The 55,310-nt window shown below is 77.1% G+C and carries 50 protein-coding genes and 2 pseudogenes (1 of these 52 cut by a window edge); 30 read left to right on the top strand and 22 right to left on the bottom strand.

All coding sequences use genetic code 11. From position 1 onward, the window contains the following. Nucleotides 1-326, bottom strand: the 5' portion of a protein-coding gene (locus tag CP974_RS26230) for a RidA family protein (protein ID WP_031136779.1). The gene continues 88 nt to the left of window position 1, outside the view; only the first 326 of its 414 coding nucleotides appear in the window; the start codon lies at nucleotides 324-326; its stop codon lies off the left edge, out of view. A 52-nt stretch (nucleotides 327-378) separates the two neighbouring features. Continuing rightward, nucleotides 379-1,971 (bottom strand): alpha/beta hydrolase, encoded by a 1,593-nt coding sequence (locus CP974_RS26235; protein WP_031136778.1) that lies wholly within the window; start codon nucleotides 1,969-1,971, stop codon nucleotides 379-381. A 180-nt stretch (nucleotides 1,972-2,151) separates the two neighbouring features. Between CP974_RS26235 and CP974_RS26240 the strand changes: the two genes are divergently transcribed. Continuing rightward, entirely contained in the window at nucleotides 2,152-2,598 is a 447-nt protein-coding gene (locus CP974_RS26240; RefSeq protein ID WP_031136776.1) for an SRPBCC family protein, read from the top strand. Between the two features lie 228 nt (nucleotides 2,599-2,826). Here CP974_RS26240 and CP974_RS26245 read toward each other — a convergent pair whose 3' ends face one another. After that, complete coding sequence (locus CP974_RS26245; RefSeq protein ID WP_031130656.1) at nucleotides 2,827-3,390, bottom strand: hemerythrin domain-containing protein; 564 nt, start codon at nucleotides 3,388-3,390, stop codon at nucleotides 2,827-2,829. A gap of 136 nt (nucleotides 3,391-3,526) precedes the next feature. On the opposite strand from CP974_RS26245, the gene CP974_RS26250 reads away from it, so the two are divergent. After that, complete coding sequence (locus tag CP974_RS26250; RefSeq protein ID WP_037937612.1) at nucleotides 3,527-4,039, top strand: hypothetical protein; 513 nt, start codon at nucleotides 3,527-3,529, stop codon at nucleotides 4,037-4,039. Between the two features lie 164 nt (nucleotides 4,040-4,203). On the opposite strand, the gene CP974_RS26255 is transcribed toward CP974_RS26250, so the two are convergent. Both CP974_RS26255 and CP974_RS26260 read right to left on the bottom strand, forming a co-directional pair. Continuing rightward, on the bottom strand, nucleotides 4,204-5,379 hold the full coding sequence (locus CP974_RS26255; RefSeq protein WP_031130652.1) for an amino acid aminotransferase: 1,176 nt from the start codon (nucleotides 5,377-5,379) through the stop codon (nucleotides 4,204-4,206). Then, nucleotides 5,372-6,343 carry a DMT family transporter gene (locus tag CP974_RS26260; protein WP_031130650.1) on the bottom strand — a complete coding sequence of 324 codons (972 nt, stop codon included), beginning with the start codon at nucleotides 6,341-6,343 and terminating at the stop codon, nucleotides 5,372-5,374. Before CP974_RS26260 ends, CP974_RS26255 begins: the two co-directional genes overlap by 8 nt. Before the next feature lie 280 nt (nucleotides 6,344-6,623). Between CP974_RS26260 and CP974_RS26265 the strand changes: the two genes are divergently transcribed. The 5 genes from CP974_RS26265 to CP974_RS26285 all read left to right on the top strand — a co-directional run bounded on the left by CP974_RS26265 (nucleotide 6,624) and on the right by CP974_RS26285 (nucleotide 12,714). Continuing rightward, on the top strand, nucleotides 6,624-7,088 hold the full coding sequence (locus tag CP974_RS26265) for an Lrp/AsnC family transcriptional regulator (protein WP_031130648.1): 465 nt from the start codon (nucleotides 6,624-6,626) through the stop codon (nucleotides 7,086-7,088). A gap of 221 nt (nucleotides 7,089-7,309) precedes the next feature. After that, nucleotides 7,310-8,143: a M55 family metallopeptidase gene (locus tag CP974_RS26270; protein ID WP_031130646.1), complete on the top strand. Its 834-nt coding sequence runs from the start codon at nucleotides 7,310-7,312 to the stop codon at nucleotides 8,141-8,143. Next, nucleotides 8,136-9,524, top strand: a complete 1,389-nt coding sequence (locus CP974_RS26275) for a M20/M25/M40 family metallo-hydrolase (protein ID WP_031130644.1) — start codon at nucleotides 8,136-8,138, stop codon at nucleotides 9,522-9,524. Before CP974_RS26270 ends, CP974_RS26275 begins: the two co-directional genes overlap by 8 nt. 20 nt (nucleotides 9,525-9,544) lie before the next feature. After that, complete coding sequence (locus tag CP974_RS26280) at nucleotides 9,545-11,536, top strand: LpqB family beta-propeller domain-containing protein (protein WP_031130642.1); 1,992 nt, start codon at nucleotides 9,545-9,547, stop codon at nucleotides 11,534-11,536. Nucleotides 11,537-11,787: 251 nt separating this feature from the next. After that, the gene (locus tag CP974_RS26285) at nucleotides 11,788-12,714 is read left to right on the top strand and encodes a S66 peptidase family protein (RefSeq protein WP_223844650.1); all 927 of its coding nucleotides are present in this window, start codon (nucleotides 11,788-11,790) and stop codon (nucleotides 12,712-12,714) included. 72 nt (nucleotides 12,715-12,786) lie between these two features. On the opposite strand, the gene CP974_RS26290 is transcribed toward CP974_RS26285, so the two are convergent. Next, nucleotides 12,787-13,878, bottom strand: a complete 1,092-nt coding sequence (locus CP974_RS26290; RefSeq protein ID WP_031130638.1) for an adenosine deaminase — start codon at nucleotides 13,876-13,878, stop codon at nucleotides 12,787-12,789. Nucleotides 13,879-14,222: 344 nt separating this feature from the next. After that, on the bottom strand, nucleotides 14,223-14,963 hold the full coding sequence (locus tag CP974_RS26295) for a GntR family transcriptional regulator (protein ID WP_031130636.1): 741 nt from the start codon (nucleotides 14,961-14,963) through the stop codon (nucleotides 14,223-14,225). A 134-nt stretch (nucleotides 14,964-15,097) separates the two neighbouring features. Between CP974_RS26295 and CP974_RS26300 the strand changes: the two genes are divergently transcribed. Next, on the top strand, nucleotides 15,098-15,676 hold the full coding sequence (locus tag CP974_RS26300) for a GNAT family N-acetyltransferase (protein WP_031130634.1): 579 nt from the start codon (nucleotides 15,098-15,100) through the stop codon (nucleotides 15,674-15,676). 138 nt (nucleotides 15,677-15,814) lie between these two features. On the opposite strand, the gene CP974_RS26305 is transcribed toward CP974_RS26300, so the two are convergent. Beyond that, complete coding sequence (locus CP974_RS26305; protein WP_031130632.1) at nucleotides 15,815-16,189, bottom strand: VOC family protein; 375 nt, start codon at nucleotides 16,187-16,189, stop codon at nucleotides 15,815-15,817. Between the two features lie 24 nt (nucleotides 16,190-16,213). Continuing rightward, nucleotides 16,214-17,017, bottom strand: a complete 804-nt coding sequence (locus tag CP974_RS26310) for a methyltransferase domain-containing protein (RefSeq protein ID WP_031130630.1) — start codon at nucleotides 17,015-17,017, stop codon at nucleotides 16,214-16,216. Between the two features lie 191 nt (nucleotides 17,018-17,208). Here CP974_RS26310 and CP974_RS26315 point away from each other — a divergent pair, with 191 nt between their 5' ends. The 3 genes from CP974_RS26315 to CP974_RS26325 are packed head-to-tail and all read left to right on the top strand — an operon-like array spanning nucleotide 17,209 to nucleotide 20,851. Next, nucleotides 17,209-17,613 (top strand): hypothetical protein, encoded by a 405-nt coding sequence (locus CP974_RS26315; RefSeq protein ID WP_031130628.1) that lies wholly within the window; start codon nucleotides 17,209-17,211, stop codon nucleotides 17,611-17,613. A 24-nt stretch (nucleotides 17,614-17,637) separates the two neighbouring features. Next, nucleotides 17,638-18,993: an NAD(P)/FAD-dependent oxidoreductase gene (locus CP974_RS26320; protein WP_031130626.1), complete on the top strand. Its 1,356-nt coding sequence runs from the start codon at nucleotides 17,638-17,640 to the stop codon at nucleotides 18,991-18,993. 1 nt (nucleotide 18,994) lies between these two features. Further along, nucleotides 18,995-20,851 carry a transketolase gene (locus CP974_RS26325; RefSeq protein WP_031130624.1) on the top strand — a complete coding sequence of 619 codons (1,857 nt, stop codon included), beginning with the start codon at nucleotides 18,995-18,997 and terminating at the stop codon, nucleotides 20,849-20,851. A 125-nt stretch (nucleotides 20,852-20,976) separates the two neighbouring features. Here the strand turns inward: CP974_RS26325 and CP974_RS26330 are convergent, their stop codons facing one another. Then, entirely contained in the window at nucleotides 20,977-22,143 is a 1,167-nt protein-coding gene (locus CP974_RS26330) for a baeRF2 domain-containing protein (protein WP_031130622.1), read from the bottom strand. 136 nt (nucleotides 22,144-22,279) lie between these two features. Between CP974_RS26330 and CP974_RS26335 the strand changes: the two genes are divergently transcribed. After that, complete coding sequence (locus tag CP974_RS26335) at nucleotides 22,280-22,855, top strand: TIGR03086 family metal-binding protein (RefSeq protein ID WP_031130620.1); 576 nt, start codon at nucleotides 22,280-22,282, stop codon at nucleotides 22,853-22,855. A 125-nt stretch (nucleotides 22,856-22,980) separates the two neighbouring features. On the opposite strand, the gene CP974_RS26340 is transcribed toward CP974_RS26335, so the two are convergent. Both CP974_RS26340 and CP974_RS26345 read right to left on the bottom strand, forming a co-directional pair. Beyond that, nucleotides 22,981-23,538, bottom strand: coding sequence for a type 1 glutamine amidotransferase domain-containing protein (locus CP974_RS26340; RefSeq protein ID WP_031130618.1), 558 nt, complete (start codon nucleotides 23,536-23,538; stop codon nucleotides 22,981-22,983). Nucleotides 23,539-23,819: 281 nt separating this feature from the next. After that, nucleotides 23,820-24,182, bottom strand: coding sequence for a DUF2795 domain-containing protein (locus CP974_RS26345; protein WP_031130616.1), 363 nt, complete (start codon nucleotides 24,180-24,182; stop codon nucleotides 23,820-23,822). Between the two features lie 267 nt (nucleotides 24,183-24,449). On the opposite strand from CP974_RS26345, the gene CP974_RS26350 reads away from it, so the two are divergent. Together CP974_RS26350 and CP974_RS26355 are read left to right on the top strand one after the other, a co-directional pair. Next, entirely contained in the window at nucleotides 24,450-24,638 is a 189-nt protein-coding gene (locus CP974_RS26350; protein WP_031130614.1) for a hypothetical protein, read from the top strand. A gap of 359 nt (nucleotides 24,639-24,997) precedes the next feature. Further along, entirely contained in the window at nucleotides 24,998-25,789 is a 792-nt protein-coding gene (locus CP974_RS26355) for an RNA polymerase sigma factor SigF (RefSeq protein WP_069978872.1), read from the top strand. A gap of 277 nt (nucleotides 25,790-26,066) precedes the next feature. Here the strand turns inward: CP974_RS26355 and CP974_RS26360 are convergent, their stop codons facing one another. Next, nucleotides 26,067-27,476, bottom strand: a complete 1,410-nt coding sequence (locus CP974_RS26360; RefSeq protein ID WP_078915903.1) for a PAS domain-containing protein — start codon at nucleotides 27,474-27,476, stop codon at nucleotides 26,067-26,069. Nucleotides 27,477-27,685: 209 nt separating this feature from the next. Between CP974_RS26360 and CP974_RS26365 the strand changes: the two genes are divergently transcribed. Genes CP974_RS26365 through CP974_RS26375 form a run of 3 tightly spaced genes read left to right on the top strand, consistent with a single transcriptional unit; the run spans nucleotide 27,686 to nucleotide 30,856 of the window. Beyond that, nucleotides 27,686-28,450 carry an ANTAR domain-containing response regulator gene (locus CP974_RS26365; RefSeq protein WP_078915904.1) on the top strand — a complete coding sequence of 255 codons (765 nt, stop codon included), beginning with the start codon at nucleotides 27,686-27,688 and terminating at the stop codon, nucleotides 28,448-28,450. A gap of 40 nt (nucleotides 28,451-28,490) precedes the next feature. Beyond that, the gene (locus tag CP974_RS26370; protein ID WP_031136408.1) at nucleotides 28,491-29,750 is read left to right on the top strand and encodes an aminotransferase class I/II-fold pyridoxal phosphate-dependent enzyme; all 1,260 of its coding nucleotides are present in this window, start codon (nucleotides 28,491-28,493) and stop codon (nucleotides 29,748-29,750) included. Further along, a complete protein-coding gene (locus tag CP974_RS26375; RefSeq protein ID WP_078915905.1) occupies nucleotides 29,747-30,856 on the top strand; it encodes an MBL fold metallo-hydrolase in 1,110 nt (369 codons plus the stop codon). Before CP974_RS26370 ends, CP974_RS26375 begins: the two co-directional genes overlap by 4 nt. Before the next feature lie 75 nt (nucleotides 30,857-30,931). Here CP974_RS26375 and CP974_RS26380 read toward each other — a convergent pair whose 3' ends face one another. Further along, nucleotides 30,932-31,579, bottom strand: coding sequence for a DedA family protein (locus CP974_RS26380; RefSeq protein WP_037940148.1), 648 nt, complete (start codon nucleotides 31,577-31,579; stop codon nucleotides 30,932-30,934). Beyond that, nucleotides 31,576-32,343 (bottom strand): MBL fold metallo-hydrolase, encoded by a 768-nt coding sequence (locus CP974_RS26385; RefSeq protein ID WP_031137161.1) that lies wholly within the window; start codon nucleotides 32,341-32,343, stop codon nucleotides 31,576-31,578. The genes CP974_RS26380 and CP974_RS26385 overlap by 4 nt, the downstream gene beginning before the upstream one ends. A gap of 59 nt (nucleotides 32,344-32,402) precedes the next feature. Between CP974_RS26385 and CP974_RS26390 the strand changes: the two genes are divergently transcribed. From CP974_RS26390 to CP974_RS26400, 3 genes are all read left to right on the top strand, one after another. Next, on the top strand, nucleotides 32,403-32,807 hold the full coding sequence (locus CP974_RS26390) for a hypothetical protein (RefSeq protein ID WP_031137164.1): 405 nt from the start codon (nucleotides 32,403-32,405) through the stop codon (nucleotides 32,805-32,807). A gap of 343 nt (nucleotides 32,808-33,150) precedes the next feature. Further along, a complete protein-coding gene (locus CP974_RS26395; RefSeq protein ID WP_078915912.1) occupies nucleotides 33,151-35,424 on the top strand; it encodes a phage holin family protein in 2,274 nt (757 codons plus the stop codon). Between the two features lie 68 nt (nucleotides 35,425-35,492). Next, nucleotides 35,493-36,995 carry an amino acid permease gene (locus CP974_RS26400; RefSeq protein WP_051840068.1) on the top strand — a complete coding sequence of 501 codons (1,503 nt, stop codon included), beginning with the start codon at nucleotides 35,493-35,495 and terminating at the stop codon, nucleotides 36,993-36,995. Between the two features lie 161 nt (nucleotides 36,996-37,156). Here CP974_RS26400 and CP974_RS26405 read toward each other — a convergent pair whose 3' ends face one another. The 3 genes from CP974_RS26405 to tdh all read right to left on the bottom strand — a co-directional run bounded on the left by CP974_RS26405 (nucleotide 37,157) and on the right by tdh (nucleotide 40,548). Next, nucleotides 37,157-38,083 carry a LysR family transcriptional regulator gene (locus CP974_RS26405; RefSeq protein ID WP_031129986.1) on the bottom strand — a complete coding sequence of 309 codons (927 nt, stop codon included), beginning with the start codon at nucleotides 38,081-38,083 and terminating at the stop codon, nucleotides 37,157-37,159. Nucleotides 38,084-38,276: 193 nt separating this feature from the next. Next, nucleotides 38,277-39,470 carry a glycine C-acetyltransferase gene (locus tag CP974_RS26410; protein WP_031129985.1) on the bottom strand — a complete coding sequence of 398 codons (1,194 nt, stop codon included), beginning with the start codon at nucleotides 39,468-39,470 and terminating at the stop codon, nucleotides 38,277-38,279. A gap of 49 nt (nucleotides 39,471-39,519) precedes the next feature. After that, the gene (tdh, locus tag CP974_RS26415; RefSeq protein ID WP_031129984.1) at nucleotides 39,520-40,548 is read right to left on the bottom strand and encodes an L-threonine 3-dehydrogenase; all 1,029 of its coding nucleotides are present in this window, start codon (nucleotides 40,546-40,548) and stop codon (nucleotides 39,520-39,522) included. Nucleotides 40,549-41,112: 564 nt separating this feature from the next. Between tdh and CP974_RS26420 the strand changes: the two genes are divergently transcribed. Further along, entirely contained in the window at nucleotides 41,113-41,523 is a 411-nt protein-coding gene (locus tag CP974_RS26420; RefSeq protein WP_031129983.1) for a hypothetical protein, read from the top strand. Nucleotides 41,524-41,623: 100 nt separating this feature from the next. Here CP974_RS26420 and CP974_RS26425 read toward each other — a convergent pair whose 3' ends face one another. Further along, on the bottom strand, nucleotides 41,624-42,454 hold the full coding sequence (locus CP974_RS26425) for a helix-turn-helix domain-containing protein (protein ID WP_031129981.1): 831 nt from the start codon (nucleotides 42,452-42,454) through the stop codon (nucleotides 41,624-41,626). A 110-nt stretch (nucleotides 42,455-42,564) separates the two neighbouring features. On the opposite strand from CP974_RS26425, the gene CP974_RS26430 reads away from it, so the two are divergent. Then, entirely contained in the window at nucleotides 42,565-42,870 is a 306-nt protein-coding gene (locus CP974_RS26430) for a 4a-hydroxytetrahydrobiopterin dehydratase (protein ID WP_031129980.1), read from the top strand. 347 nt (nucleotides 42,871-43,217) lie between these two features. Here the strand turns inward: CP974_RS26430 and CP974_RS26435 are convergent, their stop codons facing one another. After that, nucleotides 43,218-44,069 carry a Rossmann-fold NAD(P)-binding domain-containing protein gene (locus tag CP974_RS26435; RefSeq protein WP_037937239.1) on the bottom strand — a complete coding sequence of 284 codons (852 nt, stop codon included), beginning with the start codon at nucleotides 44,067-44,069 and terminating at the stop codon, nucleotides 43,218-43,220. 239 nt (nucleotides 44,070-44,308) lie between these two features. On the opposite strand from CP974_RS26435, the gene CP974_RS26440 reads away from it, so the two are divergent. From CP974_RS26440 to CP974_RS26455, 4 genes are all read left to right on the top strand, one after another. Continuing rightward, a complete protein-coding gene (locus CP974_RS26440; RefSeq protein WP_031129978.1) occupies nucleotides 44,309-45,307 on the top strand; it encodes an AraC family transcriptional regulator in 999 nt (332 codons plus the stop codon). Further along, complete coding sequence (locus CP974_RS26445) at nucleotides 45,304-46,158, top strand: class I SAM-dependent methyltransferase (RefSeq protein WP_031129977.1); 855 nt, start codon at nucleotides 45,304-45,306, stop codon at nucleotides 46,156-46,158. Before CP974_RS26440 ends, CP974_RS26445 begins: the two co-directional genes overlap by 4 nt. Before the next feature lie 100 nt (nucleotides 46,159-46,258). Continuing rightward, entirely contained in the window at nucleotides 46,259-47,545 is a 1,287-nt protein-coding gene (locus CP974_RS26450; RefSeq protein ID WP_031129976.1) for a VWA domain-containing protein, read from the top strand. Beyond that, complete coding sequence (locus CP974_RS26455; RefSeq protein WP_031129975.1) at nucleotides 47,545-48,345, top strand: hypothetical protein; 801 nt, start codon at nucleotides 47,545-47,547, stop codon at nucleotides 48,343-48,345. Before CP974_RS26450 ends, CP974_RS26455 begins: the two co-directional genes overlap by 1 nt. A 746-nt stretch (nucleotides 48,346-49,091) precedes the next feature. Here the strand turns inward: CP974_RS26455 and CP974_RS26460 are convergent. Next, the gene (locus tag CP974_RS26460; protein ID WP_031129974.1) at nucleotides 49,092-50,915 is read right to left on the bottom strand and encodes an AMP-dependent synthetase/ligase; all 1,824 of its coding nucleotides are present in this window, start codon (nucleotides 50,913-50,915) and stop codon (nucleotides 49,092-49,094) included. 652 nt (nucleotides 50,916-51,567) lie between these two features. Here CP974_RS26460 and CP974_RS26465 point away from each other — a divergent pair. From CP974_RS26465 to CP974_RS26475, 3 genes and pseudogenes are all read left to right on the top strand, one after another. Further along, nucleotides 51,568-51,972 (top strand): hypothetical protein, encoded by a 405-nt coding sequence (locus CP974_RS26465; protein WP_031129973.1) that lies wholly within the window; start codon nucleotides 51,568-51,570, stop codon nucleotides 51,970-51,972. A 255-nt stretch (nucleotides 51,973-52,227) separates the two neighbouring features. Then, nucleotides 52,228-52,386 (top strand): annotated as a pseudogene (locus CP974_RS31075) (IS630 family transposase); the annotation flags it as partial. A gap of 143 nt (nucleotides 52,387-52,529) precedes the next feature. Then, nucleotides 52,530-52,934, top strand: a pseudogene (locus CP974_RS26475) (GNAT family N-acetyltransferase); the annotation flags it as partial. Between the two features lie 222 nt (nucleotides 52,935-53,156). Here the strand turns inward: CP974_RS26475 and fdhD are convergent. Then, a complete protein-coding gene (fdhD, locus tag CP974_RS26480) occupies nucleotides 53,157-54,011 on the bottom strand; it encodes a formate dehydrogenase accessory sulfurtransferase FdhD (protein ID WP_031129970.1) in 855 nt (284 codons plus the stop codon). Nucleotides 54,012-54,217: 206 nt separating this feature from the next. Between fdhD and CP974_RS26485 the strand changes: the two genes are divergently transcribed. Next, nucleotides 54,218-55,162, top strand: coding sequence for a beta-ketoacyl-ACP synthase III (locus CP974_RS26485; protein ID WP_031129969.1), 945 nt, complete (start codon nucleotides 54,218-54,220; stop codon nucleotides 55,160-55,162). Nucleotides 55,163-55,310: the final 148 nt, after the last annotated feature.

Genomic DNA, 55,310 nt, shown 5'->3' on the forward strand with positions numbered 1-55,310 from the left:
GTGCTCGCCGGGGGAGGGGTCGTGCCGAGTGCCTCGTCGCGGGCCGCGCGCACCGCCGGGAGGTACGCCACGTCCGTCACGTAGTACGTCAGCTTCACCACGTCGTCGAACGCGGCGCCCGCCGCGGCCAGGCAGCGGCGCAGGTTGGCGAAGACCTGCCGGGCCTGGGCCGCCGGGTCGCCCTCGCCGACCACCTCGCCGTCCGCGTCGAGGGCGCACTGCCCGGACACGGCCACGAACCGCCCCGTCCCCCACACGACATGGCTGTAGCCGGAGCCGGGCGCGACCCCCTCGGGGGCCGCCACACGCGTCAGATGAGTCGTCATGCCGCCCATCCTGCGCGAGAGCCCCGCCCCGCCGCGCCGGGTTTACGGGGCGTCAGCCCCCGTGGGCGCGGGCGGCGAGCGCCCCGTGCACCGCCGGGGGCGCCTCGCGCGCCGCCCGCGCGGGGTCCGCCGCCGCCGAGGGCACCGGGGCGGGGCGGGCCGGGCACACCGTGTCCGGCCCGTCGCCGCCGTCGCCGCGCGGCACCTCCCCGGTGTCCAGGTACCGGACGAGGACGCGGTCGGCGCAGGCGTTGCCGCGCAGCGTCACCGCGTGGTTGCCGCCGCCGCGCTCCACGACCAGCCGGGAGCCGGCCAGCAGCCGGTGGGCGGCGAGCGCCCCCTCGTACGGCGTGGCCGCGTCCTCGGTCGCCTGGAACAGCAGCATCGGCGGCACCGCCGCGTTCGCCACGTCCGGCGGCGTCAGCGACGGCACCGGCCAGAACGCGCACGGCGCGTTGTACCAGGCGTTGTTCCAGGTGGAGAACGGCGCCTTCGTGTGGGCGGCCCACATGTCGCGGTGCCACACCCCCCACGACCGGGGCCACGGGGCGTCCCGGCACTCGACCGCCGTGTACCCGGCGTACGCGTTGGCGGTGGACCCGTCCGGAGCGGCGAGCGACTCGTACGCCGCCACCAGCGGCCCCGCGTCGCCCTCCTTCGCGTACGCGGAGAAGGCGGCGGCCAGCAGCGGCCAGTACCCGTCGTGGTAGGCGCCCGGCAGGAAGGTGTCCTCCACCTCCGCCGCGCCGACCCGGCCGTCCGCGGGCGCCTCGCGCAGCGCGGCGCGCATCGCGTACCAGCGGTCCTCCACCCGTGCCGGGTCGCCGCCGAGCCCGTAGACCCGGTCGTGCCGGGCCACCCACGCGAGGAAGGCCTTGTGCCGCGCGTCGAACGCGTGGTCCTGCGCCAGGTTCGCGTCGTACCAGACGCCGCCGGGGTGGACCACCGAGTCGAGGACCGCGCGCCGCACCCGCCGCGGGTACAGCTTCGCGTACACGGCGCCCAGGTACGTCCCGTACGAGTAGCCGAAGTAGTTGACGCGCGGGGCGCCGAGGGCCTCGCGGATCGCGTCCATGTCGCGGGCGGCGGCCACGGTGCCCATGTGCGGCAGCAGCCGCCCGTGCGCGTCGCCGCACGCGCGCGCGAAGGCCGCCGCGCGGGCCGCGCCCCGCCGCTCCTCGCGCGCGTCGCGCGGCACCGGGTCGGGCCGCACGGGCGCGAAGTGGTCCGGCCGGCAGGTCAGGGCGGGCCTGCTGGCGCCGGTGCCGCGCGGGTCGAAGCCGATCACGTCGTACCGCGCGGCGAGCTCCGCCGGGAGGGACGCGGCCACGAACCCGGCCAGGTCGCGGCCACCGGCGCCGGGCCCGCCCGGGTTGACCAGCAGCGGGCCGTCGAAGGTGCGCGCGGTGTGCCGGACGCGGGACAGGGCGAGGGTGATCCGTTCCCCGTCCGGGTCGGCGTGGTCGAGGGGCACCCGCAGCGAGGCGCACTCCAGCTTCGGGTACCGCGCGGTGCCGCACGCCGTCCAGGAGAGCGACGGCGTACGGGGCTTCGGCGCGGGCGGTTCGGCGGCCGAGGGGGCGGCGCCGACCGCGCCCGCGATCAGCGCGCCCGCCGCGATGAGGGTTCCTGCGCGTTTCTGCATCCGGCCAGTCTCCGGGCGCCGCCCCGCCGGACCGGGCCGGACGGGCCCCGGTCCACCCGTACGTGACCCGATCGGGCGGCGCGGGCGTCCCACCGCGTGGGCGACGCCCGATTTGGGTCCGCGCGGCCCAGGTGGTTGGCTGGGCCCGCAACGAGTACGGCGAACGCGGGAGGCACAGCAATGGCGCAGGTGGAGGCCACCACGGAACGGGTCGTCGCGGCGGACCCGGAGACCGTCTTCGACGCCCTGGCCGACTACGCGGGGACCCGCGGCACGCTGCTGCCCGAGCAGTTCAGCGCGTACGAGGTGCGGGAGGGCGGCGACGGCGAGGGCACCGTCGTCCACTGGCGGCTCCAGGCCACCAGCAAGCGCGTCCGGGACTGCCTGCTCGACGTCACCGAGCCCACCGACGGGCAGCTCGTCGAGAAGGACCGCAACTCCTCCATGGTGACCACCTGGACCGTCACGCCCGCCGGGCAGGGCCGCTCCCGCGTCGTCGTCACCACCGTGTGGAACGGCGCCGGCGGCATCGGCGGCTTCTTCGAGCGCACCTTCGCCCCCAAGGGCCTCGGCCGCATCTACGACGCCCTGCTCGCCAACCTCGCCGCCGCGACCGAGAAGAAGTGACCCGGAAGCGGCCCGCCGCGGCCGCGTGACGCGCCGTCACCGGCCCCGCCGGGCCGAGCGCGCCGTCCGCCCGCCGGGCCGCGTGGTGTTCCGGGCGCGGGGCGGTCGCGGCGGCCCGCCGGGGCGGGCCTTTGCGCACGCGCGGGGACGGCGGCGCGCACCCGCGCCGCCGTCCCCGCGACCGTGCCGGGCCGCGCCCCCGCGGAGCGCCGCCCGGTCCCCGGACCGTCAGCCGTGCTTGCCGCGGCCCGTGAGGGCGTCGCGCAGCCGGTCGATCATGCCCGTGCCCGGGGCGAGGAGCTTGTTGGCCGGCGGCTTGTCCGGGGCCGCCGGGTGCGGCCGGGTCGGCGCCGTCTTCTTCGCGTGCCGGACCTTCTCGCCCAGCTCCTCCAGCGTCTCCTGCGGGCAGGCCTCGCGGAGCCTCGGCAGCAGGTTGGCCTCCTCGTCCGCGACGTGCTCGCGGATCTCCGCCATCAGCTGCGTGACCAGCGCGTCGAACCGGGGGTCGTCCGCCTTGCAGCCCTCCAGCTCCTTCATCGTGCGCTCGGCCGACGCGTGGTCCTCCAGCTCCTTGTCGGCGAGCGCGTCGCCGCCCGCCAGGTGCTCGCGCACCGCCGGGTACAGGTACTCCTCCTCCGCGACGGAGTGGCGGACCAGCTCCATCGTGACCTGGTCGGCGAGGCGCTTGCGCTCCGGGTCGCCGGAGGGCAGCTCCGTGATGCGCGTGAACAGCTCCTCCACCTCCCGGTGGTCGGTGGTCAGCTCGGTGATCACGTCTCCGCCGTGTCCCATGGGTTCCTCCGCGTTCCGGGGTGATCGGTGCAGAGTGCGGATACCACGGGGAGCGGGTGATATGCGTCATTACGCCGGACGGCCCCGCCGGGGTACCGTGCGACCGTCCGCACCCGTTCGGCCCAACGGACCACTCGTGCACCCACAGCTCGCCCCCCTCGTCGCCGCCACCGCGCAGTGGCTGCTGCGCGCGTACCCGCCGGAGAACGGCGCCGTGGACCGCGCCCTCGCCGAGGCGCAGGCCCGCCAGGCGGTGGCCGTCGCCGCCGCGCTGCGCTACCCCACCGACCTCGACGCCGCCCTGGTCGCCCTGACCGGGGGCGGGGGCGCCGGCCGGCTCGACTGGGCGACCGGCGCGGAGCCGGACGAGGCCCCCTGGCGGAGCTGGGTGGACGAGGTGCTGGCCAGCTGGGCGGCCTGCCTGCTCGGCGAACCCCGTCTGGCGGAGGCCGCCGTCGCCGCCGCGGCGGCCACCGCCGGGCACGCCCACGCCGGGTACCGCCGCCTTCTGGCCCCCGGTGACCGGGACCTCCGCGCGGCGGCCCTGCTGCGCCACCCCGACCTGCTGGCCCCGGTCGCGGACCTGCACCGCGCGCGGCTGCTGGCCGCCCTGGCCCTCGACCCCGAGGACCCGGCGGTCCCGGTGTAGCCCGGCGGCCGGTGGGCGCCGCGGGGCGCCTCCGACCGGGCGCCGCGGGGTGCCCCGCCCTCCCGCGCGCCAGGGTGCCCGGCCCTCCCGGCGCGCCGGCCCCCGGTCCGTCCACGCCGGGCGACCGGCGGTTCATGCCGGTCCGCCCGGCGACGGCCGCGCGTTCAGACGCCCGCCGGCTCCAGGACCGCCGCGAGCGCCGCGGCCAGCCGGCCCGCTTTGTCCACCGGCAGGCCCGCGATGTTCACGCGGCCCGTCGCCGTGCCGTAGACCGCGTGGTCCCGCCGCAGCACCGTCATCTGCTCCGGCGACAGCGGCAGCCCCGCGAACATGCCCTTCTGCCGCGCCAGCGGCTCCGCCCATCCGCCCAGGCCCAGCGCCTCCAGCTCGGCCACGAGGGCGGCGCGGTTGGCGGCGATCCGGTCGCGCATGCCGTCCAGCTCCGCCCGCCACAGCCCGCGCAGCTCCGCGTCCTGGAGGACGGTCGCCACGACCGCGGCCCCGTGCTCGGGCGGCATCGAGTACAGGGTGCGGGCGGCGTTCTGCAGGGCGGTCTCCACGTGGCGCAGCGCCGGCGCCGACGAGCCCAGCACGATCGCGCAGCCCGTACGGTCCGCGTACAGCCCGAAGTTCTTCGAGCAGCTCACCGCGACCAGCACCTCCGGCAGCCGCTCCGCCAGCGTCCTCGCCGCCCACAGGTCCTCGTCCAGACCGTCGCCCAGCCCGTGGTACGCCAGGTCCAGGAACGGCACCCAGCCCGTACGGGCCGCCATGTCCGCCAGCGCCTCCCACACCTCGCGCGTCGGGTCGGCCCCGGTCGGGTTGTGGCAGCAGCCCTGCAGCAGGACCACGTCGTCGCGGCCCGCGCCGCGCAGGTCGGCCAGCAGCTCCTGGTGGTCCGTCCAGCGGTACGCGCGCACCGCGAGGCCCGCGGCCTGCAGGATGGGCCGGTGGTTGACGTACGCCGGGTCGCTGATCCACACCGTCGCGCCGGGCCGGGTCTGCCGCACCAGGTCCGCGAGCAGCCGCAGCGCGCCCGTGCCCGCCACCGTCTGCACGGCGACGGCCCGCCCGGCCGGCACGGCCCCGCCCAGCACCAGCTCCAGCATCGCCCCGTTGAAGGCCGGGTTGCCCGACAGCCCCCGGTACTCCTTCGACGCGGACACCTCGGCGAGGCGTATCTCGGCCTCCCGCACGGCCCGCATCACCGGGGTGACGCCGTTGTGGTCGCGGTAGACGCCCAGCACCAGGTCGAGCCGGTCGGTGCGCGGGTCGGCGCCGTACTCGGCGGCCAGGTCCCACAGCGGATCGGCGGGCGGGGCGGGCAGCAGCTCAAGCATCGGGGGAGACCTCCGGTTCACGCGGGGTACGGGGGCGCCGGTTCGCGAGGACCACGCCCGTGGTGATGAGGGGTACGCCGACGAGGACGGCCACCGTCGGCCGCTCGCCCAGCAGGGGGATCGCCAGCAGGACCACGGCCACCGGGCTGAGGCTGCCCACCACGGAGCTGCGCTCGGCCCCCAGCCGCCTGATCGCGAACGCGTACAGCAGCCCGGCGCACAACCCCACGCCCAGGCCCTGCACCACGAGGAAGAGCGCCACGTCCGCGACGGCCGCGCCGGCCCATCCGGTCGGCAGGACCCCGGCCGCCACCAGCACCGCGACCACCGCGAACGACGGCAGGCACAGCAGCCCGATCGACCCGACCGGGTCCAGGTCCACCTCCCGCAGGCCCACCGTGTACAGCGCCCACAGCCCGCTCGCCACCAGCAGCGTCCCGGAGCCCAGCATCACGTCGCCGTCGAACGGCACCGCGTACCGCCACACCAGCGCCACCACGCCCGCCGCGATCAGTGCCAGACCGGCCGCCTGCGTGCCGCGCGGCACGCCCCGCCCCCGCGCCACCATCAGCGCGGACACGAACAGCGGCACCATGCCCGGCACGATCGCCCCGACGAACGACGCGGAGGTCAGCGACCCGCCGAACATCGCCGCCAGGAAGAACGGCACCCCGGCCCCGCACACGATCTTCGCCGCCGGTCCGGGCCGTACCGACGCCAGCGCCCGCCGGCGCCGCCACAGGGCGGGAGCCAGGACGACCAGCGGCACGCCGAAGCGCAGCAGCGCCGCGTCGGCGGGCAGCAGCGTCGAGGCGCTCAGCGCGCGGGCGCTCAGCGCGAAGGCCGCCCAGATCGACACGGTCAGCAGCAGCGCCGCCATGCCCGCGGCGCGCGGGGACAGGGCGCGCGGGAGCGCCGCGCGGCCCGCCGCGGCCACCTCCGCCGTGCTCGTCGTCGCGACCACAACACCCTCCCGAAGTACGAAACCCCCTGTACACCGCAACGCTACGCTCGAAGCAGGGGCAGCCGATTGCCAAATCTGCCCCTCACGCCTACCGTGAGGGCAGGATCTGCCACGATCGGACAGGGTGGGCCGGGGCGGCCGGGACCGGCGGGACGGCTTGGACGGCCGGTACGGCTCGGGCAGCCGGGGGCCCGGACGCCGGTGCGGCCGGGACCGGCGGGGCGGACCCAGGCGGAGCGGGCGGTCGGGCCCGCACGGGCCCCCGGAGCGGACGGCGGACATGGACGACATCGACCTGCGGATCATCCGGGAGCTCCAGGCCGACGGCCGGCTCACCAACCAGGAGCTCGCCGACCGCGTGCGGCTCTCCCCCTCACCGTGCCTGCGCCGGGTGCGCCGCCTGGAGGAGGCCGGGCTGATCCGCGGCTACACCGCGATGGTCGACCAGGTCGCGTACGGGCTGCCGATCACCGTGTTCGTCCGCATCCGCCTGGAACGGCACACGGCGGAGGCGGTCGCCGTGTTCGAGGAGCACGTCGCGCTCATCGAGCACATCCAGGACTGCTACCTCATGGCCGGCAGCAGCGACTACCTGCTGCGGGTGGTGATCGAGAGCCTGGAGGCGTACGAACGGCTCGTCCGCGACCGGATCCACGCCATCCCCGGCATCGCGTCCATCGAGTCCAGCTTCGCGTTCGGCAGCGTCAAACAATCCCGCACCTACCCGCGGCCTGCTTCTCTCTGAGGCGCGTTGCGCCTCCGGGGCGCTGTGAGCGGGTGTCGAGCCCCCGTCCGTGCTCGGCCCTCCTTCGTCGGGCACTCCGCGCGGCCGGGTTCTCGACACCCGCGCGCCCCTTCGGCTCCACGCGCTCCAGTCGGTTCTCGGCGCCCGCGCGCCCCTTCGGCTTCACCCTTGGTTCAGGGGGTCGTCCGGCTTCGGGGTGGGGTGGGCGTACGGTGTGGGGCATGAAGATCCTCATCAGTGCCGACATGGAGGGCGCCACCGGGGTCACCTGGCCCGCCGACGTCCTGCCCGGCACCCCGCAGTGGGAGCGCTGCCGGAGGCTGTTCACCTCCGACGTCAACGCGGCCGTCCTCGGCTTCCTCGACGGCGGCGCCGACGAGGTCCTCATCAACGAGGCCCACTGGACGATGCGCAACCTCCTCCTGGAGGAACTCGACCCGCGCGCCCAGATGCTGACCGGACGGCACAAGGCGCTCTCCATGGTCGAGGGCGTCCAGCGCGGCGACGTGGACGGCATCGCCTTCGTCGGCTACCACACGGGCGCCGGCACCGAGGGCGTCCTCGCCCACACGTACCTGGCCAACTCCATCACCGGCGTCTGGCTCAACGGGGTCCGCGCGAGCGAGGGCCACCTCAACGCGCACGTCGTCGCCGAGTACGGGGTGCCCGTCGTCCTCGTCACCGGCGACGACCTGACGTGCCGCGACGCGCTCGGCTACGCGCCCGAGGCGCGCATGGTCGCCGTGAAGGACCATGTCTCGCGGTACGCGGCGGTCTGCCGCACCCCCGAGCGGACGGCCGCCGACATCCGCGCGGCGGCGAAGGAGGCGGCGGGCCTCGCCGTACGGTACGAACCGGTGCGCGGCGGCCCGTACACCGTGGAGCTGGAGTTTGACGCGGAGCACCTGGCCGCGGCCGCCACCGTCGTACCGGGGGTGGCGGCGAGCGGTGAGCGCCGGGTGGCGTACACCAGCGAGACGATGTACGAGGCCATCCGCACCTTCAAGGCGGTCACCACGATCGTCTCGGCCGCAGTGGAGGAGCAGTATGGCTGACCGGAGCCCTCTGGACCGGAAGCAGGACCGGGAGCAGGACCGGGATCGGTACGCGCCGGACGCGCCGGGCGCGACGGCGTTCGACGAGGTGGTGCGGTTCACCTCCGACCTCATCCGGATCGACACCACCAACCGCGGCGGCGGCGACTGCCAGGAGCGGCCCGCCGCCGAGTACGTCGCCGAACGGCTGGCCGACGCCGGCGTCGAACCGCGCCTGCTGGAGCGCACGAAGGGCCGCGCCAACGTCGTCGCCCGCATCGAGGGCACCGACCCGTCGGCCGACGCGCTGCTCGTCCACGGCCACCTCGACGTGGTCCCGGCCGAGCCGGACGAGTGGACCGTCCACCCGTTCTCCGGCGAGGTCCGCGACGGCGTCGTGTGGGGGCGGGGCGCCGTCGACATGAAGAACATGGACGCGATGGTCCTCGCCGTCGTCCGCGACTGGGCGCGCCGCGGCGTCCGGCCGCGCCGCGACATCGTCATCGCCTACACGGCCGACGAGGAGGCGAGCGCCGCCGACGGCGCCGGCTTCCTCGCCGACCGGCACGCCGACCTCTTCGAGGGCTGCACCGAGGCCATCGGCGAGTCCGGCGCGTACACCTTCCACGCCGGGCACGGCATGACGCTGTACCCGATCGGCGCGGGCGAGCGCGGCACCTCGTGGCTGGAGCTGACCGCGCGGGGCCGCGCCGGGCACGGCTCGAAGGTGAACCGGGAGAACGCGGTCACCCGCCTCGCCGCGGCCGTCGCCCGCATCGGCGAGCACCGCTGGCCCATCCGCCTCACCACCACCGTCCGCGCCGCCCTCACGGAGCTGGCCGCGCTGCACGGCATCGACGCGCCCGACCTGGACGACCCGGAGTACGACGTCGACGCGCTCCTCGCCCGGCTCGGCCCGTCCGCCACCCTCGTCGAGGCGACCCTGCGCAACAGCGCCAACCCGACGATGCTCCAGGCCGGCTACAAGGTGAACGTCATCCCCGGCGCGGCCGGCGCCCACGTCGACGGGCGGGTCGTGCCCGGCGGCGAGCGGGAGTTCGAGGCGACCCTCGACCAGCTGACCGGACCGGACGTCGACTGGGAGTACGTGCACCGGGAGGTCGCCCTGGAGGCGCCGGTCGGCTCCCCGACGTACGCCGCGCTGCGGGCCGCGATCGAGCGGTTCGACCCGGACGCGCACGTCGTGCCGTTCTGCATGTCCGGCGGGACCGACGCCAAGCAGTTCTCCCGGCTGGGCATCGTCGGCTACGGTTTCGCCCCGCTGAGGCTGCCCGTCGGCTTCGACTACCAGGCGATGTTCCACGGCGTCGACGAGCGCGTCCCGGTCGACGCGCTGCACTTCGGCGTCCGGGTCCTCGACCACTGTCTGCGCACCGTCTAGCCCACAGGGGGGAGTCGTCCATGGAGCCCACGCGGCCCTACGGAACGTGGCCGTCACCGATCGACGCGGGGCTCGCCGCCGCGCACGACGGGCTGCCCGAGTACGTCGGCACGGTCGGCGACGAGGTGTGGTGGACCGCGCCCCGGCCCGCCGAGGGCGGCCGGCGCGCCCTGGTGCGCCGCACCGCCGACGGCACGGAGGCCTCCGTCCTGCCGCCCCCGTGGAACGTCCGCAGCCGCGTCAACGAGTACGGCGGGCAGCCGTGGGCGGGCACGGCGCGGGGCGGCGGCGCCGGGCCGCTCGTCGTCTTCTGCCACTTCCCCGACCAGCGGCTCTACGCCCACGAGCCGGACGGCACCGCCCCACCGCGCCCGCTCACCCCGGTCTCGGCGACCGGCGGCGGGCTGCGCTGGGCCGACCCGGTCCTCCACCCGGACGGCACCGAGGTCTGGTGCGTCCTGGAGGAGTACACCGGCGAGGGCCCCGGCGACGTGCGGCGCGTCATCGCCGCCGTACCGCTCGACGGCTCGGCCGCCTCCGACCGCACCGCGATACGCGAGCTGACCGACGACCGGCACCGGTTCGTCACCGGGCCGCGCCTCTCCCCGGACGGCACCAGGGCGGCCTGGCTCGCCTGGGACCACCCGCTGATGCCGTGGGACGGCACGCTCCTGATGACCGGCGAGGTCGTGCCCGGCGGGCCGTTCGCCTCCGTCACGCCCGTCGCCGGGGCCGTCGACGAGTCGGTCTGCCAGGTCGACTGGGCGCCCGACGGCTCCCTGCTCTACGCCTCCGACCGGGGCGGCTGGTGGGAGCTGTACCGGCGGGCGCCCGGCGCGACCGAGGCCACCGCCCTGTGCGCGGGCCGCGGGGAGGAGTTCGGCGGGCCGCTGTGGAAGGTGGGCTGGCGATGGTTCCGCCCGCTCGACAGCGGCCTCGTCGCCGTCGTCCACGGCCGGGGCACCACCGCGCTGGGCATCCTCGACCCCGAGACCGGGGAACTGGTGGACGCCGCCGGGCCGTGGACCGAGTGGGCGCCCACCCTCGCCGCGCACGGCAGCCGCGTCTTCGGCGTCGCCGCCGGCCCGCGCGGCGGCTACGAGGTCGTGGAACTGGACACCGGCACCGGCCGCGCCCGCGTGGTCGGCGCCGCCCACCGCGACCCGGTCGACCCCGCGTACTACCCGGAGCCGCGGCGGCGCACCTTCACGGGCCCCGGCGGCCGGGAGGTCCACGCCCACCTCTACCCGCCGCACCACCCCGGCGCCACCGCCCCCGACGGGGAGCTGCCGCCGTACGTCGTGTGGGCGCACGGCGGGCCCACCGGCCGGTCGCCGCTCGTCCTCGACCTGGAGATCGCCTACTTCACCTCGCGGGGCATCGGCGTCGCCGAGGTGAACTACGGCGGCTCCACCGGCTACGGCCGCGCCTACCGCGACCGGCTGCGCGGGCAGTGGGGCGTCGTGGACGTCGAGGACTGCGCCGCCGTCGCGCGGGCGCTCGCCGCCGAGGGCACCGCCGACCCGGCGCGGCTGGCCATCCGCGGCGGCAGCGCCGGAGGGTGGACCGCCGCCGCGTCGCTGGCCGCCACCGACGTGTACGCCTGCGCCGCCGTCCTCTACCCGGTCCTCGACCTGACGGCCTGGGGGACCGGCGGGGAGACCCACGACTTCGAGTCGCACTACCTGGAGTCGCTCGTCGGCCCGCACGCCGAGGTGCCCGGCCTGTACGAGGAGCGCTCCCCGCTGAACCGGGCCGACCGGATCAGCGCGCCGTTCGTCCTGCTCCAGGGGCTGGACGACCTGATCTGCCCGCCCGCGCAGAGCGAGCGGTTCCTGGCCCGCATGGCGGGGCGCGGCGTGCCGCACGCGTACCTCGCGTTCGAGGGCGAGGAGCACGGCTTCCGGCGCGCCGAGACCCTGGTGCGCGCCCTGGAGGCCGAACTGGCGCTGTACGCGCGGGCCTTCGGCCTCGACCGCGCCGATGTGCCGGAGCTGGAGTGGCGGACGTGAACCCGCCGTCCGCGCCCGCGCGGGAGGCCGCGGCGCCGGGGGCTGTGGTGGCCTCGGGGCCGGTGGGCTCGGGTCCGGTGGCCTCGGCTGTGGTGGCCTCGGGGCCGGGGCCGGGGCCGGGGCCGGGGCCGGGGCCGGGGCCGGCTGCGGCGTCCTCGGCGGCTCTCGGGGCGGTGGGGCCTTCCCCGCTCGCGACGGCGTCCGTGGCGGTGCGGCAAGCGGCGGTGCCGGCTCCGTGCCCGGTGGCGCCGCTGGTGCCGCTCACCCGGCCGGAGCGGCTGCGGCCGGGCGCGCGGGTCGCCGTCGTCTCGCCCAGCGGCCCGGTGCTCGGCGAGCGGCTGGCCGCCGGTCTCGCGGTGCTGCGCGGCTGGGGCCTGGACGCGGTGGCCCTCCCGCACGTCCTGGACCGCCACCCAGGCGCCCGCTACCTGGCCGGCGTGGACGAGGACCGGGCCCGCGACCTCCAGGCCGCCTGGTGCGACCCGGACGTGGACGCGGTGGTCTGCGCCCGCGGCGGCTACGGCGCGCAGCGCGTCGTGGACCTGCTCGACTGGGACGCGATGCGGGCGGCGGGCCCGAAGGTGTTCGTCGGGTTCAGCGACGCGACCGCGCTGCACGAGGCGTTCGCCCTGCGGATGGGCCTGGCCACCCTGCACGGCCCGATGGCCGGGACGGCCGGCTTCCTGGAGGAGGCCGCCACCCGCGCGTCGCTGCGGGCCGCGCTGACCGAGCCGGAGGCGGCGCGGGTGCTCGGCTCGCCCACGGCCCGGCCGCTGGTGCCGGGGCGGGCGCGGGGCGTCACGGTGGGCGGCTGCCTCAGCCTGCTCGCCTCCAACCTGGGCACGCCCGACGGGCGCGCGTCGCTGCGCGGCGGGCTGCTGCTCCTGGAGGACGTGGGGGAGGAGCCGTACCGGATCGACCGGATGCTCACCCAGCTGCTGCGGGCGGGCCTGCTGGACGGGCTGGCCGGCGTCGCGCTCGGCTCGTGGGCGGAGTGCGGCCCGTACGAGGAGGTCCGCGCGGTGCTGCGGGACCGGCTCGGCGGGCTCGGCGTTCCGGTCGTGGAGGAGCTGGGCTTCGGGCACGGCGCTCCCGCGCTGACCGTGCCCCTCGGCGTGCCCGCCGTCCTCGACGCGGACGCCGGGACGCTCACGGTCGAGGTGCCCGCCCTCCGCTGAGGCGCCCCGGCCCCCGGCCCCGGTCCTGTGCCGTGGGGCGGGGCCGGGCGGGCCGGGGGCGGCGGTGGCCGGTCAGGCGGAGCGGAGCGCCGCGTAGCCGGGCCGGACGATCTCGTCGACGATCCGGCGGCGCTCCGGCAGCGGGAGGAACGCGGCCTCCACGGCGGCGACGGTGAGCTCCTCGAACACCTCGGGCCCGTAGCCGAAGGCGTCCGCCATGTGCTGGAACTCCTCGCTCATGGTGGTGCCGGAGACGAGCCGGTTGTCCGTGTTGAGCGTGACCCGGAAGCCCAGGCGGCGCAGCCGGTCGATCGGGTGCGAGCCGTAGTCCTTGGCGGCGCCGGTCTGGAGGTTGGAGGTCGGGCAGACCTCCAGGGCGATGCGGTTGTCGCGGACGTACGCGGCGAGGTGGCCGAGGGTGCCGTCCTCGGCGATGTCGTCGGTGATCCGCACCCCGTGCCCGATCCGCTCGGCCCCGCACACCTGCACGGCCTCGTGGATCGACTCGGCGCCGACCGCCTCGCCCGCGTGGATGGTGAAGTGGCAGTTGTTCCGCTTCAGGTGCTGGAAGGCGGGCAGGTGCCGGGAGGGCGGGTTGCCGATCTCGCCGCCCGCGATGTCGAAGCCGCACACGCCCCGGTCGCGGTGGGCGACGGTCAGCTCGGCTATCTCCAGGGAGCGGTCCGTGTGGCGCATCCCGGTGAGCAGGGTGCCGACGGTGATCCGGCCGCCGGTGCGGCGCTCGCCCTCGCGGAAGCCCTCGTTGACGGCCTCGACGACCTCGTCCAGCGTCAGCCCGGCCGCCAGGTGCTGCTCGGGGGCGTAGCGCACCTCGGCGTAGACGACCCCGTCCGCGGCCAGGTCCTCGGCGCACTCGGCCGCGACCCGCACCAGCGCCTCGCGGGTCTGCATGACCGCGCAGGTGTGGGCGAACGTCTCCAGGTACCGCTCCAGCGACCCCGAGTCGGCGGCGTCCCGGAACCACACGGCCAGCTCGGCCGGGTCCTCGGTCGGCAGACCGGTGTAGCCGCACGCGCGGGCCAGCTCGATGATCGTGGCGGGGCGCAGACCGCCGTCCAGGTGGTCGTGGAGGACGGCCTTGGGGGCCCGGCGGATCCAGTCAGCGACGGAGACGGTCGAGGCGAGGTTGTCAGACAAGTGCATGACCGGAGTGTAGGGCACCCCGCTGCCGGGCGGCGTGACGCGCACGACAGCCGGGCCCCGTGGGCCCGGTCGGCTCGGCGGGCGGGGAGCGGCCCCCGTCGGCTCGGCGCCTTCGGCTCGGCGCCGTCGGCCCGGTCTCGTCGGCCCGGCCCCGGCCGCCGGGCTCCGGCGGGTCCCGGTCGGCGGTCGTCCCGCCTCCCGCGCCCCGCGGCGCGGGTCCCTCGACGCGGCGCCAAGCCGTGGTCGCCCGGCCTGGCGGGCCCGTTCCGGCGGTGACACGGCCCTGTGCGGCCCGGCGCCCGGCCCCCGCGGGGCCGCCCCGGCCGCCCGTGCGGCGCGCGGGCTCAGTTCGACTGGAGTACCGGCAGGGCGGGCGCGCCCGTCGGCAGCATGTGCTTCGCCGCGAGGACGGGGGTCTCCCCGACCCGCACGACCTGGGTGACCAGCACGGCCGGGGTGTCGGCCGGCCGGTCGAGCTGCTCCCCGCGCCGCTGCCCCAGCAGGGTCGCCGTCACCGCGCTGTGCGCCCCGAGCGCCACCCCGCGCGACGCCCCGGCCAGCACGGCCAGCATCGAGGCGCCCTCCGCCGCCTCCCGCAGGGCGGCGGCGAACGCCGGGTGGACGCGCTCCAGCACCCCGTCGGGCGCCGCCCACTCCTGGCTGAGCGCCGCCGCGGTGCCCTCCGCCGCCAGCAGCGACTCCCAGAACCGCAGCTCGGCCCGGACCGGTGCCAGCAGGTGCTGGGCGGTGAAGTCGGTGGGCTGCTCCACGGTGCGCAGCAGCGCCCGCACCCGGACGGGGGCGCCCGCGCCCAGCAGCTCCTCCAGCGGCCGCACGTACTCGAAGCCGCGCCGCGGCGGGCGGTCGTTGACCGTGCGCCCCACGCCGCGGCGCACCGACAGCAGCCCGTCCTCCTGGAGCAGCAGCAGCGCCTCGCGCAGGGCCGGCCGGCTCACGCCCAGCTCGGAGGCGAGGCGCGGCTCGGACGGCAGGGTGGAGCCGGGCGGGTAGGTGCCGGCGTGGATCGCGTCGACGATCCGCTCGTACAGCACCACGACCGGACGCCGCCGCTCCGTACCGACCACCGCAGTACCTCCCTGGCTCGTCTGTCCGCCGGTCACCCGCACGGTATGCCGCCCGCCGCCCACCAGGCAATCCGCGCTTGTCTGACAAGCTGGGGCGCCGGGCGGGCCGGGCGGGAGCGATCTACGCTGGGCGGATGCCCGACGCCGCCACCCCGCGCCCCCCGTACCACGCCGAGGGCCCCCGCGTGGCCCTGCGCCCCTTCCGGTACGCGGACGCCGCCGAGTTCACCGCGCGCGCCCGTGAGAGCGCGGACCTGCACCGTCCCTGGCTGTTCCCGCCCGACACCCCCGCGGCCTACGCGTCGTACGCGCGCGCCCTCATCGAGGACCCGGCCCGCTTCGGCCACCTGGTGTGCGAGCGCGACGGCGGGGGCATCGCCGGGTTCGTCAACGTCAACAACATCGTGCGGGGCTCCTTCCAGTGCGGTGCCCTCGGGTACGGCGCGTTCGCCCACGCCGCCGGGCGCGGCCTGATGAGCGAGGCGCTGGCCCTCGTGGTGCGCCACGCCTTCGGGCCGCTCGCGCTGCACCGCCTGGAGGCCAACATCCAGCCCGGCAACGGCGCTTCGCTCGCGCTGGTGCGCCGCGCGGGCTTCCGGCGGGAGGGCTACTCCCCGGCGATGCTCCACGTCGACGGCGCGTGGCGGGACCACGAGCGGTGGGCGATCACCGCCGAGATGCCCCTGCCGCCGGCCGGGGACCCGGTCCGCTGACCTGCGGGGCGCGTCCCGCCCCCTCCGGGCCGGGGCGCGTCCCGCCACCCTCCGCCCCGATCGGGCGGGTCCCGTCCGCCCGGCCGCCCGATCGGGGCGGGGCCCTTCCGGCCGGGGCGGGATCGGCCCGCGGGGCGGCTACCCCTGACCCTCCGCGTCCGCCTCCGGGGTGCGCCGGTCCACGTACTCGAAGACGGAGCCGTCCGGGTGGACCGCGATCAGATTGCGGCCCACCGGCGTCGCCACCGGCCCGGCCACGACCCTCGCGCCCACCTCGGTCAGCGTCCGGTGCGCCACGTCCACGTCCGCGACCGCGATCGTCGCCGTGACCTTGCGCAGCACCTCCAGCTCCGAATCGGGGCCGCTCATCAGCAGGAAGCAGCCGACCGCGGCGACGCGGACACCGCCGCGCTCGAACCGCAGGGCGGGCGCTCCCGTGAGCCGCTCGTAGAACGCCGTCGCGGCCTCCAGGTCGTCGACGCAGACGCGCAGTGTGGTACCGAGGATCTCCATGCCCGCCAGGGTAGTTGGAGCGGATCACACCCGGCAGAGGATCTCCCCGTGCGGTACGGCGAACCACCCGTCGGCGTCGCCGCCCCACGCCCGCCACCCCTCGGCGACCGCCGCCAGGCGCTCCGGAGTCGTGTGGCCGCCCTCCACCGCCAGCCGCGCGTACCCCGACCGCGTGGTGCGCTCCGCCCACAGTCCGCTCCACCAGGAGCGCTCCTCGGGTGTGGCGAAGCACCACACCGAGGCGCCGGGCGTGATGTCGGTGAACCCGGCGCTCCGCGCCCACGACAGCAGCCTGCGTCCGGCGTCCGGCTCGCCGCCGTTGGCGCGCGCCACCCGCCGGTACAGCTCCAGCCACTCCGCCAGCGCGGGCACCCGCGGGTACCAGGCGAAGGCCGCGAAGTCGCTCTCCCGTACGGCGACGAGCCCGCCGGGCCGGCACACGCGCCGCATCTCCCGCAGCGCGCCGACCGGGTCGCCGACGTGCTGGAGGACCTGGTGGGCGTGGACCACGTCGAAGGAGTCGTCCGGGAAGCCCAGCGCCCGCACGTCCGCCACGGCGAACACCGCGTTCCCCACCCGCCGCTCGGCGGCCACCGCGCGGGCCCGCTCCAGCACCTCCGCCGACGTGTCGACGCCCGTCACCCGTCCCGGCGCCACCCGCGCGGCCAGGTCCGCCGTGATCGTGCCCGGCCCGCACCCCACGTCCAGCAGGTCGAGCCCCGGCCGCAACGCGCCCAGCAGGTACGCCGCGGAGTTCTCCGCCGTGCGCCACAGGTGCGAGCGCAGTACCGAAGCGTGGTGCCCGTGCGTGTAGACAGCGTCCTTCATCGTCGTACTCCGTCTTCCTCGGGTCCGGGCTCCGAGGCTACGCCGGTACTCCACATGGCGAGACGGGTGTCTCGCCATGTGGACTCGGTGGGTGTGGGGCGGGCGCGGGGGGAGGTGTGCGGCGGGCGCGGAGGGAGGCGCGGGGCGGGCCTTCCTGTTAACGGAGCGGCGCGCCGGGTACCCGGCGCCCCATGAGAAACAAGATCCCGCGGTCCCGGCAGCCGGCGCGCGCGGCCACCGCGGCGCTCGGGGGTGCCCTGCTCGCCGCGCTCGTCGCGGTGGTCCGCAGGCGCGGCGCCCGCACCGCCGACCGGCCGCCGCTGCGCGCCCTCGAACCGGAGCCGGCCGGACCGGCCGACCCGAACGTCCAGGACACCCCGCACGCCGGGAGGGGCGCCGAGGCGGAGGGCCACGGCGACCTGCGCGTCGTCGCGCCGGGGGTGTCGCCCGCCCCGGTCGCCCCGCCGCCCGGACCGGCCCGGAGCGCGGACCGGACCGAAGCCGCCGAGCCGCCGCCCGGCCCCGCCGAGCCCGTCGAGCCGGCGCTGCCGCCCGGCCCGCCCGCCGACCCGGAGGCACCGCACCACCGAGCCTGACAGCGACCCATCACGGGAGGCCCAGTGACCACCCAGCCGCGGCGCCGCCCGCGCGTCCTCATCGTCGGAGCCGGCTTCGCCGGCTACCAGACCGCCCGCGAACTCTCCCGCACGCTGCGCGGACGTGCCGAGATCGTCCTGCTCAACCCCACCGACTACTTCCTCTACCTGCCCCTCCTGCCCCAGGTGTCCGCCGGCGTCCTCGAACCGCGCCGCGTCACCGTCTCCCTGCCGGGCACCCTGCGCCACGTACGCCTCGTCCTCGGCGAGGCCGGGCACATCGACCTCGACGGGCGCCGCGTCCAGTACACCGACCCCGAGGGCACCCCCGGCGACATCCGCTACGACCGGCTGGTCCTCGCCGTGGGCAGCGTCAGCAAGCTGCTGCCCATCCCCGGCGTCGCCGAGCACGCCACCGGCTTCCGCGGCCTGCCCGAGGCGCTCTACCTGCGCGACCACATCACCCGCCAGATCGAGCTGGCCGCGTCCGCCGCCGACCCCGCCGAGTGCGCCTCGCGCTGCACCTTCGTGGTGGTCGGCGCCGGCTACACCGGCACGGAGGTCGCCGCCCACGGCAAGATGTTCACCGACGCGCTGGTCCGCAAGCACCCCGCCTGGCCCGAGGGCGCACGGCCCCGCTGGCTCCTCCTCGACGTCGCCGACCGGGTCCTGCCCGGCCTCGACAGGCGGCTGTCCGACACGGCCGACCAGGTGCTCCGCTCCCGCGGCGTGGACGTGCGGACGGGCACCTCCGTCAAGGAGTCCACCCGCGAGGGCGTCCTGCTGGACACCGGCGAGTTCGTCGAGACGCGTTCCCTCATCTGGTGCGTCGGCGTCCGCCCCGACCCGCTCGTCTCCGAGCTGGGCCTGCCCGTCGAGCGGGGCCGCCTCGTCGTCACCCCGCAGCTGGAGGTCCCGGGCCGACCGGGCGTCTTCGCCTGCGGTGACGCCGCCGCCGTGCCCGACCTGCACCGGCCCGGCGAGTACACGCCGATGACCGCCCAGCACGCCTCGCGCCAGGGCAAGGTGGCCGCCCGCAACGTCGCCGCGTCCCTCGGCGTGGGCACCCCCGCCCCGTACCGCCACAGCGACCTGGGCTTCGCCGTGGACCTGGGCGGCGTCAAGGCCGCCGCCAACCCGCTCGGCGTACCGCTGTCCGGTGTCGTCGCCGGGGCCGTCACCCGCGGCTACCACCTGGCCGCCATGCCCGGAAACCGCGTCAGGGTCGCCGCGGACTGGCTCCTCGACGCCGCGCTGCCGCGCCAGGCGGTGCAGCTCGGCCTGGTGCGCTCCTGGCAGGTCCCCCTCGACACGGCGTCACCCGAGGTGGCCAAGGCCGGCCCCGGACGCCAGACCGGCGCCGGACGAGGGGAGGAGTGACATGCGCCCCGACGAACTCACCGCACTCGGGCAGCAGTTGCGCGCCGACGCGGTCCGCGTATCCGACCGGGCCGGCTCCGGCCACCCCACGTCCTCCATGTCGGCCGCCGACATCGCGGCCGTCCTCCTCGCCCACCACCTGCGGTACGACTTCGACCGCCCCGACCACCCGGCCAACGACCGGCTCGTCCTGTCCAAGGGCCATGCGTCGCCCCTGCTGTACGCCCTGTACCGGGCGGCGGGCGCCGTCGACGAGGACGAACTGCTCACGTACCGCACCCTCGGCAGCCGCCTCGAAGGCCACCCCACGCCCCGGCTGCCCTGGGTCGACGTGGCCACCGGCTCGCTCGGGCAGGGCCTGCCCGTCGCCGTCGGCATGGCCCTGGCCGGGCAGCGCCTCGACCGGCTGCCGTACCGGGTCTACGTCCTGTCCGGCGACAGCGAGATGGCGGAGGGCTCCGTCTGGGAGGCCGTCGAGCACGCGGCGTACGAGCACCTCGACAACCTCACCCTCGTCGTCGACGTCAACCGGCTCGGCCAGCGCGGCCCCACCCGGCACGGCCACGACCTCGACGCCTACGCCCGCCGCCTGCACGCCTTCGGCTGGCACGTCGTCGAGGTGGACGGCCACGACGTGGAGGCCCTGGACACCGCCTTCGCGGAGGCCCGCTCCACCACCGGGCGGCCCACCGCGATCCTCGCCCGCACCCGCAAGGGCCGCGGCGCCGAGGCCGCCGAGGACCGCGAGGGCCTGCACGGCAAGCCCCTGAAGGATGCCGAGGCGGTCGTCGCCGAACTCGGCGGCGTACGCCACGCCCGCGTCGCCGTGCAGGCCCCGCCGGACGGCGAGCCGCCCGCCCCCGCGCCCGGCTCCGTCCCGCCGGGTTCCGTGGCCGGGCTGCCGCGGTACGAGGTGGGCGACACGGTCGCGACCCGCACCGCGTACGGCCACGCCCTCGAAGCGGTCGGCTCCGCCCTCGGCCGGGTCGTCGCCCTCGACGCCGAGGTGGGCGACTCGACGCGGACCGGGTTCTTCGCGAAGGCCCACCCCGACCGGTACTTCGAGTGCTACATCGCCGAGCAGCAGATGGTCGCCGCCGCGGTCGGCCTGGCCGCGCGCGGCTACGTGCCGTACGCGTCGACCTTCGCCGCGTTCCTCACCCGCGCGCACGACTTCGTGCGCATGGCCGCCGTCAGCCGCGCGGGCGTCAACCTGGTCGGCTCCCACGCCGGTGTCGCCATCGGCCCCGACGGCCCCTCCCAGATGGGCCTGGAGGACCTCGCGATGCTCCGCGCGGTCCACGGCAGCACCGTCCTCTACCCGTGCGACGCCAACCAGACCGCCCGCCTCGTCGCCGCCATGGCCGGGCTCGACGGCATCCGGTACCTGCGCACCACGCGCGGCGACCTGCCCGTCCTGTACGGCGCCGACGAGGAGTTCCCGGTCGGCGGCAGCAAGGTCCTGCGGCGCCACGACGACGACCGGGTCACCCTCGTCGCGGCGGGCGCCACCGTGCACGAGGCCCTGAAGGCGGCCGACCTCCTGGAGCGCGAGGGCGTCCCCGTACGGGTCGTCGACCTGTACTCGGTCAAGCCCGTCGACGCGGACACCCTCCGCGAGGCCGCCGCGCAGACCGGCTGCCTGCTCACCGTCGAGGACCACCACCCGGAGGGCGGGATCGGCGACGCCGTGGCGGAGGTCTTCGCCGACGGCGGCCCCGCACCCCGGACGGTCCGCCTCGCGGTGCGCTCCATGCCGGGCTCGGCCACTCCGGAGGAGCAGCTGCACGAGGCCGGCATCGACGCCGACGCCATCGCCGCGGCGGTGAGGCTGATGGTGGAACGGGTCATCGCCTGACGGGCGGCCCTCGGGTCAGCCGACGGGCCCTCCTCGGGGGCACCTGATGACGGGCGACGCGAGTGAGGGGGCAAAACGTGGTGGCGGGACGCCGGTGACCCCGGCGTCCCGCCACCACCACCGCCTCACATCGTCGCCGCCTCCGTCTCCTTCTCGTCGTACGGCCACCTCAGCAGCGCGCCGAGCCCGCCGACCGGCACCTCGTCGTCGATCTCGGGCCGCACCCGCAGCACCTCTGCGCCGGCCGCCAGCGCCGACCTCAGCAGCGCGTCGTCCGCCCGCGCCGGCAGCGGCTCGGTGTCGCCCAGGTACTGCGTCTCCGACCGCCGCACCGCCACCTGGTCCGGGTGGGCGCCCACCCACACCCGGCGGTGCGCGTCGGGCCCCTCGGGGCGGATCAGCAGCTCCGCGATCCGGTGCTCCCGCGCCGCCTCGACCAGCGCCGGCACCCCCTCGGCCGCCGCCGCGCCGGCCGCGCTCGCCCCCTCGGGGGCACGGGCGGCCCGGAACCGGTCCAGCTCCGCCTCCGCCCTGCGCCGCAGGAACGCCTCCTTCGCGGCCCGTACGTCCTCGTCGAGCCGCTCGCGCCCGGACCCCGCCGCCCGGCCGCCGTGCCCGCTCTCCACCACCTCCGCCGCCAGGGCGACGGGCAGCCGCTCGTGGACGGAGCGCCGCTCGCGCTCGCCGCCCGCGAGGACCACCACGTCCACGCCGAGCCGCGGCACGGCGTCCGCGACGGCGTCGGCGACCTTCCGCGCGTTCTCCTCCCAGGTGTTCTCCACGCTCAGCTGGAAGTGCCGCTCGGACCAGGTGTTCGTCGCCGTGCGGTGCACCGGCCAGTCGCGGCCCCGCACCTCCCCGGCCGGCGTCGCCGGCCCGACGGGGCCGCGCAGCTCCAGGTCCGCGCCGGTCCGGTCGACGTACGCGACCAGGCACACCGGCTCCCCGGCGGCCAGGTCCAGCAGCGGCCCGAGCCGGGGGAGCGCCGACCAGAAGACCTGCGACGGGGCCGGGGGCCGTACGGCCAGCTGCGGGTCGAGCACGACCTCGCCGTGCGCCGCGAACACCGCGCGCCCGGCTTCGCCCGCCGGCCGCGGCCACGCGGACAGCGTCGCGTGGACCGCCCGCACGGTCGCCCCGTCGCCCCCCTGGGCGGCCAGCTCGTCGCACGCCTCGCGCGCCATGAGCTCCTGCCGCCACCGGGCGGACTCGTCCATCCGCGAGGTGTCGAGGTACACGCTGGCCCAGGGGCCCGGACGGTCGTGGAGAGCGGTCAGAAAGGCGAATCGCATGGTTTCCCTCCCGGAGGCCGGGGACGTCCGCCGCGGCGGGTACCCGAGGGCACGGACGCCACACGGGCGCGCTGCTGTCGCGGCGCCCGGCGGCCCGGCCCACAGTGGAATCCCCGACCCCACCCGGAGGTGGCCCATGCCCGGCAGCCCGCTCCTCGACCGGCACCAGGAGGCGCTCGACCTGTTCTCCTCGCACGTCCACGCCGTACGCGACGACCAGTGGGGCGCGCCCACACCGTGCGCCGAGTGGTCGGTCCGCGACCTGGTCAACCATCTGACCGGCGAGCAGCTGTGGGTGCCGGACCTGGTGCGCGAGGGGCGGAGCGTGGCGGAGGTCGGCGACGCGTACGACGGCGACGTGCTCGGCGACGACCCGGTCGCCGCCTGGGACCGGGCGGCGCAGGGCGCCCGGCGGGCGTTCGCGGAGGAGGGCGCGCTGGACCGCACGGTCGCCCTCTCGTCCGGGGACACGGCGGCCACCGCCTACTGCTCCCAGATGGTGATGGACGCGGTGGTCCACTCCTGGGACCTGGCGCGGGCCATCGGCGCCGACGAGCGGCTGCCGGGGCCGCTGGTGGACCTCGCGTACCGGGAGGTCGCCCCCTACGCCGACGCGCTGGCCGCGTCGGGCCTCTTCGCCGAGCCGGTGCCCTCCCCGCCGGACGCCGACGCGCAGACGAGGCTGCTGAACCTGCTGGGCCGCCGCCCGTGAGCCCTTGGGGCGGCACGGCGCGCGCCGGCTCCCGTACGGGGGACGTACGGGAGCCGGCGCGCGTGCGGTGCGGCCCGGCGGGGCCGGTGGCGTGCGGGCCCGCCGCGGTCCGGTGGGGGTGGCCGTCAGGCGGTCCCCGCTCCGGCGCCCGCCTTGCGGAACTGCTCGGTGAGCGCCGCGCAGAACGCGGGCAGGTCGTCCGGCTTCCGGCTGGTGATCAGCGCCCCGGAGCCGTCGTCGGAGACGACGACCTCCTCGTCCACCCACTCGCCGCCCGCGTTGCGGACGTCCGTGCGCAGGCTCGGCCACGACGTGAGCCGCCGTCCCCGCACGACGTCCGCCTCGATCAGCGTCCACGGCGCGTGGCAGATCGCCGCGACGGGCTTGCCGGCCTCGAAGAACCCCTGGATGAAGGCGACGGCCTTCTCGTCCATGCGGAGCGCGTCGGGGTTGGCGACACCGCCCGGCAGGACGAGCCCGTCGTACGCGTCCGGCGACACCTCGTCCACCGTCCGGTCGACGGGGAACGTGTCGCCCTTGTCGAGGTGGTGGAACGCCTGCACCTTCCCCGGCTTGGTGGACACCAGCTCCGGGGAGCCCCCGGCGTCCTTCACCGCCTTCCAGGGCTCCGTGAACTCCACCTGCTCGACGCCCTCGGGCGCCATGAGAAACGCGATGCGCACGATGTGCTTCCCTTCCTGTCGTCGTCTTCCGGGGCGCCCGCCCTGAGGGGCGGGCGCCCCGGCCGTTCTTCGGTACGACCGCCGGCGGGTACGACCCGGCCGGCCGTGTCGCACCGGTCCTTCCGGTGTTCCACGCCGTCCACGCGGCGGCGGGGCCGGATCGGCGCCCGCCCCGCGGCGGGACCGCCCGCGTACCCCGCTCAGGCCGGTCCCGCCCAGCCGGTCCCGCTCAGCCGGTCCCGCTCAGGGCGGTCCCGGCCCCGGTCAGGCCCGGTCCCCGCTCACGCCCGGTGCAGGGCGACCGCGACGTCCTGCACGCTGCGGTAGGTGCGGTCGCCGGGCAGGTCCTCGACGCGCTCCGTGAGCGGGTCGGGTGCGTGCCGCTCCCGCAGGACCCGCAGCAGGTCCCCGCGGTGCGCCGGGAACGGGGTGCGGGCCAGATGCCGGGCCAGCTCCAGGCGCAGCGCCTCGAACGCGTCGCCGGGGACGCGCCCCTGCGCCAGCTCCGGGTCGTCGTCCGCCACCGGCTCGGGGTCGTGCCACTCCTCCGTACGCGTGGGGTGGCCCGACCGGAGCAGCCCTTCGAGCTGGTGCTTCATCGCGTCGTCCTGACGCCGGCTGAGCCGGTCGCTGCCTCGCTGCATGGCGCCCTCCAGGTGCGGCGTGTGTCGGTCGCCGGGCGGGTACCCGGAGCCGCCGCCGCAAACCCCGGCAACCCGCCCGTACCGCCCGTACGCCCGGACCGGCCGGCCCGCACGCCCCCGGGCCGTCTCGCGGCCGCCGGTGCCTGCTGCGGCCGACGCTCCGAGCCGACGCCCACGAGCCCGGCGCCCCGGGCCGGCCGGTTTGAGGGTGGGGGGCGGGGGGACTCGCCGCAGCGGCCGACTGGCCCGGACGGGAAGGACGGGGCGATGGACGTGACGGCCGTACTGATCGTCTTGCTGCTGCCACCCGCCATGCTCGCGGTGGTGATGGGGATGGCGGGCTACGAGGACCTGATGCTGCCCGCCGAGCCCCTGGACCCGTGCGATCCGGCGGAGCCGCCCGCCGCCGCCGGCCCCGAGACGGCGCCCGCCGCGGCCCTGGGCGCCGGCGAGTGAGCCTCCGGATTCACCCGTACGGGGGAACGCCTCGTACGGGCCCGGCGACCGCTCGCGCGGCGCCCCCGCCCTACGGCCGAACTGCGCGTATACCGCCGCCCGCATCGCCCGCCGGCCGGCCGGCGCGGCGGTTCCGGCTGCTTCCCGCCGTGCTCGGCGAGCCGTCCACGGCGTCCGAACGGAGAGTGGTTCCAAGGTGTTTGCCACCCCGGACCCCGGGCAGGCGCATCTCGTGCTTCGGACCGGAGGCACGTCCGTGGGAGCGGGAAATCCGCTCCGGACGTGCGTGTCCACGTCCGGGCGGAGCTTCCTCGGGGTGACAGCCAACCGTCAGCGCCGTTCAGGGAGCTGAGAACCACATGCCTACGCTCGCTCACACGAAGCATCCGCACGACGACGCCCCCGACACCGCCGAGGCCTTCCGGCGCCTGGCGGCCCTGCCGCCCGGCGAGGAACGGGACCGCGTCCGCCAGGACATCGTCAGCGCCTGGCTGCCCATGGCCGACCGGCTCGCCGGCCGGTTCCGCAACCGCGGCGAGGCGCTGGAGGACCTGCGGCAGGTCGCGGCCCTCGGCCTGGTCAAGGCGGTGGACCGCTACGACCCCACGCGCGGCGCGGCCTTCGAGAGCTTCGCCGTGCCCACCATTACCGGCGAGATAAAGCGGCACTTCCGGGACCACATGTGGACCCTGCACGTGCCCCGCCGCGTCCAGGACCTGCGGGGCCGGGTGCGCCTCGCCTACCAGGAGCTCTCCCACTCGGTCGGCGGGCGCGCCCCGACGGTCGCGGAGATAGCCGAGAAGGCGGGGATGACCGAGGAGGAGGCCGTCGCCGGCCTGGAGGCGCTCGACAGCTTCACCGCCCTGTCGCTCGACGCCGAACTGCCGGGCACCGAGGACGGCTACACCCTGGTCGACGCGCTCGGCGGCCCGGACCCGGCCCTCGACGTGGTCGTGGACCGGGAGGCCGTGAAGCCCAGGCTGCGCACCCTGCCGGAGCGCGAGCAGAGGATCCTCTACATGCGGTTCTTCCGCGACATGACGCAGAGCAGCATCGCCGAGGACCTCGGCATCTCGCAGATGCACGTGAGCCGGCTGATCAGCCGCTGCTGCACGCGCCTGCGCGAGGACATCATGCGGGACGCGGCCTGACCGCACCCGCGCGGCCCGCGCCCGCGGCGGCGCCCGTCCCGCACGCGCCCGGCCGTCCGGGTGCCGCCCCGGCCGTCCGGTACGCGCCCCCGTCCGCGACCGTGCCCCCGGGGCGGGCCGGCACCGAACCGGCGGCACCCGCCCGCCCCGCCCGCCCCGTCCGCCACGGTCCCGCCCGGTACCGGCACCGGCGGCGGGCGGCCGGCCGGCGCCGCGGGCGCCGGTGGTGCCGGCCGACCGCCCGCCGCCCGGCCCGTCCGCACCGGAGCGGGCCGGTCTACCCCGTACCGCCCGCACACCCCGTACCGCCCGCACATCCCGCACACCCCGTACCGCCGAGGCCGCCCGGACCGGCCGGACGGCACATGGCCAGGCCGACGTGGCGGGAGAGCACGTCGGCCGCGTGGGCCTCCGCCATCGAGAACGCCCGCCGGGCGCCGCAGCGCAGCAGCGTCAGCACCCCCAGCACCCGGGGCCCCGCCGCACCGGCGGCGCCGCCGTCCGGGGCGGGGCCGGCGGCCACCACCGGCAGGCACAGCAGCGAACCGACCCCGGCGCGCACCAGCACCGCCGCCCCGTCGGCGTCCGTCCCGAGCGCCAGCGCGTCCTCGGGGCGCACCTGGAGGGACGCGGACCCGCCCGCCGCCACCTCCACCACGAGCGGGCAGGAGGCGGGATCCTGCGCGGCCAGCGCCCGCGCCGCCCGGGTGTCGCCGTCCCTCGGGCCCAGCACCGCGGCCCGCCGCAGCGGCCCGTCCGGCCCCTCGGGGCACAGGTCGGCGACGACCCAGTCCGCGAACCGGCCGTGCAGCACCCGCGCCGCCGCCTCCAGGGCGCCGCGCGCGTCGCCGGGGGCCGTCCGCAGCAGGGCCGTCGCGACGGCGTCCACCAGGTCCAGCGCCCCGGCCCGCTCGGTGGCCTCCGCGAGGCCCGGCACACCGCCCGGCCGCTCGGGCACACCGCCCGGCCGCTCGGGCCCACCGCCCGGCCGCCCCGGCGCCCCGCTGGCCGCGCCGGCACCGGCTCCCGTACCCGCCCCGGCGGCGGAGGACGCGCGCCCACCGCCGGGCCGGGCCACTCCCGGCACCGCCCCGCTTCCCGTACCGGTCCCGGCCCGCGCCCCGGCGCCCGCGCCCGGCACACCCGGCTGGAGCACGAGCACCACCGTCCGCTGCGGCTCACCCGGCGGGGACAACGCCGTCAGTGTGGCCCGCACGGGCTCGTCGGGCCCCTGCAGCAGCCGCACGGTGAGGCTCCGGGCGCCCTCGCCGCGCGCCGCCGCCGCCACCTGCGACCGGAACGGAGCCCGGTCGCCCGGAGCGAGCAGCCCCGCCAGCGGGCGCCCCGTCGCGTATCCGGCCCGCACCCCGGTCAGGGCCGTCGCGGCCGGGTTCATCCGCCGTACGGCCGTGTCCCGGTCGACCAGCACCACGGGCAGCGGCAGCCGCTGGAACACCGCCCTCAGCAGCTGCCGCTCCCGCCGCTCCGCCGACGTGCCCTCCGGCGCCCTCGCCGCCAGCCGTTCGTACCGGGGCCACAGGGTCTCCGCCGCGTGCTCGAGCTCGAACAGGGCGGCGTCCAGCACGCCCCGCAGCTCCGCCGCCGGCAGGGCGCGGGAACCGCGCAGCGCCCCCACCCGCCGTACGAAGTCCGCGAGGTCCTCGCCGAACGAGCCGGTCTCGCTCATGATCCTGACTCCCGCTCCGCCCGGCGCGTCCGCCGAGGCTGCCGTTCCCGTTCCGGTTCCGCCGGGGCGCGCACCACCCGGCGCGCCTGCGGCCCGTATGCCCCGACGGCGGGCGCAGCACCGGTGGGGGAGCGCCGGGGCGGGCACGCCGGGGGCCGTTTCGGCGGGAGCGCGGCGGGCAGCCGCACCCGGAGAGGAGAGCCGCCCCCATGCTGATCGCGCCCGACCACGAGGGACCCGGGCCGGCACCGGCCGCGCGCCGCCTCCAGCGGCTCGCCGAGCAGTGCGTCCGCTTCCTGCCCGCCTGCTGCGGCGCCGCGGTGACACTCGGCGGCGGGGAGGCGGAGCGGGACGAGCGCCGCACCGCGGCGACGCACCCGGACCTCGCCGCCCTGGTCGGCGTGCAGCTCGCCACCGGCGACGGCCCGATCACGGCGGCACTCGACAGCGGCGGCCCCGTCGTCGCCGGGGACCTGCTCCACGACGCACGCTGGCCCGCCTTCCGCGCGGCGGCCCTCGGCGCGGGCGTCCGGGCCGCCGCGACCCTGCCCTTCCACCGGGCGGGCGCCTCGCTCGCCCTCCATCTGTACGGCTTCCGGCCGGGCTCCCTCACCGGCGCCGCGCACGGCCCCGCCGCCGCCCTCGGCGCGGAGGCCGCCGCCGGGCTCGCGCGCGACCGGCGCCACCGCGCCGCCCTCGCAGAGGTCGGCCAGCTGGAGTCCGCGCTGCGCTCCCGGCCCGTCATCGACCAGGCCGCGGGCATCGTCATGCACGTCCTGGACTGCGGGGCCGACGAGGCGTACGCGGCGCTGCGGCGCTCCTCCCAGCTCACCAACCGCAAGCTGGCCGACGTGGCGGCGGGGATCGTACGGGCCCGCGGCCGCGACCTGCGGGAGGAACTGGCCCGCCCCGCCGGCGGCGCCGGAGCGGCCCCCGGCCCTCCGAACGGCGAACCACCGCAAATGTTCGTATAAAGGGTTCGAGCCCTCAGACGCACGGGAGGCCGAGGTCGTGGTGACGCGCAGCTTCGCCCACGGGCACGGGCAGGTGCGGTACGCCCCGCCCGCCCCCGACACCGGCCTGCCCGTCGTCGGCGAGCTGGCCGGGCTGCTGGCCGCCGCCGCGACCCGGCCCGACGCCGAACCGCCCGGCGGCGGGCCCGTCCTGCGCGAGGCGGCCTGCGGCTACTGGTCGCGCCGGGGCCTGCGCTGCCACCCCGAGGACATCGCCGCCTCGCCCGGCACCGGCCCGCTGCTGACCGCGCTGCTCGCCGCGCACGGCGGCGACGTGCTCATGCCCCGCCCCTGCCCCCTGTCGTGGACCCCGCAGGTCCGGCTCCTCGGCCGGCCCGCCTACCACGTGCCGACCCCCGCCGAGTGCGGCGGCGTCCCCGACCCGTACGCGCTGCTGGAGACCGTGCGGAGGGTGCGCGCCGAGGGCGGCCGGCCCGCCGTGCTGCTGCTCGGCGTCGCCGACGACCCGACCGGCACCGTCGCCCCGCCCGAACTGGTCCACGAGGCGTGCGAGGCGGCCGCCGGCGAGGGCCTGCACGTCATCAGCGACGAGACCTGGCGGGACACCGTGCACCGGCCGCACGACACCGTCTTCGTCAGCCCCGCCGAGATGCGCCCCGGCGACGTCACCGTCCTGTGCGACCTCGCGGGCGCCCTCACCCCCGCCGCCTGGCCCGCCGCCGTCGCCCGCTTCCCTCCCGGCCCGTCCGGCGCAGCCCACCGGGCCCGCGCCCTGGACGTGCTCACCGCGCTCGGCGCCGACCTGCCCGGCCCGCTGGCCGCCGCCGTCGCGCACGCCCTGGACGAGCCGGAGGCCGTCACCGCCCGCAACGCCGCCGCCACCGCCCTGCACGCGCGCGTGGCCGCCGCGGCCCACCGCGCCGTCCTCGACGCGGGCGCCCTGGCCCTCCCGCCCGAGGCCGGGCGCCACCTGTACGCGGACCTCGGCCCGCTGCGCGGCGCCCTCGCCGAGCGGGGCGTCACCGACTCCATCGAACTGGAGGACCACCTGACCGCCCGGCTCGGGGCGCCCGCACCGGGCGCCCACCGCTTCGGCGACGAGCTCGGCGCCCTGCGCGTCCGCCTGGCCACCACGCCGCTGCTGGGCGCCACCCCGGAGGAGCGGCTGGAGGCCCTCACCGCCGAGGACCCGCTCGACCTGCCGCACGTGGCACGGGCCCTGGCCGGCCTGTCGGCCGCGCTGCGCGACCCCGAACCGCGCCCGGACCGCGCCGCGACCGCTGGAGGACCCCGCACATGACGGACGGGACACCCGCAGACCTCCCCCCGGTCGCCTCGCCCCGGGACCCCGCCGCGCCCGGCACGGGCCCCGGGTCAGGCACCGGCACGGGCCCCGCTCCGGGCACGGGCCCCGGTCCGGGCACGGGCGCCGTGAGGTGCCCCGCGCCCCGGCCGCTGGGCGAGACCCGCTCCTGGCCCCGCTCCTTCGCCGGCCGCCTCACCGCCCCGCTGCCGGGCGTCCGCGCCTTCGCCCGCCTGGCCCGGGAGGGCGCCGCCGCCGTACGGCCCGGCGCCGACGGGCTGCGCGACGTGCCCAAGCTGCCGTTCGCGCCCGGCCCGCTGCCCCCCGCGGGCCCCGACACGGTGGCCGTCACCTGGGCGGGCCACGCGAGCTGGGTCATCCGGGCCGGCGGGCTCACCGTCCTCGCGGACCCCGTCTGGTCCCGCCGCATCCTCGGCACCCCGGCCCGCGTCACACCCGTCGGCGTCCGCTGGCGGGACCTGCCGCCCGTCGACGCGGTCGTCATCAGCCACAACCACTACGACCACCTCGACTGGCCCACCCTGCGACGGCTCCCGCGCACCACCCCGCTGTTCGTCCCGGCCGGCCTCGGCCGCTGGTTCCGGCGCCGCCGCTTCACCTGCGTCACCGAACTCGACTGGTGGGAGTCGGCCGAGCTGGGCGGGGTCCGCTTCGACTTCGTACCGGCCCACCACTGGTCCAAGCGGACCCTCACCGACACCTGCCGCTCCCTGTGGGGCGGCTGGGTCCTGACCGACTCGCACCACCGGCGGGTCTACTTCGCCGGCGACACCGGGTACGGCCACTGGTTCCGCCGCATCGCCGACCGCCATCCCGGCATCGACCTGGCGCTCCTGCCGATCGGCGCGTACGCCCCCCGCTGGTGGCTCGGCGACGTCCACACCGACCCGGAGGAGGCCGTGCGGGCCTTCCGCGACCTGGGCGCCCGGTTCATGGCGCCCATGCACTGGGCGACGTTCGTCCTGTCCTCCGAACCGGTCATGGAGCCCCGCACCCGCCTCCACGCCGCCTGGGACGCGGCGGGCCTGCCCCGCGATCGCCTGTGGGACCTGGCGGTCGGCGAGTCCCGCGTACTCCCCTGAACCACCCCACCCCGCTCACCCCCCGGCCACGCCGCCCGCCCCCCTCCGCGCGCCTCCGCCCACCCTCCGCGCGCCTCACCCTCCGCGCGCCTCACCCGCGCCGGTCCGCCGCCGGCCCCTCCGCGCCCACCGCCACAGCCTCGGCACGGCGCTCACCAGCAGCGCCAGGGCGACCGCCACCGCCACACCCTGCCAGGCGTACGGGAACAGCGACCCGCCCACCACACCGATGAGCTGGTACGCCGCCGCCCACGCCAGCACCGCCGGCACGTCGGCCCGGACGAACCGGCCCAGCGGCATCCGCGCCAGCAGGCACGCCACCATCACCGGGATCCGCCCCGCGGGCACCAGCCGCGACACGACCAGTACCGGCACCCGGTGGTCGTGCAGCCTGGTCTGCGCCCGCTCCAGCCGCTCGGGGTCGGCCCGCGCCCGCAGCGCGTCCAGCCACCGCGAACCGCCCCGCGACACCACCCCGCGCCGCCCCAGCCAGAACAGCGCCGAGTCCCCGGCGAGCGCCGCCGTGGCCGCCACCAGGAAGACCGCGGGCAGCGCGAGCGGCGCCGACTGGTGGTAGGCGACCACCGCCGCCGAGCTGACCACCGCCCCGGTCGGCACGACCGGCACCAGCGCCCCCAGCGCGACCAGCAGGAACAGCGACGGATAGGCGACCGCCCGGTGCGTCTCCTCCACGGCGAGCTGCCCCAGCAGCCCCGCGGTCACCGCCCCGCCCCCGGCCGCACGCTCTCGCCGTGCCCCAGCAGGTGCACCGCCACCTCCGGCGCCCGGCGCGCCGCCAGCCGAGCGAACTCGCCGCCCGGCGCGTGGAACTCGTGCGGACGCACCGCGTCCAGCCCGATCGGCCAGTACGTGCCGTAGTGCACCGGCACCGCCGCCGCGGGCGCCAGCTCCGCCACCGCCCGCGCGGCACGCCCCGCGTCGAGGTGGCCGTGCCCCAGGAACGGCCCCCATCCGCCGACCGGCAGCAGTGCCACGTCCACCGCCCCGACCGCCGCCGCCATCCCGTCGTACAGGCCCGTGTCCCCGGCGAAGTACGTGCGGGCCGCGCCGGCGATCACGTACCCGAGCGCGGGGGAGCGGCGCGGCCCCACCGGCAGCCGCCGCCCGTCGTGCGCGGCCGGCACCGCCCGTACGGCCACGGGACCCGTCTTGACCTCGTCACCGGCGGCCACCTCGGTGATCCGCAGCCCGGTCAGCCGCCGCAGCCCCGGCACCGCGCGGACCGCCCCGAGCGGCACCACGAGACGCGTGCCGGGCGCGAGCCGCGCCAGCGACGGCAGGTGCAGGTGATCGGCGTGCAGATGCGACACGAGCACCACGTCCGCTGCCGCCGCCTCGGGCGGCGGCAGCGCGCCCCGGCGCCGCCGCAGGTGCCCGAGCCGGGGCACGAACAGCGGGTCCGTCAGCACGCGTACGCCGGAGTCCTCGACGGTGCAGGTGGCGTGGCCCCACCAGGTGACCTCCATGCCACGAGCGTAGAGCGGGAGCGCCTCCGGCGGGCAGCCGCCGGGAGTAGGGTCGCCCCATGGACGACGTACGCGTGGCGGCGATCGCCAGCCTGACGCCGCTCGACGAGCTCGACAGCGACCCGTTCCTGGTCGACACCCGCAGCCAGCACGCCATGTGCGAGCGGTGGGCGGCCGGCAGGGGCTATGTCGTCAGCCGCACCCTCCTGTGCTACGGACTGCGCCCCGACCACCGCACGCTGTGGGCGGACGTCGAGGAGGGCGCCGTCGACCTCTTCGTCGCGCCGAACGAGCGGGTGCTGGCCCGGGCGGTCACCTCGGCGCGGGACTTCACCGCCGAGTGCGAGCGGCGCGGGGTGCGGCTGGAGACGGCCGGGCTCCACGAGCCGGCGTACGACGCGGAGATGAAGGCCCGCGTGCACCGCCGCCTCTCCATGCCCACGGCCGGCTACGACGGCCGCTGACCCGGCCCCGGCCCAGGCCCCGGGCCCCCGGCCGCCGGTCCGGCCCCTCCCTGCCCGGCCGCCACCGCCCGCCGACCCGCACCCAGCCGCCGGCACCCGGCGACCCACCCACCCCCCACCGACCCGCGCCTACCCACCGACCCGCGCCCGCCGACCCGCGCCCACCCACTTACCCACCGGTCCGCGCCCGCCCGCCGGTGCCTGGCGCCCAGGCGACCCGCACCCGCCGTCCGCCCGCCCGTACCGGGGTCCGCGCGCGCGTCCGCGCGGCGGGGCCGGCCGCCGGGCGGACGCGGTGTGCCACGCTGGTGGCCGCGGACCAAAGCGGCGAAAGGCGGACGGTGTGGGCGTCGGTCGGTGGAAGTCGGTGGGCGGCGCCGCCTTGCGGGTCGTCGTCGTGTGGGCCGTCTCGACCCTCACCCTGCTCCTCCTGGCCGGCGCGCTGCCCGACTTCCAGCTCCAGTCCGACGACGGCGACAGCGCCACCCGCACCGCCGTCACCGCCGCCTGGGGCGCGGGGGCCTTCGGGCTGCTCGGCGCGCTGGTGTGGCCCCTCGTCGTACGGGCGCTGCTGCTGGTCCCCGCGCTCGTCCTCGGCGTGCTGGTGTTCTTCCTCAACGGCTCGCTGCTCCTCCTCGCGCTCTGGCTGATCCCCGACGGGCGCGGCGAGGCCGACCCGCAGAACGCGGTCGTGGTGGCGGCCGTCATGTCGGCCGTGGCCTCCGCGACCTCCACGGCCCTCGCCGTACGCGACGACGAGGCGTACGGCCGCCGCCTGTACCGGCTGGCCGGGCGCCGCCGCCGCACCGCCGCGAGGACCGGCCCCGGCACCCCTCCCGGCACGCTCTTCCTCCAGCTCGACGGGGTCGGCCACGACGTGCTGCGTGACGCCATGGACGCCGGGACCATGCCGACGCTCGCCGCCTGGGCGGGCACCACGCACCGCCTCGCCCCGTGGCGCACCGACTGGTCCAGCCAGACCGGCGCCAGCCAGCTCGCCCTGCTCCACGGCACCAACCACGACGTGCCGGCGTTCCGCTGGTACGAGAAGGACACCGGCCGCCTGATGGTGTGCAACCGGCCCGCCAGCGCCGTCGAGCTCCAGCGCCGCGCCGCCGCCCGCACCGGAGGCCCCGGGCTCCTCGCCGAGGACGGGGCGAGCCGGGGCAACCTCTTCGGCGGCGGCGCCGAGCAGCTCGCCCTGGTGCTCTCGGTCTCCGCCAGGCGCGGTCCGGGCACCCGCTCCCGCGCCGGGTACTTCGCGTACTTCCGCGACCCGGCCAACGCCACCCGCACCGCGGTGTCCTTCGCCGCCGAGCTCGTCCGGGAGACCGGGCAGGCGCTCGCCGCCCGGCTGCGCGGCGACGCGCCCCGCGTACCGCGCGGCGGCGCGTACCCGTTCGTGCGGGCCTTCGCGACCGTCGTCGAGCGGGACGTGGTGGTCGCCGCCGTCCTCGGCGACGTCCTGGCCGGGCGGACGGCCGTCTACGCCGACCTCGTGGCGTACGACGAGGTCGCCCACCACTCGGGGCCGCGCAGCGGCGACGCGGCGAAGGTCCTCGCCCGCCTCGACCGCTCCGTCGAGCTGATCGCGAAGGCCGCCGCGCACGCGCCCCGCCCGTACCGGATCGTGCTCCTGTCGGACCACGGGCAGAGCTTCGGCGAGACCTTCGAGAGCGCGTACGGGCTGACGCTGCGCGACCTCGTACGGGCCGGCTGCGGCCTGCCCGTGTCCCGGCGCGCCCGGCACAGCGCCAGCGGCGCGGAGGCCCGCAACGCCCTGCGCAGCGCCCTGCACCGGCCGGTGGAGGGGGAGCGGCGCGGTGAGCGCCCGGCGCGCGGGGCCGGCCCGGTGGTGCTGGCGTCGGGGAACCTGGGGCTCGTCTCGTTCCCGGACGTCTCCCACCGGATGTCCCGGGAGGAGATCGACCAGCGGTACCCGGGGCTGCTGCGGACCCTCGCCGGCCATCCGGGGATCGGCTTCGTGCTGGTGCGCTCCGAACGGCACGGCTCGGTGGTGCTGGGCGGGGACGGGTTCGAGTCGCCGGTCGACGAGCTGGCCGACGGGGCGGGGCCGCTCGCCGCGTTCGGGCCGGGCACGGCCGCGGCGATCCGGCGCACGGACACGTTCCCGCACGTCGCGGACATCATGGTCAACTCGATGTACGACCCGGAGACCGACCGGGTGCACGCCTTCGAGGACCAGATCGGCTCGCACGGCGGGCTCGGCGGCGGCCAGTCCGAGGCGTTCCTGATGTGGCCCCGCGAGCTGTCCTCGCCGGTGGGCGAGGCCGGGGGGCTGGTGGGCGCGGAGGCCGTCCACCGGGTGCTGCGGCGCTGGCTGGCGGAGGCCCGCGAGGGTGAGGCCCGCGGCGGTGGGCCCGACGGCGGTGAACCCAGCGGCGGTGGGCCCGGCGGTGGGGAGGCGGACGGCCGGGAGGCGGACGGCCGGGAGGCGGACGGCGAAGGGGGCGACGGCGGGGAGCCCCGTGCCCGGCGGCGCCCGGCGCATCGTCCCGCCGTGGCGGCGGACTCCGCGCAGGAATCGCCGCCGCATTCACAAACGGACGGAAGATTTCCGGTTGCGGGCGGGGGGCCGCCGGACGAAGACGGGTGATTTGGAGCGCTGTTCCGCCGTACGCCAGCATGGTGAACGTTTGTACGGAGAAAGGCGCATCACCCCTCATGAGCACGGCCCTCACCCCGGACGCCGGGCAGGACACCCAGCGGCCCCCCACCCCCGGTGCCACCGCGGACGGCAGCCCCGGAAAGGGCGGCCCCGGGAACGACGGCCACGGCGACGGGGGCAGGCACGCCCGCCGGTTCGGCCTCCCCGTCGCCACCGCCCTGGTCATGGGCAACATCATCGGCGGCGGGATCTTCCTCCTCCCCGCGTCCGTGGCGCCCTACGGGACGATCAGCCTGGTCGCGTTCGCCGTGCTCACCGCGGGCGCCGTCGCCCTCGCCCTGGTCTTCGGGCGGCTCGCCGAGCGGCACCCGCGCACCGGAGGCCCGTACGTGTACGCCCGCGAGGCGTTCGGCGACTTCGCCGGGTTCCTGTCGGCCTGGTCGTACTGGATCACCACCTGGGTCTCCAACGCCGCCCTCGCCGTGGCCGCCGTCGGCTACCTCGACGTGCTGCTGCCGCTGCACGGCTCGGTCGCCGCGACCGTCGCCGCCGCGCTGCTGGTGCAGTGGCTGCCCGCCCTCGCCAACCTGGCCGGCACCCGGTACGTCGGCGCGGTGCAGCTCGTCGCCACGGTGCTGAAGTTCGTCCCGCTGCTGTTCGTCGCCGTGGCCGGACTGTTCTTCTTCGACGCGGACAACCTGGGGCCGTTCCAGGGCAGCGGCTCGGGCGCGCTCGGCGCGGTGTCCGCGTCGGCGGCGATCCTGCTGTTCAGCTACCTCGGCGTCGAGTCGGCCGCCGTCAGCGCGGGCGAGGTGCGCGACCCGCGCCGCAACGTCGGGCGCGCCACCGTGCTCGGCACGCTCGGCGCCGCCGTGCTGTACCTGCTGGGCACGGTCGCCGTGTTCGGCACGGTCGCCCACGACCGGCTCGTCGGCTCCTCGGCGCCGTTCTCCGACGCCGTCGACGCCATGTTCGGCGGTACGTGGGGCGGCGCGGCCGTGGCGTGCATGGCCCTGGTGTCGATGGTCGGCGCCCTCAACGGCTGGACGCTGCTGAGCGCCCAGACCCCGTACGCCGCCGCCCGCGACGGGCTGTTCCCGCGGGCCTTCTCCCGCCGCAGGCGGGGCGTGCCGACGGTCGGCGTCCTCGTCACGGTCGTCCTGGCCTCCCTGCTGACGGTCTACAACTACACGGCCGGCTCCGAGGGCGTCTTCGAGACGCTGGTGCTGGTCACCACCTTCACGGCGACCGTCCCCTACCTGCTGTCCACGGCCGCGCAGATCCACTTCCTGCTGTCCGGCCGCCGCGACCGCGTCCAGGGCGGCCGGCTGGTGCGCGACGGCGTGCTCGCCGCGCTCGCCTTCGGCTTCTCCATGTGGCTGGTCGCGGGCTCCGGGTACGCCGCCGTCTACCAGGGCGTGCTGTTCCTCTTCGCGGGCGTCCTCGTGTACGCGTGGATGTCGGCCCGGAAGGTCCGTGCGGGCGACGGCGAGGGGAGCGGCGGCGGCCACGTGGCCGACGACGGGCAGGGCGCGGCCTCGGCGGCGCGGGCCCGCTGAGCCACCGCCCACGCCCCGCACCCCCACCCCGCCCGGCCCGCGCGCACCCCGCACACCCCGCCCGGCCCGGCCCGGCCCGGCCCGGTCCCGCCCGGCCCGCGCCCGGCCCGTACCCCCGCGTCGGCCTGAGCGTCCCCGCCCCGCCCCAGCCCGCCGCCGCGTCAGGCGGTGGGGCCGTCCGCCGACAGACCCGCCGCCGCGCGGGCCAGCGCGTCCAGCACCGGCCGGATCAGCGGATGGTCCTCCGCCCCGCGCCGTACCGCCGCGAACACCCGCCGGAACGCCGCCGGACCCGCCACCGGCCGGACCACCACGTCCTTCAGTTCGATGCCGCGCAGCGCCGAGCGCGGCACGAGCGCCACGCCGGCGCCCGCCCCGGCCAGTGCCACGACCGCGCGGAAGTCGTCCGACGCGTGCACCAGCCGCGGCTCGAAACCGGCCAGCTCGCAGGCGAGCAGCACCATGTCGTGGCAGGGGTTGCCCGGTGACTGGCCGATCCAGTCGCTGGAGGCGAGCGCGGCCAGGGCCACCTCCGGGGACTGGGCCAGCGGATGGCCCGCGTGCAGCACCGCGTCGAACGGCTCCGCGTACAGCGGCACCCGCACCAGCCGCCGGTCGCCGTCGCGCGGCGCGCCCCGGTACTCGACGGCCAGCGCCAGGTCCGCCTCGCCGTCCAGGACCAGCGGCAGCGACTCGTCGCCCTCCGCGTCCCGCACCCGCAGCCGGATGCCCGGACGCTCGTGTGCCAGCCGGCCGATCGCCGGGGCCAGCACCTCCGCGATGCCCGTGGCGAACGCCGCCACCGCGACCTCGCCGGCCGTCCCGTCCGCGTACGCGGCCAGCTCCGCCTCGGCCCGCTCCAGCTGGGCCAGCACCTCGTTGGCGTGCTCCAGCAGGATCTCCCCGGCGGGGGTGAGCCGGACGCCCCGGCCGCTGCGGGTCAGCAGGGTGTGGCCGGTCTCCTGCTCCAGTGCGGCGAGCTGCTGGGAGACGGCGGACGGCGTGAGGTACAGCGCTGCTGCGGCGGCGGTCACCGTGCGGTGGTCCGCCGCGGCCCGCAGTATGCGCAGCCGGCGGGGGTCGATCACCCTGCCATTGTCACCCGCCCGCGCACCCCCGCCCGCACCCCGCCGGGACGCCCGGCCGGGCCCCGGCGGGCAAGCGCACGGGCACGGGCACGTGGAGCCCACGTGCCCGCGGGAGCCCACGTGCACGTGCGGCGCACACGGCCGGGCCGGCCGGGCCCGCGGCCCGCCCGGCCCGGCCGCGCGGCCCGGGGTGTCAGCCCTCCATCGCCGCGCGGGCGTCGCGGAAGGCCGCCACCGCCCGCTCCACGTCCGCCGTCGAGTGCGCCGCCGACAGCTGCACCCGGATGCGGGCCTGGCCCATCGGCACGACCGGGTACGAGAACCCGATCACGTACACACCGCGCTCCAGCAGCAGCTCCGCCATCCGCGCCGCCTTCGCCGCGTCGCCGATCATCACGGGCGCGATCGCGTGGTCGCCGGGCAGGATCTCGAAGCCCTCCTCCGCCATCCGGGTGCGGAACAGCTTCGTGTTGGCGTCCAGCCGCTCGCGCAGGTCGCCCGCCGACTCCAGCAGGTCCAGCACCTTCAGCGACGCGGCGGCGATCACGGGGGCGAGCGAGTTGGAGAACAGGTACGGGCGGGAGCGCTGCCGCAGCAGCTCCACGATCTCGGCGCGGGCGGCCACGTAGCCGCCCGACGCGCCGCCCAGGGCCTTGCCGAGGGTGCCCGTCACGATGTCCACGCGGTCCATCACGCCGTGCAGCTCGGGGGTGCCCCGGCCGCCCGCGCCGACGAAGCCGACGGCGTGCGAGTCGTCCACCATGACCATCGCCCCGTACCGGTCGGCGAGGTCGCAGATCTCGCGCAGCGGCGCGACGTAGCCGTCCATCGAGAAGACGCCGTCCGTGACGATCAGCCGGCGCCGGGCGCCCGCCGCCTCCTTCAGCCGTGCCTCCAGCTCCGCCATGTCGCGGTTGGCGTACCGGTACCGGGCTGCCTTGGACAGGCGGATGCCGTCGATGATCGACGCGTGGTTCAGGGCGTCGGAGATCACCGCGTCCTCGGGGCCGAGGAGCGTCTCGAAGACACCGCCGTTGGCGTCGAAGCAGGAGGAGTACAGGATCGTGTCCTCCTGCCCGAGGAACGCCGACAGCCGGTGCTCCAGCTCCTTGTGGATCTCCTGCGTGCCGCAGATGAACCGCACGGACGCCATGCCGTAGCCCCACCGGTCCAGGGCGTCCTTGGCCGCCGCGACGACCTCGGGGTGGTCGGCGAGGCCCAGGTAGTTGTTGGCGCAGAAGTTCAGCACGTCACCGGGGGCGCCGCCCGCCGTCACGGCGACCGACGCCGACTGCGGGGAGCCGATGACCCGCTCCGGCTTGTACAGCCCGGCGTCCCGGATCTCGTCGAGGGCGGTGCGCAGCTCGTCGCGGACGGAGGTGAACATCAGGGTGCTCCTTGGAAGGTGGTACGGGGGCGGGGCGGGGGCGCGGGTGCTAGGCGGTCCAGTCAAGGATGATCTTGCCGCTGCGGGCCGTGGCCGCCTCGTCGAACGCCGTGTCGAAGTCCTTGTACGCGTACCGGCCGGTGACCACCGGGCTCAGGTCGAGGCCGCCCTCCAGCAGCACCGTCATCGCGTACCAGGTCTCGAACATCTCCCGGCCGTAGATGCCCTTCACCGTGATCATCGACGTCACGATCTTCGACCAGTTGACGGGGAACTCCTCCGCCGGGAGACCGAGCATGGCGATGCGCCCGCCGTGCGTCATGTTGGCGACCATGTCGCGCATCGCCTCGGGCCGGCCGGACATCTCCAGGCCCACGTCGAAGCCCTCCCGCAGGCCGAGCCGCTTCTGCGCCTCCGCGATGCCCGTCTCCGCGACGTTCACCGCGAGGGTGGCGCCGACCTTGCGGGCCAGCTCCAGGCGCGGCTCGCTCACGTCGGTGACGACGACGTTGCGCGCCCCGGCGTGCCGGGCGACGGCCGCCGCCATGACGCCGATCGGCCCGGCGCCCGTGATCAGGACGTCCTCGCCGACGAGCGGGAACGACAGCGCCGTGTGCACGGCGTTGCCGAACGGGTCGAAGATCGCCGCGATGTCGAGGTCCACCTCCGTGCGGTGCACCCACACGTTGGACGCGGGCAGCGCCACGTACTCGGCGAACGTCCCGTCCCGGCCGACGCCCAGGCCGATCGTCGACCGGCACAGGTGGCGGCGGCCCGCCAGGCAGTTGCGGCACTTGCCGCACACGAGGTGGCCCTCGCCGCTGACCAGGTCGCCGACCGCGATGTCCCGCACGTCGGGGCCGACCGCCGCCACCTCGCCGACGAACTCGTGCCCGAGCACCAGCGGCGTCGACACCGCCTGCCGCGCCCAGCCGTCCCACGCGCGGATGTGGAGGTCGGTCCCGCAGATGCCGGTGCGCAGCACCTTGATCAGCACGTCTCCGGGCCCCGTCTCGGGCTCGGGGACGTCGATCAGCCACAGGCCGGGCTCGGCCTTCTGCTTGACAAGGGCCTTCATCGCGGCGGCTCCAGGCGGGACAGGCGGAAAGTGCGGTGAACGCGACCAATCTGCCGACGGCGGACGGCCCGCGTCCATCGAGGTTTTCTTAAGCGGGCCCACAGCGCAGCTTCACGCGCCCCGCCGACCGGGTGACGGACCCGCTCCCGACGCCCCGCCGGGCCGCCACCCGCCGGGCCGCCACCGCCGGTACGTCCCGGCCGCCACCCGCCCGGCGCGCTCGTCCCGGCACCTGCCCGCCCGGCGCGCACGTCCCCGACTCCGCCCGTCCCGCCCGCACGGGCCGTGCCCACCCGCCCGGCGGGCAAGGGCCCTCACCCGCCCGGCGCCCGGTGCCCGTCCCCGGGCCCGGAGCCCGTCGGCCGTCACCGCCCGGACACGGGCCCGGCGCGGACCCCGGCCTCCGGCCCTCGCCCCCGCGTACGCGGTCCCCGGCCTCCGGCCATTACCCCCCACGTAATCGACCCCCGCGCGCGTGCCCGTCAGGGTGGTGGTGCGCGACGGGCCGCCGAGGGTCCCGTACCGCCCCCGTGACCGCACGACCCCGTTGGAGGGTGATCCGCCATGTCCCAGGCCCTGCTCGCCGGACTGTCCCGCACCACCGAACCGCACGCGATGCTCCGGCGCTTCCTCGCCCTCGACGCGGTCGTCACCGGCGCGAACGGAGCCGCCTACGTCGCCGCGTCCGGCCCGCTCGGCAGGCTGCTGGGCGTCGACGCCGGGCTCCTGTCCGGCCTCGGCGTCTTCCTCGTCGTGTTCGCCGCCGCCGTCGGGGCGCTGGCCTCGCGGCGCCGCCCGCCCGCCGCGGCCGTCACCGCCGTGGTCGACGCCAACGCGGTGTGGGCCGCCCTCAGCGTCGTCGCGCTCCTCGCCTGGCTGGAGCCCACCACCGCCGGGGCCGTGTGGATCCCGGTCCAGGCACTGACGGTCGCCGGGTTCGCGGTGCTGCAGTGGACCGCCCTGCGGGCCCGCTGACCGCCCGGCCGGCCGGGCGGTCCCGGCCCGTACCGGTGTGCGGCCGGCCGCCGGCCACGCGCCGAACCCGCCGGCAGGTGACCGGACAGCCGCCGGCCGGTCAGCCCGCCGGCGGCGCCGGCAGCGGCAGCGAGCGCAGGAACGCGGCGGTCTCGGCGTCGGCCGGGAGGAACGTCTCGATGGCCAGCTCCGCGACCGTCACGTCCATCGGGGTGTTGAACGTCGAGATCGACGAGACGAACGACAGCACCCGCCCGGCCGCCTCGATGCGCAGGGGCAGCGCGAAGTACGGGTGCCGCCCCGCCTCCTCCCCGCCGCCCGCCGCGCCCCCGCCGTCTCCGCCCGGCACCGGGTACGCGGCCACCTCCTCGTACAGGCGCCGCAGCGGCTCCGACCGGTCCAGGGCGATCTGCCGCTCCATCTGCGCCAGCAGGTGCCCGCGCCACTCCGGCAGGTTCCGGATGCGCGGCGCCAGGCCCTCCGGGTGCAGGGTGATCCGCATGGCGTTGGGCGCCTCCAGCAGATGGCCGGGCAGCCCCTCCAGCAGCAGTCCCGCGCCCCCGTTCGAGGCCAGCACCGCGTACGAGCCGTCCACCACGACCGCCGGGTACGGGTCGTATCCCGCCAGCAGCCGGTCGATGCCCTCGCGCAGCGGGCCCAGCTCCGGGGCGTCCAGTGCCGACTCGCTGTACCTCGGCGCGTACCCCGCCGCGAGCAGCAGCGCGTTGCGCTCCCGCACGGGCACCTCCAGGTGCTCGGCGAGGCGCAGCACCATCTCCTCGCTCGGCCGTGACCGGCCCGTCTCGACGAACGAGACATGCCGCGCCGACGAGCCCGCCCGCAGCGCCAGTTCGAGCTGGCTCAGCCTCCGCCGCTCCCGCCACTCGCGCAGCAGGGCCCCCACTCCCGTGACCGTCGCCACTGTCGTCATACCCCAGACGGTAGCCCAGACGGCCGAGTCGACGGCGGGCGGCGGCGGCCGGGACCGTAGGGTCGGGAGCGCCGCCGCCGTCGGCGCCGAACCGGAAGGGAGCACGGGACATGCCCGCAGGACCGCTGCCGCACGAGGAGATCGAGGACCGGCTGCGCGAGCTGCCCGGCTGGGCCTTCGAGGCCGACCGGCTCACCCGTACGTACCGCCTGGCCGGCCACTTCGCGGCGGCGGCGATGGTCGTGCACATCGCCCGGGTGCAGGAGGAGATGAACCACCACTCCGACCTGACCCTCGGCTACGACAGCGTGTCGCTGTCGGTGCACACCCACGACGCGGGCGGCGCCGTGACGGAGCGGGACTTCGCGCTGGCCGCCCACGTCGAGGCCCTGGCCGACGCCCACGGCGCGTCCTGACGCCCCGCCGGGGGAGGGCGGCGGGCCCCGCCCTCCCTGCCCCGCAGCCGGGCCCGCCGCGCCGCGCCGTCCCGTGCCCCTGGCACCCCCGCCCGGCCGGGACCCTGCCCGCCGCCACCGCCGCGTCGCCCGGCCGATCCCGGCCCGATCGGCCCGACCCGGTCGATCCCGACCCGGCCTCGGCCCGACCCGATCGGCCCGACCCGATCGGCCCGACCCGGCCTCGGCCCGGCCCGCCGGGGCCCGGCCCGGCCCGGCCCGATCCTCCCCCCGGCCCCGGCCCAGCCCGATCCGACCCGCCCGATCCCGATCCCGATCCCGGCCCGGCCCCGGCCGGGCGTCCCGCCCTACGCCACCGCGCCCGGCGCGAGCGGCCCCGGCGCCGCCCCCAGCGCCTCGGCGAAGCCCCGCGGCTCCCGCCCCAGCACCCGCCGCACCCCGTCCGTCGCCGACGCGTTGTGCCCGTCCAGCAGCGACGCGAACAGCCCCGCCAGCCACGCCGCCTGCTCCTCCGGCCACCCGTGCCCGGCCAGCTCCGCCGCGTACCGCTCCTCGGAGACGGGGACGTACCGCACCTCCCGGCCCGCCAGGGCGCCGATCTCCGCCGCCGCCTCCGCGAACGTCAGCGGCCGGGGCCCCGTCACCTCGTGCACCGCGCCCGCGTGCCCGTCCTCCGTCAGGGCCGCCACCACCACGTCCGCCACGTCCCCGGCGTCCACGAACGGCTCCGCCACCGCCCCGGCGGGGAAGGCGAACTCCCCGGCCGCCGCGCCCTCCGCCAGGAAGCCCTCGGTGAAGTTCTGGACGAAGAACGCCGCCCGTACGACGGCCAGTTCCACCCCGCCGCCCAGAGCGTTCCGCAGCGCCTCCTCGGCCGCCACGGCCTCCGCCTCCCCGCGCCCCGACAGCAGCACCACCCGCCGCGCCCCCGCGGCGGCGGCGAGCCGGCCGAACGCGCCGAGCGCCTCCGCCGCGCCGGGCGCCGCCAGGTCCGGGTAGTACGCCACGTACACCAGGTCAGCGCCGTCCAGCGCGGGCCCCCAGGTCTCCGGGCGCTCCCAGTCGAACGGGGTCCCGCCGCCGCGCGATCCGGCCCGCACCTCAAGGCCCCGTCCGGCCAGCCGCTCCACCACCCGGCGCCCGGTCTTCCCCGTCGCCGCCGTCACCAGTACCGTCGTCACATCCGTGTTCGTCGTCATGCGTTCAGCCTCCCGGCCGCCCCCCGCCCCCGGCCATGCGCGAAAGACTCGGCCGCCTACGCGTACGTCCACGACCGCCCCGGTGCCGCCGCCCGTCCGGGTGCCGCCCGCCCGACCGTCCGGGTACAGCCCGTCCGACGGCCGACCGGCCCGGCCGCCCGCCCGACCCGGCGCCGCCCGACCGCCCCGGTGCCGCCCGTCCGACCGGCCCCGTCCCCCGCGCGGATAGGCTCGCCCGTATGGACGCGCTGGCCGGACTCCTCGACGGACCGCGGGCCCGTGGGGCCTTCCTCCTCCGGATGGTCATGGCGCCGCCCTGGTCCGTGCGCGTCGAGGACCGGGCGCCGCTCAGCCTGATGTGCGTCACCCGCGGCGAGGCGTGGATCGTCCCCGACGGCGGCGCCCCCGTGCTGCTGCGGCCCGGCGACCTCGCCCTGGCGCGCGGCCCCGCCCCGTACACCGTCGCCGCGGACCCCGGCGTCCCCCCGCAGTCCCTCATCGGCCCCGGCGGCACCTGCCGCACCCTGCGCGGCGAGCCGCTGGAGGAGACGATGTGCCTCGGCGTACGCACCTGGGGCAACGCCCCCGACGGCCCGGACGGCCTCCTCGTCGGCACCTACCGGATGGAGAGCGAGGTCGGCCGCCGCCTCCTCGACGCGCTGCCGCCCCTGCTGCACCTGCCCGGCGACTCCTGGTCCTGCCCGCTGACACCCGTCCTGGAGGACGAGATCGACCGCGACGCACCCGGCCAGAGCGTCGTCCTCGACCGCGTCCTCGACCTGCTGCTCGTCGCCGCCGTACGGGCCTGGTTCGCCCGCCCGGACGCCGCCGCTCCCGCCTGGTACCGGGCGCAGGGCGACCCCGTCGTCGGCACGGCGCTGCGGCTGCTGCACGACGAGCCCGCCCACCCCTGGACGGTCGCCTCCCTCGCCGCCCGCGCCGGAGTGTCGCGGGCCGCCCTCGCGCGCCGCTTCGCCGAACTGGTGGGGGAGCCGCCCATGACGTACCTGACGGGCTGGCGGCTGGCGCTCGCCGCCGACCTGCTGCGCGAGGGCGACGCGACGGTGGAGCGGATCGCCCGGCAGGTCGGGTACGGCGGGGCGTTCGCGTTCAGCGCCGCGTTCAAGCGGGTCAGGGGCGTCAGCCCGCAGGAGTACCGCTCGGCGTACGCCGGGAGGTTGCCGGAACGGCACGGTTCCTCGCCCTCGCCGGTCCCGGCCAGCACGCTGTCCCCATGACTCACGACCACACCCACATGGACTGGACCGCGATGCTGCCGCTGCTGGAGCGCGGCGCGGAACTGCGCACCCCGCTCTACCGCAGCGCGGCGGCCTGGCTCACCGAACTGCTGCCCGTGGGCGCCGCCCGCCGCGTCCTCGACATCGGCAGCGGCCCCGGCGTGCTGGCCGGGCTCCTCGCGGAGGCGTTCCCGTACGCGGACGTCGTCGCCGTCGACGGGACCCCCGAGCTGCTGGAGCGGGCCCGCGAACGCAACGCCCCGCTGGGCGGCCGGTTCACCACGCGCCTCGCCGAACTGCCCGCCGGCGTGGACGAGCTGGGCGAGGCCGACCTGGTGTGGGCGGGGGAGTCCGTGCACCACATCGGCGACCAGCTCGGCGCCCTGGAGGGCCTCGCCCGGCGGCTGCGGCCCGGCGGGCTGCTGGCCCTGGTGGAGGGCGGGCTGCCGGCGCGCCACCTCCCCCGCGACATCGGCTTCGGCCGGCCCGGCCTGGAGGCCCGCGTCGAGGCCGCGCACGCCGACTGGTTCGGCGAGATGCGGGCCGCGCTGCCCGGCGCCCGCGAGGTCACCGAGGACTGGGCGGCGCTGCTCTCCTCGGCGGGCCTCGTCCCGTCCGGGACGCGCACCTTCCTGCTGGACGTCCCGGCACCCGTGCCCGCCGCCGTACGGGAGCACGTCCTCGCCACGTACGCCCGGACCCGCGAGGGCGTCGCCGAACGGCTCACGGACGAGGACCGCGCCACCCTCGACCGGCTCCTGGACCCGGACGACCAGGCGAGCCTCCACCACCGCCCGGACGTCCACCTCCTGATGGCCCGCACGGTCCACACCGCCCGCCGCGCGGCCTGACCGGGCACCGCCCGCCCGCCCTCCACGCGGGTGGGCGGGCCCGCTCCCGTGCCCGGCGGCCGAGTTGGGGACGCCCCGGCCCGCTCACTATGATCCGCCGATGATCACACGAAAGCGACTGGCGGCCGGGTTGTGCGGCCTGCTCGTCACCCTGACGGGCGGCCTCTCCCCGGTGGCCGCCCGGGCCGACACCGCGGAACCGGCCGCGAAGGAAGCCCCCAAGGTCGAGCTGGTGCTGGACGTCAGCGGGTCGATGCGCGCCCGCGACATCGACGGGCAGTCCCGCATGGCCGCCGCGAAGCAGGCGTTCAACGAGGTCCTCGACGCCGTGCCCGACGACGTCCGGCTCGGCATCCGCACCCTCGGCGCCGACTACCCCGGCAAGGACCGCAAGGAGGGCTGCAAGGACACCCGGCAGCTCTACCCCGTCGGCCCCCTCGACCGCACCGAGGCCAAGGCCGCCGTGGCCACGCTGACCCCGACCGGCTGGACACCCATCGGCCCCGCCCTGCTCGGCGCGGCCGAGGACCTGGAGGGCGGCGACGCCACCCGGCGGATCGTCCTCATCACCGACGGCGAGGACACCTGCGCGCCCCTCGACCCGTGCCAGGTCGCCCGGGAGATCGCCGCCAAGGGCATCCACCTCACCATCGACACGCTGGGCCTCGTCCCCGACGCCAAGACCCGCGCCCAGCTCGTCTGCATCGCCGAAGCCACCGGAGGCACCTACACCTCCGTCCAGCACACCGCCGAACTCTCCGGCAGAGTCAGCCAATTGGTGGACCGCGCCGCCAAGCCGGTCCTCACCCCCGTCGCCACCGAGGGCGCCGACCGCTGCGCCAAGGCCCCCCTGCTCGGGCCCGGCCTGTACACCGACCGCGAGACGTTCGGCCAGCACCGCTGGTACCGCGTCGAGGTGCTGCCCGGCCAGGAGCTGCGCGCCTCGGTGAGCGTCGGCGCCGACCGCGCCGTCCACCGCGACTACGGCGTCCTGCTGCGGGCCTCCACCCTCGCCGGGCGGGAGATCGTCCGCGGGGAGGCCGTCGGCGAGGGCCGCACCGACGTCATATCGGCCGGCCTGCGCTACCCCAGGCCCGACGTCGAGGGCGGCGGCCTCGGCTCCGACGCCAAGCCCGCCGCCGAGACGGTCTGCCTGCGCGTCAGCAACGCGTTCTCCGCCCCGGCCGGCACCAGGACCACACCGGGCCTGCCCGTCGAACTGAGCATCGCCGTCGTCGACGGCCCCGGCGAGGCCGGCGACACCGCCTTCCTCGGACTCGGCCGCGGCTGGTGGCTGCTCGGCGCGCTCGCGCTCGCCGGCTTCCTCGCCGGACTGCTGTGGGGCTGGATCTCGCGCTGGCGCGTCACCGTCTGGAGGACCAACTGATGCGTACCGTACGAAGCCGGCGCACCGCCGTCACCGCCGCCCTGCTCACCGGGGCCGCCCTCCTGGGCGGGCTCGCCGCCCCCGGCGCCGCGCTCGCCGCGAGCCCCACGCCCTCACCGGCCGCCACGGACGGCGAGCCGCCCGCGCCGACGGAGGCGGGCACGTCCTTCCGGTCGGCCACCGCCGTCCTGCCGGGCCAGCACGCCACCGCCCAGGCGTCGACCGGCGACTACCTGTACTGGCAGTTCCCCGCCGACGCGGGCGACCAGGCCACCGTCCGCGCCACGGTCACCCTGCCGGAGACCTCCCGGCGCGGCGCGGCGGCCACCTGGCGGATCGACGTGTACGACGGACTGCGCCGCCGCCAGGCGTGCCAGTACGGCAGCGACTCCCGCACCCTCGCCGCCGACGCCCGCACGGTCACCCTCACCTGCCGGCTGCGCACGGTGCGCGCCTGGGCGGAGCCGTGGTCGAACGACCCGCTGCCCGGCGCCTACTTCGTGCGGCTCACCGCCGCGAGCCTCGCGGCGACCGACATCGGGCTGCCCTTCGACGCCGCCCTCGACGTGTCCGCCGAGGACGCGGGCGCCGCCGCCGATGTGGACGGCCGGCTGTCGCAGCCCCTGGTCCAGGGGGCGTCGGCGACCGTGGAGCCCGAGGACGGCTGGGCGTCCGGCTGGTGGTCGGGGCGCTGGCTGTGGACGGCGGGCGGCGCGGCACTCGCCGCCCTGGCCGGCATCTGGGGCTACACCCTGACCCGCGGCCACGGCCGCCCGAGGGGCGTACCGGACCGTCCCTGACGGCCGGCCCGGCGGGGACGCGGACCGGGCGGCGGGGATGGCGGGGCTGCCCGGGGCGTGCCGGGCCGGGGCCGGTCGGCGAGGGCTCGAGCGGCGCCCGCGCCGCGGTCGCGCGAGGGCGCCGTACGGCGGGGCGCGGGCCGGGCGGGGTGCCATATGGCGGTGCGCGGGCCGGGCGGGGCGCGCCGGGGGCGTGCGGCGCCTCGCGGCTTACGGCGGCTTCCCGGCGGCTTCCCGGCCGTTCCCGCCGGGCGTGCGGCGGACCGGCGCCCGGCCCGCCGCGCCCTCCGCCGCCCCGCTCCCGGCTCGGGCCCGCCCCGCCGTCACGCCCGCCTCCGCGCCGCGCGTCGGCCGCGGCTCCCGCTGTGCCCCCTCGCGGGTTTCCGGCCTGCCCTCGGGGCCCGTCGGCGCCCCGCCCCCACCGCGGCGGTGTGCCGCTCAGGTGAGGGGCGGGGCAGGCGTGCCCATCCCGTCCCGCCCCGCCCCGCCCTCTCCTCGTACGCGCTCGCGCGAACGTGACCTGTCGTCGCGGACGCGGTACCACCGGCGCGCACCGCGCCACCGCGCCGCCCCCCAAAACCACCGGCGCGCACCGCGCCACCACGCCGACCCCCCGGTACCACCGGCACGCGCCGTGCCACCACGCCGACTGGCGGTGCACGTCGTACGGGGGCCGCCTCGCGTGGGGGAGGGGGCGTTTCGGTCGGCTCCGTGGGGGCGGGCGGTCCGGGCGGGTCCCGGCGGCGTCAGCGGTACAGCGCCGCGACCTCCTCCGCGTACGCCTGCTCGATCGCGCGCCGCTTCAGCTTCAGCGACGGGGTCAGCAGCCCCTGCTCCTCGCTGAAGGGCCGCGCCAGTATGCGGAAGGTGCGGATCGACTCGGCGTGCGAGACCAGCGTGTTGGCGGCGATGACCGCCCGGCGCACCTCCTTCTCCAGGGCGGCGTCGCGCACCAGCTCGGCGGCGGGCATCGCGGGCCGCCGCTGCATGGCCAGCCAGTGGTCGACGGCCTCCTGGTCGAGGGTGACCAGCGCGGCGATGTACGGGCGGTCGTTGCCGACCACCAGGCACTGGGCGACCAGCGGATGGGAGCGCACCCGGTGCTCCAGCACCTGCGGGGCCACGCTCTTGCCGCTCGTCGTCACCAGGATCTCCTTCTTCCGCCCGGTGATCGTCAGGTAGCCGTTCGCGTCCAGCGCGCCCAGGTCCCCGGTGGCCAGCCACCCGTCCCACCCGTCCGGCCCCCCGCGCCCGGTGTCGTTGAGGTACCCGGAGAAGACGTGGGGGCCGCGCAGCCACACCTCCCCGTCGTCGGCGATCCGCACCGACGTGCCCGGCACGGGCGGCCCGACCGTGCCGAACCGCGGCCGCTCCGGCGGGTTCGCGGTCGCGGCCGACGACGTCTCCGTCAGCCCGTACCCCTCGTACACGGTGATCCCCGCGCCCGCGAAGAACAGGCCCGTCCGCCGGTCCATCGCCGAGCCGCCCGACATGGCGTGCCGGACCCGCCCGCCGAACGCCTCCCGCACCCTGCCGTACACCACCTTGTCGAAGAACTGGTGGCGCAGCCGCAGCGCCGCCGAGGGGCCGGGCCCCAGGCCGAACTCCCGGTCCTCCTGCGCCTGCGCGTACCGCACGGCCACGTCGACGGCCCGTTCGAAGACGGCCCCCCGGCCCTCGGCCTCCGCCCGCCGTCGCGCCGCGTCGAGGACCTTCTCGAAGACGTACGGCACCGCCAGCACGAACGTCGGCCGGAACGCCGCCAGGTCCGGCAGCAGCGCGCCCGCCGTGAGCTGCGGCTGGTGGCCGAGCTTGACCCGGCCCCGGACCGCCGCGACCTCCACCATGCGCCCGAAGACGTGGGCGAGCGGCAGGAACAGCAGCGTCGACGCCTCCTCGCCCGGCCGGGAGCGGAACACCGGCTCCCAGCCCGCCAGGAGCGTGTCCGACTCGAACATCAGGTTCCCGTGCGTGAGCACGCAGCCCCTGGGCCGCCCGGTCGTCCCCGACGTGTAGATGACGGTGGCGACGGAGTCCGGGGTGACGGCGCGCCGGTGCCGGTGCACCACCTCGTCGTCGATCCGCGCCCCCGCGGCGACGAGCTCCCCGACCGCCCCGGTGTCGAGCTGCCACAGCCGCTTCAGGTGCGGCAGCCGGTCCACGACGGAGCCCACCGTCATCGCGTGGTCCTCGTGCTCGACCACGCAGGCGCTCACCCCGGCGTCGCGGAGCGTCCAGAGCACCTGGTCGGCCGAGGAGGTCGGGTACACGGGCACGGGCTGCGCGCCGACCGTCCACAGGGCGAAGTCGAAGAGCGTCCACTCGTAGCGCGTACGGGACATGACCGCGACCCGGTCGCCGAACCGGATCCCCTGCGCGAGCAGCCCCTTGGCCAGGGCCAGCACCTCCGCGCCGAGCTCCCCGGACGTGACGTCCCGCCAGACACCGGCCCCGTCCTTCCGCCCGAGGGCGACCCGGCCCGGATCGGACTCGGCGTGGTCGAACACGGCGTCGGCCAGCCCGCCGACCAGCGGAGCCGCCGCGAGGGGCGGGACTGTGAACTCGCGCAATGGCCTGCTCCTTGTGGCGCTCAGCACAGCGGAGGGTGACGGTACCGGACGGAGAGTGGGCGTGGGGGCGAGTTGGTGAAGTCTGGACGAATGTCATCGGCACTGGTCAGGCCGCTGAACCCGTGGTCACGGGCCCGGAGGAGCGCCGCCCTCCGCCTGGCCGGGCGGAAGCCGGCGCGGGAATCTGCACGGAATCTGTACGCGCCGATCACAGCGCGATTGGCCGAAGATCGCCCATCCCCGTCCGGACACGCCCGCCCACCGGAGCGGCCCGCCCCGGCGCCCCGCCGCCACGCCGCGCCGCGCCGCGCCGCCACGCCGCGCCGCGCCGCGCCGCCGCGCCGCGCCGCCTCGTCGCCCCGCCTCTCCCGCCCCGCCGGTCCGCCGCGTCAACCCGCCCCGTCGCCCTGTCGCCCTGTCGGCCCCGCGCCTCGCAGGCCGCGCACACGCTCGAAGAAGGCCGCGTACACGCCCGGAAAGGGTGGCCCTCCGGCGCGAACCCGCCCAGACAGAGCAAGATCACGGCGGCTACGGTGAGGACCATGCCCGCACCCGAACCCCCGCCGTCCGCCGCCCCCGCCGTCCTTCCCCGGCCGTCCGCCGGACCCGCTGCCGCCGCGCCCCGCCCGTGTCCCCTCCGGGACGGTGGGCGGTGACGCGGGGCTGGATACGCCCCGGAGCCACCCGGCCGTGCTCGCTCGTGGTGTGCCGGGGCTGCTGCTGCGGGGACCCGCGTAAGAACCCGGGCACCGACCACGCGGGCCAGCTGGAACGGCTCCGGCAGGCCGCGGCGGCCTCAGGCGGGCGGCTGGCCGTCCGTACGAGCGACTGCCTCGGGCCGTGCGGCCAGGCCAACGTCGTGGTCGTCCAGCCCTCGACCGAGGCCCGGCGGCGCGGCGCGCGGGCGGCGTGGATCGGCTGGGCGCTGGACGACGACTGCCTGGACGACATCCTGGCCTGGGTGGAGGCGGGCGGTCCCGGCCTCGCCGAGCCCCCGGCGACGCTCGCCCTCCAGATGATCGACCCACCCGCGGACGCCCGCCGCCGAGCACGCTGAACGGACAGCGGGCCGCACCCCGGACGGCGCCCGCCCCTCGGCCCGGCCCGCCCCGGATCGTGTCCCGCGCACGAGACCGGGACGCCCGGCACGGCGCCCCGAGCCGTGCCGGGCGCGCCGCCGTGAGCCCCGTCGCCCGCGGAGGGGGACGCGGGCCCTCCGTCACCCGGGAAGAGAACGCAGGCCCCGTCAGTCGGGGAAGGGGAGGCACTCGCCGACCCCGCGCACGACGTCCAGGAGCAGAGCCGCCCCGTCAAGAGCACCGCGCCGGCGTGCGGCGGCTGGATCGTCTTCGAGGACGGGGCCGGGCAGTCGATGACGCCACCGCGTGCCAGGACCTGGGGCCGGATCGGCTGCACGCCGGTGGTGCGGGTGCGGGTGCGGGGCCGGGGCTCGGCTGTGCAGCGCGGACTCAAGCAGATCCAGTACCGCCCGGACCCGGTCGACGGCTGTCTCACCGGCACCGGCCTGATCACGGACGGCTGACCGACATTCAGTCGCTTCACGCCACCGAAAGCCATGGCAGGGGCCCGGCCCCCGTCGTAGGGTCAGCCGACATGGCCGGTAGTCATCACGACAAGCACGTCCTTCCCGAACTCAGGACCGGGGTCTCCACATTGACGTTGTGTCTGCTCACCGCCGAGCAGGCCGATGAGTACTACGCGCTCATCGACCGGAATCGCGAGCACCTCACCCAGTACGGCGACTACCAGGCGCTGGCCGCGTCGGACTACGAGACGGCACATGCCGAGCTGCTCAACGACCCCAGCCCGTCCCTCCGCTGCGGCGTCCTCCTTCACAGCGCCCTCATCGGCCGCGTTGACCTGGTGGCCGTCAACCCACCCAAGTACGGCTTGGGATACTGGCTCGACCGCGAGGCAACGGGACACGGGTACGCCACTGCGGCCTGCAGTGCGCTGATCGAGTACGGAGCCACTGTGCTGGGCGCCACCGACGTGTTCGCGGGCGTCACCCACGGAAACGGCAAGAGTGGCGCCGTGCTGACCCGGCTCGGCTTCCAGGTCGCCGAGGTCTTCGGGACCTACACCCGCTACCACCGGCCCCTCGTCGCCTCTTCAGTGGCAGCGGCCACCGACAACACCGGCGCCACCGGACCGGCAGCAGGCACCTCGCCCCCCAACCCGCAGGCCACCCCCGCCCCCGTCCCACCGGCGCAACGGGGCTCACCCACCGCCCAACGGAGCGCCGTCCGCCCCCAGCAGGCGCTCCTCCCCGGCGTACACGTTCATCGACCCGCCCCGCAGGAACCCGACCAGGGTCAGCCCGGTCTCCGCGGCCAGGTCCACGGCGAGCGACGACGGGGCGGACACCGCGGCCAGCACCGGCACACCCGCCGTCACGGCCTTCTGCGCCAGCTCGAACGACGCCCGCCCGGAGACCACCAGCACCGTCCCGGAGAGCGGCAGCCGCCCCTCCCGCAGGGCCCGGCCGACCACCTTGTCCACGGCGTTGTGCCGCCCCACGTCCTCCCGCACGTCGAGCAGCTCGCCCGACGGGGAGAACAGGCCGGCCGCGTGCAGCCCGCCCGTCCGCTCGAACACCGCCTGGGCGGCCCGCAGCCGGTCCGGCAGCGCGGCCAGCACGTCCACCCCGACCCGCAGCGGCGGCCCGTCGCCCAGGTCGAACCGGGCGGCCGTGCGGACCGCGTCCAGGCTGGCCCGGCCGCACAGCCCGCACGACGACGTGGTGTACACGTTCCGCTCCAGCGTGATGTCGGGCACCGGTACGCCGGGCGCGAGCCGCACGTCGACCACGTTGTACGTGTTGCCGCCGTCGTCGCGGGCGCCCGCGCAGTACGCGATGTTCCGCACCTCCTCGGCCGCGCCCAGCACGCCCTCGGCGACCAGGAAGCCGGCGGCCAGGGCGAAGTCGTCGCCGGGGGTGCGCATCGTCACGGCGAGCGGCTTGCCGTTGAGCCGGATCTCCAGCGGTTCCTCCGCGACGAGCGTGTCGGGCCGCGTGGACACGGCCCCGTCCCGGACCCGGATGACGCGCCGCCGCTCCGTGACCCGTCCCATGTGCCCGTCCCCTCGTACTGTCGTCCGACCCGGCTCCCGGCCCATTGTGGTCCACGCCGGACGCACTGTGCCGACCGGCCGGGATGTGGCGGACCCTCCAAGAGGCGGGCGTGAAAGCTGTCGGGTCACGTGACGGGTTACCCATGAGTCGCTGACCAGACTGGGGGCTCTCCATCACGTCCTACCAGCCGAGGGGGTCCCCGGGCATGACGGGCACTCGTATCGCCGCGCTCGGGCACTACCAGCCCGCCAAGGTGCTCACCAACGACGACCTGGCCGCCATGGTCGACACCAGCGACGAGTGGATCCGCAGCCGCGTCGGCATCCGCACCCGCCACATGGCGGGCCCGGACGAGCCGGTCGACGAGCTGGCCGCGCACGCCGCCGCGAAGGCCCTGGCGGCGGCGGGCCTCACCCCCGTCGACATCGACCTGGTCCTCGTCGCCACGTCCACCGCGATCGACCGCTCCCCGAACACGGCCGCCCGCGTCGCCGCCCGCCTCGGCATGGGGTCACCCGCCACCATGGACCTGAACGTGGTGTGCGCGGGCTTCACCCACGCCCTGGCCACCGCCGACCACGCGGTGAGGGCCGGCTCCGCGCGCCGCGCCCTCGTCATCGGCGCGGACAAGATGACGGAGATCGCCGACTGGACCGACCGCTCCACCTGCGTGCTGGTCGGCGACGGGGCGGGCGCCGCCGTCGTGGAGGCCGCCCCCGAGGGCACGCCGGGCATCGGCCCGGTCCTGTGGGGCTCCGTACCCGAGATGGGCAACGCGGTACGCATCGAGGGCACCCCGCCGCGCTTCGCGCAGGAGGGCCAGACCGTCTACCGCTGGGCCACCACCCAGCTCCCGCCGCTCGCCCGCGCGGTGTGCGACCGCTCCGGCATCGCCCCCGAGGACCTGGCGGCGGTCGTCCTCCACCAGGCGAACCTGCGCATCATCGAACCGCTCGCCCGGCGCATCGGCGCGGTCAACGCCGTGGTGGCCCGCGACGTCACGGAGTCCGGCAACACCTCGGCGGCGTCCATCCCCCTGGCCCTCTCCAAGCTCGTGGCCCGCGGCGACGTGCCCCCCGGCTCCCCGGCCCTCCTCTTCGGCTTCGGCGGAAACCTGTCGTACGCCGGCCAGATCGTCCACACCCCCTGAGCGCCCTTGAGCCCGCTGAGCCGTCCCTGAGCCGCCGCCCCTGACCATGCGCCCGGCACACCCCGGTCGCATGATCTGAACACCACCCCTCCGACACCCCCGCACACGACCCCTCACTCTCCGTGTCCACCCCCGAACGGACCGGGCA

Origin of the sequence: Streptomyces fradiae ATCC 10745 = DSM 40063, assembly GCF_008704425.1 — a bacterium.
Taxonomy (GTDB): Bacteria; Actinomycetota; Actinomycetes; order Streptomycetales; family Streptomycetaceae; genus Streptomyces; species Streptomyces fradiae.

Excerpts from the sequence above, each read along its gene's own strand:
- CP974_RS26235 (WP_031136778.1), bottom strand. The coding sequence starts at position 1,971 with ATGCAGAAACGCGCAGGAACCCTCATCGCGGCGGGCGCGCTGATCGCG.
- CP974_RS26240 (WP_031136776.1), top strand. The coding sequence starts at position 2,152 with ATGGCGCAGGTGGAGGCCACCACGGAACGGGTCGTCGCGGCGGACCCG.
- CP974_RS26245 (WP_031130656.1), bottom strand. The coding sequence starts at position 3,390 with ATGGGACACGGCGGAGACGTGATCACCGAGCTGACCACCGACCACCGG.
- CP974_RS26255 (WP_031130652.1), bottom strand. The coding sequence starts at position 5,379 with ATGCTTGAGCTGCTGCCCGCCCCGCCCGCCGATCCGCTGTGGGACCTG.
- CP974_RS26265 (WP_031130648.1), top strand. The coding sequence starts at position 6,624 with ATGGACGACATCGACCTGCGGATCATCCGGGAGCTCCAGGCCGACGGC.
- CP974_RS26270 (WP_031130646.1), top strand. The coding sequence starts at position 7,310 with ATGAAGATCCTCATCAGTGCCGACATGGAGGGCGCCACCGGGGTCACC.
- CP974_RS26275 (WP_031130644.1), top strand. The coding sequence starts at position 8,136 with ATGGCTGACCGGAGCCCTCTGGACCGGAAGCAGGACCGGGAGCAGGAC.
- CP974_RS26280 (WP_031130642.1), top strand. The coding sequence starts at position 9,545 with ATGGAGCCCACGCGGCCCTACGGAACGTGGCCGTCACCGATCGACGCG.
- CP974_RS26290 (WP_031130638.1), bottom strand. The coding sequence starts at position 13,878 with ATGCACTTGTCTGACAACCTCGCCTCGACCGTCTCCGTCGCTGACTGG.
- CP974_RS26300 (WP_031130634.1), top strand. The coding sequence starts at position 15,098 with ATGCCCGACGCCGCCACCCCGCGCCCCCCGTACCACGCCGAGGGCCCC.
- CP974_RS26305 (WP_031130632.1), bottom strand. The coding sequence starts at position 16,189 with ATGGAGATCCTCGGTACCACACTGCGCGTCTGCGTCGACGACCTGGAG.
- CP974_RS26310 (WP_031130630.1), bottom strand. The coding sequence starts at position 17,017 with ATGAAGGACGCTGTCTACACGCACGGGCACCACGCTTCGGTACTGCGC.
- CP974_RS26315 (WP_031130628.1), top strand. The coding sequence starts at position 17,209 with ATGAGAAACAAGATCCCGCGGTCCCGGCAGCCGGCGCGCGCGGCCACC.
- CP974_RS26325 (WP_031130624.1), top strand. The coding sequence starts at position 18,995 with ATGCGCCCCGACGAACTCACCGCACTCGGGCAGCAGTTGCGCGCCGAC.
- CP974_RS26330 (WP_031130622.1), bottom strand. The coding sequence starts at position 22,143 with ATGCGATTCGCCTTTCTGACCGCTCTCCACGACCGTCCGGGCCCCTGG.
- CP974_RS26335 (WP_031130620.1), top strand. The coding sequence starts at position 22,280 with ATGCCCGGCAGCCCGCTCCTCGACCGGCACCAGGAGGCGCTCGACCTG.
- CP974_RS26345 (WP_031130616.1), bottom strand. The coding sequence starts at position 24,182 with ATGCAGCGAGGCAGCGACCGGCTCAGCCGGCGTCAGGACGACGCGATG.
- CP974_RS26350 (WP_031130614.1), top strand. The coding sequence starts at position 24,450 with ATGGACGTGACGGCCGTACTGATCGTCTTGCTGCTGCCACCCGCCATG.
- CP974_RS26355 (WP_069978872.1), top strand. The coding sequence starts at position 24,998 with ATGCCTACGCTCGCTCACACGAAGCATCCGCACGACGACGCCCCCGAC.
- CP974_RS26360 (WP_078915903.1), bottom strand. The coding sequence starts at position 27,476 with ATGAGCGAGACCGGCTCGTTCGGCGAGGACCTCGCGGACTTCGTACGG.
- CP974_RS26365 (WP_078915904.1), top strand. The coding sequence starts at position 27,686 with ATGCTGATCGCGCCCGACCACGAGGGACCCGGGCCGGCACCGGCCGCG.
- CP974_RS26375 (WP_078915905.1), top strand. The coding sequence starts at position 29,747 with ATGACGGACGGGACACCCGCAGACCTCCCCCCGGTCGCCTCGCCCCGG.
- CP974_RS26385 (WP_031137161.1), bottom strand. The coding sequence starts at position 32,343 with ATGGAGGTCACCTGGTGGGGCCACGCCACCTGCACCGTCGAGGACTCC.
- CP974_RS26390 (WP_031137164.1), top strand. The coding sequence starts at position 32,403 with ATGGACGACGTACGCGTGGCGGCGATCGCCAGCCTGACGCCGCTCGAC.
- CP974_RS26400 (WP_051840068.1), top strand. The coding sequence starts at position 35,493 with ATGAGCACGGCCCTCACCCCGGACGCCGGGCAGGACACCCAGCGGCCC.
- CP974_RS26410 (WP_031129985.1), bottom strand. The coding sequence starts at position 39,470 with ATGTTCACCTCCGTCCGCGACGAGCTGCGCACCGCCCTCGACGAGATC.
- tdh (WP_031129984.1), bottom strand. The coding sequence starts at position 40,548 with ATGAAGGCCCTTGTCAAGCAGAAGGCCGAGCCCGGCCTGTGGCTGATC.
- CP974_RS26420 (WP_031129983.1), top strand. The coding sequence starts at position 41,113 with ATGTCCCAGGCCCTGCTCGCCGGACTGTCCCGCACCACCGAACCGCAC.
- CP974_RS26425 (WP_031129981.1), bottom strand. The coding sequence starts at position 42,454 with ATGACGACAGTGGCGACGGTCACGGGAGTGGGGGCCCTGCTGCGCGAG.
- CP974_RS26430 (WP_031129980.1), top strand. The coding sequence starts at position 42,565 with ATGCCCGCAGGACCGCTGCCGCACGAGGAGATCGAGGACCGGCTGCGC.
- CP974_RS26435 (WP_037937239.1), bottom strand. The coding sequence starts at position 44,069 with ATGACGACGAACACGGATGTGACGACGGTACTGGTGACGGCGGCGACG.
- CP974_RS26440 (WP_031129978.1), top strand. The coding sequence starts at position 44,309 with ATGGACGCGCTGGCCGGACTCCTCGACGGACCGCGGGCCCGTGGGGCC.
- CP974_RS26445 (WP_031129977.1), top strand. The coding sequence starts at position 45,304 with ATGACTCACGACCACACCCACATGGACTGGACCGCGATGCTGCCGCTG.
- CP974_RS26450 (WP_031129976.1), top strand. The coding sequence starts at position 46,259 with ATGATCACACGAAAGCGACTGGCGGCCGGGTTGTGCGGCCTGCTCGTC.
- CP974_RS26455 (WP_031129975.1), top strand. The coding sequence starts at position 47,545 with ATGCGTACCGTACGAAGCCGGCGCACCGCCGTCACCGCCGCCCTGCTC.
- fdhD (WP_031129970.1), bottom strand. The coding sequence starts at position 54,011 with ATGGGACGGGTCACGGAGCGGCGGCGCGTCATCCGGGTCCGGGACGGG.
- CP974_RS26485 (WP_031129969.1), top strand. The coding sequence starts at position 54,218 with ATGACGGGCACTCGTATCGCCGCGCTCGGGCACTACCAGCCCGCCAAG.